Here is a 57,671-nt window from a genome sequence, read left to right on the forward strand (position 1 = left end):
AAGGTTCCTTTCATTGGCTTTTCTTTGTTTCCAAAGAAATCATGGCGCCAGAACCATTGCCTGTCATACCATGTTTTGCCAAAAACCTTATGTGTCTCGCCGTTGAAGTTTAAAGTGCCACTGCCCAATCCTTTGGTTACGGAGTATTGCCCTGTGGGAATATTGCCCACAAAATCGAAGACCCCGGTCCCTCCGTTGTAGATGACCTCCCCGGGAAACTGCATATCGAGTTCCACCGAGCCCCAGTCGAAATTGGCAGAGGCCTTGATGGCGTGCAAATTCCCACTTATCTTGCTATTGGGCATTTCAATGTACATGCTGTCGGTTTCGTAGGTCACCTCATCCTCCGAATGTATGATCTCATCACTTTTAAAGGTGCCGTTGTCTATATCGAACACATTGAAAATACTTAGAAATTTTCGTGGAACCCCAGCTGGTGCCGGTACTTCGAGTTGGTGGATAAGAATATTGAACTTGCGGCCCTGGTCAGTTTGGACATCGGCAATGGCAAAGAAGGAATTGGTGCCCATCTCGGGTTTAAAGGCCAGATCACGTTCGGCGTCTATCAAATGGGGGATACTTAATTTTCTTGAACCTGTTTTCATTTTTACTGCTTTTAAAGATTATACTTTAAAAGTAAAAAGCATTAGGGCCACATTTTTTGACATAAGTCAAAAACGGATGCTGCCCCTGATCCTGCTCAATGTTTCTTGGCTGATGTTCAAAAGATTGGCAATATGCTAAAAAATTACTCTTGCCGCCTTCTTTACTCCTGGCTTTTTGCTTTTAAAAGTTTTAGCCCCGCATACCGAAAGAAAAAGCGCAGGATTTAAATCCTGCGCCTTTCAAATGTTTATCGGACAACTATAAGACAAAATTAAAATTTGTTATCCTTTGCTCCAATTTCCAACCATTTCAACCAGGTTATGACCCGTTACGGGTTTTCCCCTGAAAGTTCCGGTAATGTTAGCAAGACCTTCATACCTAGGGAGCATATTAGAAGCAACTTCCTGTTCTTTCTTAATAGCTTTAACAGTTAGTTTGGCATCTAATTCAGGTATATCCACAATCCAGTTTGTGGGATAGTGTTGCTTTTTAGGGCTAATCCAATACTCACTGGCCAATTCGGCAAGAGGTTTGATGTTTGCAACAACATGAGAACCGTCCGGCTCAACGAGGGTTACAAAACTGGAGTGATTTCCATAAAGGTGGATATCCCATAAACCCATTACGTGGCCATTATCCAAAGTAAGGTTCATCCAGGTCCAGTGCATATCCTGTCCTTGAAATTCCTCTTTTTTCACCATTGTTTCTTTATTTCCATCAAGGTCTTTAATCCAAGACCATTGCCTGTCAAACCACGTTGTCCCAAAAAACTTTATCTCTTCGCCTTCTAAAGTTAACGTACCGCTGCATAACCCATTGACAATGGAATACTGACCTGTAGGAACATTTCCGAAAAAATCAAACACCCCGGTTCCTGCGTTGTACATTACCTGCCCCGGAAACTGCATATTTAAATCTAGAGATCCCCAATCACTATTAGCTGAAACGTGCATGGTATGTACATCCCCACTTATTATACTGTTAGGTGTTTCTACATACATTCTGTCAGTTTCATATCGTATTTCATCTTCCGTATATACACCTTCGGAGCTTTTATATGTGCCATTTGTGATGTCAAATACGTTAAAAATACTTCCTAATTGCACTGGGTCATCTGCAGGGGCTGGAGACTGAAGTTGATGAACAAGCATATTGAACTTCCGGCCATCTTGCGTTTCTACATCAGCAATGGCAAAAAAGGAATTAGCCATTAAACCAGGTTTCCAAGCTAGGTCTCGTTCTGCATCTATCAGATGAGGAATACGTAATTTAGATTTTGTTTTCATTTTTTTCTATTTAAAATTTTCATAAAATGTAAATAAAATGAGAACTCCATTTTTTGATATATGTCAAAATCGAATGTCGCTTCTTATCCTGCTTAAGGTTTCCTGGCTAATATTCATAAGACTTGCAATATCCTTAAGGCTTACTCTTTGAATAATTTGCGGAAATCTATCCACGATTATTTTGTATTTGTCCGTCCCTGTGTTTTCCGTAAGCCTTATTTTTTCTTCAAGAAAGATGCAGTATTCCTCGGCTATTTTTCTTCTGTAAGTTTCCATTTCAGGGTATTTATCATATAAGGCTACCAAATCTGGATGGTAAACATATTCCACTGTCGAATCTTCCAAAAACTGTGCATTGTCAATCGAAGGTAGCTCCAAAAATACACTTGAGGTCGAGCCAAAAATTAAATTTTCAAAAATGAACATGGTGTTTTTCTCTTTCCCATTTTTATGGTAAAATGTCCTCAAGCATCCTTTTGTTATCAGATAAACACTGTTCGGAAATTGATTTTCCCGGTATAAAAAATCCCCCTTTCTTTTGTGGAGGACCTTAATCTTGGACAAAAGTTCTTTCTCGATTTCAGGAGACATAGTTTTATATTCCTTAAACTTGTTGATAAAACCTATCATTCGCTGCTACACTTATTTTTTTGACAAACAGATTAAACTTTATTCATATAAGTGGAAGTTAGGGATTTTCTGGGCATTTAATGGCTTTTTTAAATCACTGGGCAGACTTGTGAAAGAAAAACACAAAAATGGGAGTAAAAGATAGCTTTTAAGGAACTATGAAAGCTTGGATGAGTTCGTGACATTACATTTGGAAGCAGCCTCCTCCCGCCAAATTAATTTTTTGAAAAATGTGGGGTGTAAATTCTTTGATCACGTAGGTCTTAATATAGGCGATGTTGTGCAAGGCTACCATTGCCATATAATTAGGGTGTGTTATTAAACCACTATTTGGCAAGGATGTTTTTTCTATGCTGAATGCCCCAATCCAACATGGAATTAATGACGCTGTCCAGGGTTTTACAATAAGGGGTCAGCGAATATTCTACATTTATTGGGCGGGTGTCAATCACTTTTCGTTCGACCAGGTCGTTCATCTCAAGCTCTTTCAATTCCTTGGATAGGATTCTAGGTGAGATCTCTGCCAGTTTCGACAATTCGTTGAACCTTACAGGCCCCTCACGCATAATGGAAATCAATATAAGTTTCCACTTGCCCCCGACCACATCCAAAGTATCCCTTATGGCCATCCTCGCTTTTTTACAATCTTCCATTATTTCTTCTTTCTTATCCATATCAAACCTACTATTCTTTTTGTAACTACTATTCTATTGTAATATACTAACAAAATTAGTTGAATGTTCTTTATTTTTGTTAGAAGTCGAAAGGAGATGATTTATAAAATAAAAAAAGAACAGTTTTTGGGAGATGGTCCCATTAAGATATTATATCCTGGTTTGGCTTTGCCAAACTCCGTGGATACCGGAATTGGAAGTATTGGCAGGATCGACCATCCGGAATTTCATGGAAACACGGTTATCAAAATGCATCCACATGTCAACGATGAAATCGTTTCGTATTTTAGAAGTGGGATTTCTGAGCATAAAGATTCCGAAGGATATACCGAAAACATATCAAAGAATAGACTGATGTTCATGAAAGCTGGGAAATCCTTCTATCATGAGGAAAAAATCCTTGGGAAAGAAGAACCTTTGGAAGGGTTGCAGATTTTTATCCGCCCCGGCAAAAAGGATTTGAAGCCTGAGGTGCTTTTTAGGGATTTGGAGCACGTTCATTCAGAAAACCAATGGAGATTGCTGGGCGCTCCGAATGGTGGTACGGAGTTTAGATTTAGCAGCCGAACATGGTTGTACGATACCAAGCTATTGGAAGGAAGCAGCATCGATTTTCCGCAATTGGAAAATGAGGGTCTTACTTCAGTGCTCTACGTTTTTCAGGGAAAAATCACATTGAACGACTCTGTTCCTCTGATAAAAAAAGAGGCAGCAATCATAACAGACGAGCTTTCTGTAATTTATGCGGAAACAGATGCCGAGCTGGTCCTCTTTGTCACCGATGAAAACAGTGAAATTTTTAAAGAAGGCATGTACAGTGGCAATAAATATTAAAACATAAAAACAAAAATTATGGGAAATAAGGGAACGGCTGTTATTACAGGGGCAGCAAATGGAATCGGTCAAGCCTATGCCGTGAGGTTGGCCCAAGATGGTTTTGATATCGCAGTGGCGGATGTCGCAGAGGCCTAAGAGACCAAAAAGCTTGTGGAAGCTGAGGGCAGAAAGTTTTATTCGGCCATCGTGGACGTGACCTCCCCGGAAAGTACCGAAAAATTCGCCACTGACGTTGTTGAAAATTTGGGTGATGTTAAGGTTTTGGTCAATAATGCAGGTATATATCCTTGGAAACCATTTTCCGAAACTGATTTTGACACATGGAGAAAAGTGATAGGAGTGAATTTGGATGGGACCTTTTTAATGAGCAAAGCCTTTGTACCCATCATGGTCCAAAACCAGTATGGACGTATAGTAAATGTGGCCAGCACCACTTTTTTTATGAATGCACAACAAATGACGGCCTATATAGCCAGTAAAGGAGGGATCATAGGCTTCACACGTGCATTGGCAGGCGAGGTGGGCAAGGATGGTGTCACGGTAAATGTGATAGCTCCTGGCCTTACGAATACAAGTACCATGAAAGGTGTCAATGAGGAAATATTCGAGACACTCCCAAACATGCAGGCCATACCTAGGGTTATTGAGCCGAAAGACTTGGTGGGGGTCGTCTCATTTCTCTGTTCCGATGATTCGGCATTTGTAACCGGACAAACGATTGTTGCTGACGGTGGTCAAGTCAGGAATTGACCACTCTCTTCCAGTTTAATCCCAAATCATATTCAAGAACATGAAATTATTGGAACAGACACAATTGGGTAGGCTATCCTTAAAGAATAGAATGGTAATGTCCGCAATGACAAGAAACAGGGCCGATGAAAACGGAGTTGTTCATGATATGACCGTTACCTATTACAAGCAAAGGGCAACAGCCGGCCTTATCATAACCGAGGCCATCAATATTTCTGAAGGTGCTATTGGAAGCCCCCTCACACCTGGAATCTATACACAAGCACAAATAGATGCCTGGAAAAAAGTGACCAAAGCCGTTCATCAGGCAGATGGTAAAATAGTGGCCCAACTATGGCATACGGGTCGTATAGGTCATTCCGTTGATAGGAAGGGAGTTGTGCCCGTTGCCCCTTCCGCCATTGCAATCAGGGGTGCGCAGCACTTCACCTCCCAAGGTTTAAAAGATTATGAGGTGCCAAGGGCCCTGGACTTGTCCGAGATAAAAGAAATTATCAATGATTATGGCAAAGCGGCATCAAATGCGATGGAAGCCGGTTTTGACGGTGTAGAGGTACATGCTGCAAACGGTTACCTGCCCCACCAGTTCTTGTCCGATAGTGCCAACCATAGAAAGGATGAATATGGGGGCAGTATTGAAAACAGGTGTCAGTTCGTTTTGGATGTAATGAAAGAGGTGGTCCATACTATTGGAAGAGATAGGGTAGGGATCAAGATTTCTCCCTTGCATCCCTATGGGAATATGGTTTTTGATGATCCGAAAGCAACATTTATGTACTTATTGAATGAACTCAATACGTTGGATTTTGCTTTTGTGGAAATAATGAAGAAAAATCCCATGTTTCCGTTATTGGATCATTACCCACAAGAGGATGAAATTGAACTGTGGGGAAGTTTGATAAAGACAAAATTGATTGCAAATACCTCTTATACCAAAGAAAATGCCGAAATGGAATTAAAAAAAGGAATCGCAGATTTGATTTCATTCGGAAGCATGTTTTTGGCAAATCCTGATTTGCCCAAGAGGTTTAGGTTGGATGCTGAGTTAAATCATCCTGACCAAAATACTTTCTTTGGAGGAAATGAAAAGGGTTATATAGATTACCCGACCCTATAGACCCGCTGCAACCCATATCCGGAAGATGAATCGATTAGTATCGTCAATACATATTTGATTAAAAGACTTAGCTTTTCCGGCATGCCCTTATCTTGAAATGATCGATCAATACCATCGACCAGAAGACGGGCCCAGGAAGGTTACCTACGTTATGGCCATCATTGACAAAAGGACCAAATCCCAGTAATCCAATCGTTTTTTTAACTTAAAACCATGTCTGTTATTCCCTGATTTTTTGATATATGTGGTCGTCCTCAGTCATTGGTATTCTCCTAATGTGTTTGCTTGTTGTTATGTACTAAGGCCAGACTAGGTCCAAGACCATATATAAATTATTGGGTGGACATTCAAAATATGGACAAAGCTTTGCCAATTCCAGCTTAAGAACGATTGGTTTGGTCTTCCATGCCATCAATGAACTCTTCAGCGTCTTTTTTGAACCTACGGATTGAAAAGCCCAAAATGATGTTGATGATTCCTAAGATGATCAATCCATAACCAATCCAAAAAACAAATCCGATTCCTATCAAGAGAGGGTTCCAGAGCAATATGAATGAAAAAATGATGCCGATAATGCCAAAAGCAAACATCCACCCCCAATTTTTGATGCCTACACTTTTTAATTCAAAGGCAGAGGATGTATAGACTATGGAACGAAACAATAACCAGAACCCAATGTAAAGGGAGAGTACCAATGCTGAAAAATCGGGCTTGAGGCTTAACAAGATACCCAAGATCAGTGTGATGATACCGCCAACAAGGTGCCACCCCCAATTTTTGAGGATTCCCCGATTGGACAGGGAAAACATCACTTCCACAATTCCAGAAACCACAAAACCGATACTGAACAAAACGGCAATGGTCAAAAAGGTGGCTTCGGGGGTCGCGAACACTAAAATGCCAAGACCGATAAATAAAATCCCTAGGATCAATGGTACATACCAATATTTTAATTCTGTTTCGATAAAATCGTTCATTTCTATTTTGTTTTTAGGTTAGATTATAAGGTATTCAACTCTTTTATACTGTTTCGTTTTGGACATCATTTAATAGTACAATGCAATTTCTTGATTGGGTATACCCTTTTGGAAAGGACTGTCCAAACTTATCGTTTCTTGTTTTTCCTGCCCAGTTTGCATTATGGTAGGTTCTTTGATATTTGACAAATGTATTTTCCCATCGGATCGGGAATACAATCCATATGTTGAAGTTACGGAAAATGGTTAAGATAATTGCAGAAAATAAATTGGGGGATGTTCAATCCAAGGAGCCAATTTTTATAGGCTTTGGTGTTTATTGAAATTGTGTCAATTTTCCAAATACTATTTCTGGGCCAAAAAACAGGGCGGGAGAATGTTTACATATAGGGTAACTTGCTCAATTTCTATGTTCGTGCTTTCTTTTGATGCCCTAATTTATGTTATGCAATGATGAAAAAAATGCAGATATTGGTAACATCAAAAGAGGAACGTTGGTGTAAAGTAAATATGATGGGTTTTGTGGCTGTGCCTTCCTTTAAATTGATGACATTGTTGGTTTAGGCAACGAATAAGTCACGATCATATTGGATATTTGGAAAAGCCGCTCCTTTACGGATGAATTGCATCGACTAGAAATAGGATAGTACCCAATATAGGTGTCGGAAATACCCCAAGAATGATTGATTTTATCACCAAACACAAACAAATGTTCGAATGGTTGGTCATAGTGATGGCCGCCATAACCATACTTATTCTCTTGACAAATCTGTTTGGTCGGTGGATGATTAAAAAAATCAAGGAAAAATACCCCGATGAGGGAATATCGGCAATCCATTCGATCGTCAAGATACTTAGAATGACTTGGATCATTATGGGAATCATTGCCATAAGCCTTTTCTTTATCAATGAGGAATACCATCGGGATGCCATTGAAAAGTTCTATCTGGCGTTTTATATCGGTATAATTGCAGTTTTGACAATTATTTCCGCCACTGGGACCAATCTATGGTTTCGCCATTCCATAAAACAAAAAAAAATCCTGGAACAGGATTATACCAGCCAAAAATTCTTTAGGTACTTGGCCGTTTTGGGGATTTACTTCATAGGTGCCCTACTCATCCTTATGGTCTTCCCTGTGTTTGGAGGGATCGTTCAAACGGCATTGGGCGGCGCAGGGATCGTGACCGTCATAACGGGGTTGGCGTCCCAAGAGGCCTTGGCAAATCTGGTGGGGGGCATTTTCATCATCCTGTTCAAGCCCTTCAAAATTGGGGACCTTGTGAAGATAGATAACTCCATGGTGGGAAAAGTTACGGATATTACACTTCGGCACACAATCATCCAAAATTATGAGAACAAAATGATAGTCATACCGAATTCCATTATCAACAAGGAGAAAATAGTCAATTATGATTTGGTCGACAGTACATGCTGTGAGTGGATTGAAATCGGCATATCCTACAACAGTGACATTGATCTTGCCAAACGTATCATGTGCGAGGAGTGCGAGTCACATCCGCACATAGTGGACCATAGATCCCAAACCGATATTGATAGTGGAAAGCCTAAGGTGATGGTCAAGGTCATTAATTTGGGAGATTCGGCCATAAAGCTTCGGGCATGGGTATGGGCGCAAAACTATGAAGAGGCATTTTCCATGAGGTGCGATCTTTTTGAAAGCATCAAGAAGCGTTTTGACAAAGAGGGTGTTGAGATTCCATTCCCACATCGTACAGTGGTGATGAAAAAAGAGGGTTATGGCCAACCCCTGGATTAAAGGACAAATGATATTTTTGACCTGCCATTCGACCCCGAACATTGATTGCCGGACGATAGTTATGGCTTGCCATAGATCAAATAGCCCGAACAAAAAACTTGATTGGATGGCTGCTTCAGGCAGGCTGGATTTTACCTTCGTAGGTGTATTGTATGCTGCGAGCTGCTTGGACTTTGTATTGGCCCAAAGAATAGGAAACGTAAAAAAAGAAACTTTCACCTACCATTTAAAAATTGCTTGGTTTGCGGACCGGTTATCCAATGCCCAAGTAGGAAGTATACGGAGAAGGAAAGCGGAATACGTTCAATAACAATTTTGTGACAGTGCAACAAGCAACCACTCTTGCCAAGGGCGTTTTATGGAAAACCCTTAGTATCATGAAAAAGTCATTTTTTTTGATTTCCTACCTAGGGATTATGGGTTGTCTATGGATGGTGTCGTGTTCCAATGATGAAAATGAAGGTGTTGTTGAAAGAAACAGGACGGGAACCGTGTTGGGAACTGTTTCTTGTAATACGGGGGATGGCTTGGCCTATGGGATTTCGGTCAAAGACCTGGAACTTGAACATTCGGATTTCATTATTACGGCTTCATTACCTGAGGAATTCAAGATAAAAGGAACGGAAATCAAATTTGATATGGAGCCATCGAATGGGGGTATTACGTTTTGTACGGCGGATTTTTTACCTGAGCAATTCTATAAAGTTACCGGAGTGACCCTTTTGAAAGAAAATCCATGATTTGGAAAGCTTTCCTTTGTGGGACTGATCAGGAAAAGAAAGAATATCTGCGAAAGGGACTCTGTTTCATTCCCAAAAAGGGAAGCGGTGAATGGCAAGGGCTCAAATGAACGGTGTCATATTCTTTTATAGATATCATAACAACCTTCATCACAGGTATTTGGGATGGCGGTCAATCGCAAATGCCCATTTTCAAGACCAAACCGGTATTGTTTGTTTTCCGGATCACATGGGCTTTGAATGGTTATAATGTCATCACGTAAGGAATAAGTATACCGACAGCTTTCCAAAAAACTGTCCGTAAAGGTTCCATCCTCACTGAAGACTATTGTTTTTCCATTTTTTACACGTTGAAAAGGTTCTGGGGACCCACCTTCATGTCGCTCAATCATCTGCCATACACCGATCAAATTGTCAACCTGGTTTTTTCCATCGTCACTGGAGCACGAGAACAATAGGACCAATACTAAAGTTGCAAAAAGGGATAAGGTATTTTTTTTGTTTTTCATCGTATTTTTATTTCGGTCAGTTTAAAGCTTTGGGCGTAGACATTGGCAAGCTCATCCGTCTCAAAAAGATACCCGCTGAAAATAACGGAAAGGCTGTCTATTTTTAGTTCTTCCGGGAGATTGCAAGCATAAAGATATTCCAGTTCCCTTTTTTCATGTTCTGGACCACCGGAGAGTGTATATAGGTTTGGGCAAGCAAAAGTATCTGGGCTGATGACTTTTCCCTCAACATCTGTGAAGGTTGCCACAATGTCGTTTGTTTCTTCCAATACTTCACATGCTTCGATGTCCATTAAAAGTTTGACAGGAACTTCATCGGATTGCCCACTACATGAAAAAATCAAGAATGTCAGTGGCCATGGAGGGTGTTTTTTAAAGAGAAGTCTTTGTACTGTATCCATTGATTTCTTTACTACGTTGTTGTCTTTATGTTAAAGGGAGCTATATATTGCTGCTCAATCTTTGATGAAATCCAATTAGTCGGCCAACCCGTACTTGAAACCCAACCTCTCCATTTTTTCAACATAGGTTTCGTCAACTTCCACTCTGATGACCGTTCCCGAAGGGCATCCACATGAATCACATGTGACCATGCCGTCGGTCAACATATATGCGAATTCCCAAATTCTAAATTCATCGATGCCATTATCGAAAAGATATCCCGTTAAGGCCTCACGAACTGTATTTTCGTCATCACTTTCCTTGGTACCCCAAGGATCATTACATTTGGTCTCTTGCCAATACAGGAGTATCCCGTTATCCAGTGCGTCGGAACCAGAGCAAGAAAAAAGTATGACGGCCAACAAACAAAGTAAGATGGGATACATCAGTATTCTTTTCTCCTTTATGTGTAGTGCTCTTGAACCCATAGGTATTATATTTAATCCTTTTTGCGAAAATGCATGGTGCTTTGTGTCCCGTAATGAAAGATAAGTTCGTCCTCGGATAGTGAAATGGGGATGTGAAATGCCCTTTCTGTGTAAAGATCGACCAAGGACTCCCGGAACCTGACCTCCCATAGGGAACCGCCCACTTTAGTGATGCCATAACTGAGGATCAGTATTTTGTTCTCAAGGGCATATGAGCCACCGGCTATGGTATTGAACCCGATCTTTCCTGCCAAGGTTCCGTTTGCGAACGTAAGTACAGTCGTTTCTTCCTTTGGCACGGAAAGAGTACCTTCGTCTAAATCATCATAGTATTCCAATTGCCAAGTTCCGGATAGGCTGTCCCAGGTTGACAAATTATCGTCGTTGGAACAGGATGTAACAAAGAGAACCATAAATAGGGGCAAAATTTTTGCGACCATTCTATTTTTTTAGAAATATGATGGGTATTTGAGCGTTGGGTTGCCTTGGGTCGGTTTACCATATTGTTAATTTTTTTATATTACCGAAACCTTGAATGTAAATGTCCGTGAATCCAACAATGGGGTTATTATTTTTGGAAAAGATAAGGCAAATGGGGTGGTGAATGCCCTTTGCTGTTGAATGAACTCAAACAGTGTCAGGGACTGTCCATGGGAAAACCTGACTATCCTTCCCAAGAACTCTCTCGAACCCAACCTTTGTGGATGTGACCAAGTCAAGGCAACCTAGGTTAGAAACCCCAGTAGTTGAAACAGGGTTGAGTCACACAAAAAAATAGCTCTGTCAAAATGGGCTTAGATTATTGCACAGACATTGTACAGAAATTGATGAAGTGTGGATTCGGAAAAACGATTGCTCATCCCTTTGTAGTTTTTAAAATATGGGCTATGTAATGTATATTAAATAAATGCAGACTTTATATTTGGGGTCAATTCCCAGCATCAATCTTTTTAATGTACAGCAGTGAAAAAAAAACTTTTTTATGACGGGATTTATGGGGAAGATTCCATTGAGTTTATCCGTGAAATAATACATGTGACCACTTTGGAGAGTGTTCTTCAACGGTATCATGGCGTTATAAAAAACCATGTACACGGCAATCTTTTCCAAGTTTTTTTACTGGAGGAGGGCTCCCTATTGCTCTCCGTTAATGACGAGACCATCGAGATCAATGGAACCAGTTTTTTTGCCATTCCTAGAAACGTATTGCATGGCATGTTGGTAAAGGAGGAAATCAAAGGTTGGGTAATTACTCTTTCGGATATGGCCATAGAACGTATGTTGGCCTTGGATACCGATATCATTTTTGATATCGAGACCATTACCATTGCCAAGTTCGATTTTGAGGACCTGCTTTTTGAACATTTGTACACCACCATGCACAAGTGTATCAACGAGTTCAACAATGATCTTCCAGGAAAGGATTTTGCCCTCGAATATCTCGTTGGCATGCTCTTGATCCGACTGTACCGTATTCCCAAAAAAGGGAAACTAACGATTATTTCTTCAGACAATGCATACAATATCTATTATCGAAGGTTTTTACAGCTCATCAGCGAGATGAACAATTTTAAATATCCTATTGAAGGGTATGCGGAACAGTTGTCCATATCTGCAGGACACCTCAATAGAATCTGTAGGGAAGTGTCCGGTAAATCCCCCAAGGATATTGTTATAGAGCACTTCTTGGATGAAGCTAAGGTGAGACTGGCCATTTTTGAGACCTCAATTGCAGAAATCTCCTTTGGACTGGGATTTGAATCCCCCAACTATTTTTCGCGTCTTTTTAAAGCCAAATTGGGACTGACGCCACGCGATTACAGAAAAAAAATCGGGACGAAGAACGTTCAGGATTAGGCATTTCCAATTTTCAACAATTCACTTTTTGAACATTTTATACTTTTTTTAATATTAAATGATTGATTTGTGCTATTAATGTTTTGAAAAGATAATTTCTATTGCACCATTTTCTTCAATTTTGTTCAGTATTGACAAATAATCCACTCCATAATTACCAATCGCATAATTATTTATATGCGTATTTAACGTTATATCAAAAAATGACATATCCTAAAATTGAAAGAATCGAGACCTGTATTGTAGATCTCCCGACCATACGACTCCATCATTTATCCATGACGGTCATGAAGAAGAACAGTTTTGTGATTATCCGATTGTTCTGTAGTGATGGAGTGGAAGGTATAGGGGAGTCCACCACCATTGGGGGGCTAAGCTATGGGGAAGAGTCTCCGGAAGCTATGATGGTCAATCTCAACACCTATTTTATTCCACTTCTCCTGGGTATGGATGCCACCAACATCCACGCTATTATGAACAAGTTGGAGAAAAACATCAAAGGGAACCCGATTACCAAATCTGGCATAGAGACTGCTTTGTTGGATGCCCAGGGAAAACGCTTGGGCGTTTCTGTCTCGACCCTACTGGGAGGTTCACAACACACCGCACTGGATGTTCTTTGGACGTTGGCCAGTGGCGATACTGAAAAGGACATTGCCGAAGCGGAAAAATTGATAGCGGAGAATAGACACAACACCTTTAAGATAAAGACGGGATGGCAAACTGATAACAGGGCCGTTGAACATGTGATCGCCATTAAAAAGGCATTGGGTGCTCGGGCCAAGGTTACAGTGGATGTCAATCAGGCTTGGGATGAAGGTACGGCCAAGATTTATATCAAAAAGTTGCAGGAAAATGGCATCGACCTTATAGAGCAGCCGATAAACAAGGAGAATTTTGAAGGTCTGGCACGACTCACCCAAACATTTGAAGTACCTATTATGGCAGATGAGTCGCAGCGCACGTTAACCGATGCATTTCAATTGGCAAAAATAAGGGGAGGCAGTGTTTTTGCCCTTAAGATTGGAAAGTCAGGTGGTCTGTACAATGTCTTGAAAGTAGCGGCCATTGCCGAAGCTTCGGATATTGGATTGTACGGGGGCACGTTGTTGGAAGGTTCCATTGGAACCATTGCTTCGGCACATGCGTTCAGTACACTCAAAAATTTGAGTTGGGGCACTGAACTGTTCGGACCACTATTGCTTACGGATGATATCATCAAGACCAAGTTGGACTATTCCAATGGCACATTAAGTATACCTACCGGGCCTGGTCTTGGTCTTGAACTGGATGAAGACAAACTGAATCAGTATAAACGAAAATAATAGAAGACTATGCTTTACTGTGTTGAAATGGATGTGCACATCCCAGAAACTTGGAGTGAGGAAAAATTAAAGGACTATATCACCAGGGAACAGCAAACATCCCAGAAATATCAGAAATCTGGTAAATGGGTATACCTGTGGAGGGTTGCAGGACAATATTCGAACATAAGCATCCTGGATGTTGAAAGTCCGGACGAGCTACACCAAATACTTACCGAATTGCCGCTTTTCCCCTATATGACCATGAAGGTGAAAAGCCTATGCAAGCATCCCAATGCCATTCGGGAAACTATGTTATAAACAAACAAAGACGAATACAAATGCATATTAACACTAAAAATTACTAAGATGAACAAAGAAGCAATTGATGCGGTACTGGCAGAAATCCTATCCAAGGAAAAGGTTGGGGAAGGGAATGAAAGAATAAAGGAAATCACGAACAGGTTGTTGAAAGATTTGTTTTATGCCATTGCAGAATTGGATATCACTGCAGAGGAAGTGTGGAAAGCCTGTGATTGGATTGCCGAAGTTGGCAAGAAAAATGAAATAGGATTGGTGGCCGCTGGAATCGGGTTGGAACATTTTCTGGATGAAAAAATGGATTGGGAAGATGCCCAAGCAGGTATCGAGTTGAAAACCCCACGAACTATTGAAGGACCATTGTATGTGGCGGGAGCACCTGAATCTTTGAGCTATGCCGAATTGGAAAATGAGCCAAATCAAGGGGATGAGTCACTTTACATGCAAGGGGAGGTACTGGATGAGGAAGGCAACCCCATAGAAGGTGCTTTGGTAGAAGTGTGGCATTGCAACCAATTGGGGTTGTATTCCTACTTTGACAGTAGCCAGTCCGACTATAATCTTCGCAGGGCCATTAGAACAGCGGCAGATGGGAAATACCAGTTCAAATCATTCTTGCCCGTTGGGTATTCGTGCCCCCCGGAAGGACCTACGGATAGATTGATGACAGCATTGGGGCGCCATGGTTCCCGACCAGCACACATCCATTTCTTCATTACGGCTCCCGGATACAGAAAATTGACCACACAGATCAATATTGAAGGAGACCCATTGACCTATGATGATTTTGCCTTTGCCACCAAAAAAGACTTGGTGCCCCCGGTAAAGCATCTTTCATTGGAAGAGGCCAAAGCCATGGGCAAAGACGAACCATTCGCCTCCATCGATTTTAACTTTCACATGGTGAAGGACAGTGAGAAGATTGCGCCAGGTGAAAACCACAGAACCCGTGCTTCCATCGCTTCCTGAGGTTGGGATAAAGCACCGATAATTGTAAAAGTGAACTACCGAAGGTGGATGCCCATCTTCGGTAGTTCATTTGAAGAAACCATGATCAAAAGAATTACCAAAATCAAAAAGTATTCAAACAATGGAGATTGCAAAAATCAATAACACCAAGGTTCATTTCCATTACGAGGACAATGGGCATAAAGAAGTGCTTATTTTCTCCAATTCGTTGGGTTGTAACCTTTCCATGTGGTCTGAGCAAATCGCCTATTTGAAAAACCATGTGAACCTTCTGACCTATGACACACGAGGGCATGGAAAATCTGAGGTGACTCCTGGAGAATACACCACGGAACTGTTGGGAAAGGATGTTCTTGCCTTGGCAGACCGTTTGCACATTGAAAAATTCAGTTTTTGTGGGTTATCCATGGGTGGACTCATCGGCCAATGGTTGGGAATCCATGCAGGGAATCGACTCAACCGTTTGATCCTAGCCAATACGGCTGCCAAGATTGGAACGGAAACAGGCTGGAATGACCGTATCGCATTCGTGAAAAAAAATGGCATGGATTCCTTGGCGGAAGACAGTAAGGAGCGTTGGTTCACAAACGAATTCAGGAGCAGCCATCCAGATATTGTACAAGATTTGGCCAATCAAATAATTCATATCGATGTCAACGGATATATGGGCAATTGTGCCGCGGTCCGCGATGCTGACTTTAGGGAAGACCTTAACCAGATAGTTTCCAAAACCCTTATCATAAGTGGGAACAAGGATGAGGTCACTACGGTGGAGCACGGCAAATTTCTTGAAAAAGGAATACCCAATGCTACCCATGTTCAGGTAAGGGCGGCTCATTTGTCGAATGTGGAAAAGGCACAGGAATTTTCAGAGCAAGTGCTCCAATTCATTCAAAAATAATGATCAAAATTTAATGAAACATACACCACAAATCAGTTTGGAAGAAGCAGTGGCACTGGTAAAAAACGGTGACACCTTATTGCAGGGGGGGTTTGGAATGACAGGAAACCCAGTGCATCTGATGCATGCATTGGCCGAGACGGATACAAAGGATATCACATTCATAGGAAACAATGTTGGGGAGCCCGGACTGGGTGGAGGCAGGTTGCTTCGCAATGGCCAGATTAAAAAAATGGTAGGCTCCTTTTTTACCAGTAACCCAGAAGCGGTGGAAGCCGCCCAATCCGGCAAAGTGGCCTATGAGTTGATTCCTCAAGGGACTTTGGCCGAAGCGATTCGAGCCGGTGGGGCTGGAATAGGTGGGTTTTACACCCCCACTTCGGCAGGGACACTATTGGCAGAGAACAGGGAAACCAAAACCATAAAAGGGGTGGAACAAGTTTTTGTGGAAGGTATTCGGGGAAACGTGGCCTTTATCCGGGCATGGAAAGCCGATAAAATGGGAAACCTCCAATATCGGCTAACAGAACAAAATTTCAACAAGGCCATGGCTACCGCGGCCGACTTGGTCATTGTGGAAGTGGAGGAAATCGTGGAGATCGGTGAATTGGATCCCAATCAAATCCACACCCCTGGCTGTTATGTGGATTATCTGGTACAGGCTACACTGACAATGGACGACCTGGGTTCATCCGCAGATGTGGGTATTGCCAAAAAAGTAAGTGAAGCCCGTATGGATATGGCCAAAAGAGTCCTTAAGGAACTCCAAAAAGGGGATGTGGTCAACTTGGGAATCGGCATACCAACTTTGGTGGCGGATTTGATCTGGCCAGAAGACGATATCAACCTTCATACCGAAAATGGAATGCTCGGGGTTGGCCCGGCGCCCATGGATGGTGGGGCATTGGACTATCCTGTGAATGCAGGGAAGATTCCCGTGACCGCCCTACCGGGAAGTAGCTACTTTGATAGCTCCGAATCTTTTGGCATGATCAGAGGAAAACATGTCGATGTTGCCGTGATGGGAGGGCTGCAAGTGGACGAGCATGCCGATTTGGCCAACTGGGCCGTACCGGGAAAACCTTTGTTGGGGGTAGGGGGCGCCATGGATTTGGCGTCTGGGGCCAAAAGGCTCATCATTACTATGACCCATACCAATAAGGATGGTTCGCCCAAGGTGGTACCCCAATGCACTTTACCCTTGACTTCAAAAGGTTCTGTGGATATGATTATCACGGATAAGGCAGTTTTTGAATTTATAAAGGGAATGTTGGTATTGATCGAAATCATGCCGGGGGCCACTTTGGAAGAGGTTCGTGCACTTACATCCGCTACATTTGTGGAAAAACTTGCATGATGAAACCTTTGAGTAGCGTATCCAAGAATTTCGATAGATCGTTCTTTATTTATCTGACCCGATGTATCATAGGTTTTTTGATAGGCTATTATTTAATGATCGCCTTTTCTTCCGAAGATTTCTTTTGGGCGTTGCTTTCCATCATCTTGGTGATACCACCAGAGGGAAGAAAGTTGGCCCCAAAGCTGACAAAGGAGAGGGTGATCTCCAATTTTATAGGGTCCCTTTCGGGGTTGACCGTATTTTTTATAAATATTGATTATGTAGCAAAGGTGGTATTGGGGATTGTGGTCACCACCATCATTTGCAAGTTGTTCAAATTGATGCAAGTCGTGCGTCCGGCCATTGTGGCGCTGCTTATCATTTTGATCGAACATCCTGGTAGTATCATATCCCCGTTCGAACGATTTGTCACTGTGCTGATAGGCTGTCTTATAGGGCTATCCGTAACATTGATTACCTCGTTCATTATTCGAAAAACAAGAATTTGACAAAGTACTTATAATGGAAGAAGCATATATTATAGACGGTATCAGGACACCGATCGGCAGTTTTCGTGGCACCTTATCGCCCATTCGAACAGATAATCTGGCAGCCATGGTCATCAAGGAATTGATGGAGAGAAACCCCGGGATACCAAAGGATAAAATAGATGATGTCATTTTGGGATGTCATAACCAAGCTGGGGAGGATAACCGTAACGTGGCGCGTATGGCCCTTTTGCTGGCAGGACTTCCGCACACGGTTCCCGGGGAGACCGTCAATCGCCTCTGCTCCTCCGGTATGTCCAGCATTGTACATGCTGTACGTGCCATAAAAGCGGGCGATGGGGATATCTTTATCTCGGGAGGGGTGGAACACATGACCCGTGGACCTTTGGTGGTATCCAAATCTTCCAGGGCCTACGGCAATGATTCCCAGATGTACGATTCTAGTTTTGGTTGGCGGTTTGAGAACCCAAAGATGGAGGAAATGTACGGGACCGATCCTATGGGCATCACCGCGGAGAACTTGGTGGACCAATATGGGATTTCAAGGGAAGACCAAGACCTGTTCGCCTACAATTCCCAGATGAAGGCCGTTGCCGCCCAAAAGAACGGGCGATTGGGAGAGGAAATCATGCCAGTGGAGATCCCACAAAGAAAAAAGGATCCCATTATTTTTGACCGGGACGAGTTCATTAGGCCCGATACGACACCCGAAGGGCTTTCCAAATTACGTCCAGCCTTTAAGGCAGACGGGACCGTCACGGCGGGCAATGCCTCGGGACTGAACGATGGGGCAGGAGCCATATTCGTGGCATCCGGAAAAGCTGTAGGGTTGTATGGGTTGAAACCCTTGGCCAGGGTAGTGGCATCCGCAGTGGTAGGGGTGGAGCCAAGGATAATGGGCATCGGACCTGTGTTGGCCACCAAAAAGGTTTTGGACAAAGCAGGTCTGACACTGGATCAAATGGATGTCATCGAACTCAACGAGGCATTCTCGGCGCAGAGTCTGGCCTGTATCAGGGAATGGGGGTTGCATGATGATGATCCCAGGATCAATAGCAACGGAGGGGCCATTGCCATAGGGCATCCTTTGGGCATGACCGGAACAAGAATCACCTATACGGCAGCATTGGAACTTCAAAACCAACGGAAAAGATACGCATTGGCCACCATGTGCGTGGGCGTGGGCATGGGGTATGCCATTGTCGTTGAAAGGGTTTGATTGGCCATCTAAGTAAGCTAGTAAATAAAATACAAGTCATCTGGATGATTTTTTAGGACACCATTGGGCCAAGTCAAATAAATAGATAGAGTTACTGTTGATGAATAAGTAACGGGTCTCATAAAGGAACATGCTATAGAACAGTTTGGGCCTGGCCGCAAAGAATCCGCATCTAAAGTGGTTCGATCCGGTCAAGTATATTTTTATAGTCTTAGAGTTCACCAAGGATAAGGTAAGGGTCGATGTATATCAGGTCTGTACGGTGTACAGTACGGATTATACGTTGGATAAAGTATAGTTCAGACCAATGTCTTAGACCATAAAGGAGCTATGTAGGCGTATGATGGGTGTCATATGTTAATGATGGAATTTTACGTTTTGGTAACTGTCGGGAGACTTGTTTTTTTAGTAATTTAATCCAGTGCTTTATCAAACAACAATGTTGTGTCAACCTTACTGAAACCAATCCGATATGAAAACCTTTTTTGTCCATTTTGTTTTTCTTATGTCCGGTCTCTTGTCCTTCTCACAGGTCGCCGTGGAAATCCTTGAAGAGGAAACCCCGACACATGTGGTGTTCAAGGCGAAGAATACTTTGGATGAACCTGTTGAGATTACCTTTGAACTCAGTGAGGTCACCGGATTGGAACATGATGGGCAACCCATTGTAAAGCTCGTGGAGCCGCAAAAGACCTTATTGGTGGCCGAACTCAAAAAAATCGGGGGGCCTATAGGCTATGTCTACGGGTATAACCAGGTCCTAATGCCGGCCAAGATTTACGACCCCGAGGATTTCAAAAAGTTTGAACAGGGGATTGTGGTCTTCAGTAGGGATGGTTGTACACGATGTGCCTATACAACGGATTATCTAGTACAGAACAAGGTGGACTTTACCTTGTTCAATTTCACCCAACATCCCGAATATGGCGCCTATATGTGGGACAAGCTCAGGGAACAAGGGGTCATTGGCAACCAAGTGGGTACCCCCGTAATCATGGTGAACGGTCGGTTGAGTCATTCCCATGAGAACCTGAAACAGTTTGTCAGGACCTTGAAACAATCCCAACAGGGCCGCGAATAGGTATGTTGGGATTCCATATTTTTCCCTTTGGACCTAAAACTCGATTTGGTGGATGTTCAGGGAACTTTCATCGCTTCCAATGGGATTGTGGTACAGGGTATTGAGAACGTTCCAGAAATTGCCGTCCACTGCAGGGCCGTAGCCGAATCCCTCAAAATGTGCTCCCAGTCCAAGGGCATGACCAGTCTCGTGCACGACCAAGTCCAGATCGATTTCACTTTCACAGGCCGAAGAACCGATATGTACATACAGAACTGTATTGATACGGCCCGTTGCATCATAGAAGGGATCTTCGACCACACGGTATTTGATCAGGTAGGCATCCCGATCTTCATGGCTCCCACTGATCCATGCATTTGCCCCTATGGCCATTCCATTTGAATCAAACAGGGTCTTATTGTACAGTATGGTACAAATGGCATTCCCGTTGATGTCCTTGATCAGCTCATCTTCTTCGGCCTTGATACCGATCACCGCTCCATTGTCGTCGAAAATAAAGGGTGTGTCCTCCAAGATGTTGCCCACCGCATTACCGGCCTCGTCATAGGCCAAACCCACCATCGGATTGTCATGGCCTACGATGTTTCCCTCATTGTCATACTCAAAATATATGTTTTCAGAAGAGGATTCCGTGTCCCCTCCCTGGTAAGGATAACTGAACGTCCCAACACCAGCAGAAACATGTCCGCAATCAGTGGTCGGATTGGGCCCGGAAGCGGTCCCATCACTAAAAATCAGCCCCTTTGAAACATTTTCATTGGGTGTGTTGCCTATGCTTGTCCTATCGAACAAGGTCATTCCCAATTTATCCTCGATCGCGTCCAAGGCTTCCGTTGCAAAAGGTACAGTACCGATTTTTACCGGTATCAGGCCCTCATTTTCGATATCCCATCTTTTCAGTTTTCCATTGGTCAACTCGGAAAGGCCACACCCCGTTTGGTTGACATCGTCCTGATAATACCAAGGAAAACCGGATGTGTCAAGGTTTGTGGTGTTCAAGTTTTCCAAAATGCCGGATTCTCCCACGATCTCCGTGTCAAATCCGGTGTCATCATTATTGTCGTTGTCATCTTCCCCACTTCCGTCACAGGAGTTTAGGGAGAACGTCAATAATGATAGGGTCAAAATAGAAAGGTTGTTTTTCATTTGCTTTTTTTGGTTTAAAAAATATATTGAATTGTTTTTTGTTTCATTCCTCGGCCAAGTAGGCATCCCCTCCGATAAAGATCATCTTTGGGTTGGGTATGGCCGGATTTCCCTTTGGGCTGACAGCGAAGGAACGCTTTTCCTGTTTGCCATCCGAAAAATTTAATGTGATGATATGGTCTTCAATATGATAAGTTCCTGTATGGGCACTTTTTTCCCAAGTAGCTGCATTTGGCGTCAGGCCCCCCATGTTTTCCCCTTCTATAAAGTGTTCACCGTCAATGAATGTAACCTTTGAGATGGTCAGGGTACTCCCATAGCCTATATCAGTGGAACAGGTGTTCTGATAGATCCTAGCCAATTTCGGATTGGGCCGATAGGGAAAGGCAGGAAACCAATTTCCAGATCCCAATCCATAATCGTTCGTCCGTCCCTTATGGTCGGTCAAATAATAACGACCTCCTTTGAGCTCCCATTTTCCCCAAGCTTTCGGGCGATTACTCTTGGATGGGACCCTATCGAGGGAACCGACGGGCTCCGTTCCCACTTCCACATAGTCCCCATTGTCAAAAAGGACAATGGGTTCGAACGTAATGGAGACCGGATATCTAGAAATGGCCTTAAAGAACCATTCTTCCTTGGATTTTTGGTATCCCTGTGTATTTTCACTGTACTTTGCGGTATAGGCCCCGCAGATGACCATTATGAATGTCAGGAAGGTGAAAAAAAACAATCGTGGAGCTTTCATTATGTGCATTATTGATTGGATTTATTGAGGATTTTTCTGCAGTTCCAAAAAAGCGATAGACCAAAAACAGCAATGAAGTTATGGTATGGTGTAAGATAAAATGTAAACTAAATATTAAATTTTTCTGAAGGATTATCTCTTTTTACAATAATAAATTAGTTTGCGAAAACCCCATTAAAAAAATTGACTTGTTGTATCGGACAGGACCCAAAGTTGAAGAACTGTTCGGTTGGATTTTAATTTGGCCAAAATGAAAAGAAAACTTAAAAAAGGAAAGAGTTTATATTTCGGTAGAGTTGTATGTCCCCGGAACTGTTGTTGGAAAAATGGGGAAAGGAAATATGGAATATGACCAGAACAGTTTTTTGGGCCGCGGTAGGTACTGCTATTGCCAAAGGAACTGGTACTGTTTTAGCAATCAAAAGGGGGTACATGTTCGACCCGTATCTACTGGATACTTCATCTTTGCAACCGAAGGCATCGCCAGCGTTTATCGTATTGGGCACATCGATTCCCTTCTGTACAAACAACTGGGGTCAACTAGTTGCGGCAGTAATCCCCAAAAGTATTCCAGTCTTGGTCTATTGGGCGAATAAGAGGTAAGGATGCCTTGCAACAATGGACAGGAGGTTGTTCGGACATTAGGTCGAAAAAAGTTGTGAAGCAAAATAGTTTTAAATTTCCAATAGAAGACAATATTTTTACACTATGATAGGTAAGAAAGAGGTTCTCAAGTGTTCAGTGGATAACTTCACGAAATTTGGAAGTAAGCATTTTACCATGGATGAACTTGCCCAAACTTTGGGTATCTCTAAGAAGACGATATACAAGTACTATCCCAGCAAGGAGGACCTGGTGACAGCCAGTGTTAAATTTCTAATTGATGAATTTAGCTTCAAAGTGGAAAACATAGTTTACAGTCATAAGGATCCCATTACAAGCATTACACTTATCTATAAAAGTGGTTTTGAAAGGCTGAACCAATTTAGGCCATCGTTTATTTTTGGAATAAAAAAATATTATCCAAAAGCATATGATCTTTTTGAAAATTTCAGGTCCCATATGGTAAACAAGGTAATTTACGGTTTATTGGAAAAGGCCAAGAAGGAAGGGATTATTGTACCGGAGATCAACTTGCAGCTATTTTGTGATTTGTACTACAATAAATTTGAGGAGATACTGTTCAAGGATGATTATTTTATAGACCAATATTTGAACAATGATATCTTCAATCACATGATCATATATAATTTACGGGGCATAATCGTTTCCGGTTACCGTAACGACACTTTCAAAGAGTTTGATTGGTAGCCCCAACAGCTTAAACACAGGTGCCGGAAAAGGGTTTCAGTTGGCCTAGCTGATCTAAATCCATTCCAGATGGTTCGAGTAGACTGTTAGCGATAAGAGTGGTATTTAATTGAAGACGGGGCATTGACCATCACAGGAGGTCTTTTTCAATCCCATCGGTTTGCTAAGAGCTTCCCTTGACTTTTAAAAAAAAACAACCAAGGTTTTCCGTTACAATCTTCATAAAATAACATTAACAAACATTTAACTTCGTTTGGTTCGAATTATTCCGAACCCAACTGTATTTTTGTCGCGTAAATCAAAATAAACATGGATTCGTCTGAAAAAAGAAAACGTGAACTGGTCGAAAGGCTGGGAATTTTGTTTGAGAAAAAAGAGCATATGGCACCTGTCGCCGCTCGAATTTTCTCCTATATTATTTTATCGGGTAAACAAGGCACCACCTTTGAGGATCTGGTGCATAACCTTTGTGCAAGCAAAAGCACGATATCGACACACCTCAATCATTTACAAGATCTAAAGAAGCTGGGATATTTTACCAAAACCGGTGACAGGAAAAAATATTTCATTGTCAATACCAACACCAACACCATGATTCAAAGAATTACGGATATGGTCGAGGATTGGCAAGAAGAAAAGGAAATCCATTTGGAAATCATGACCTATAAGAAGGACATCAATAAAACATTGAAAGATAAAGACAAGTTTGAGCTTGACTTCCATTCGGATTATATCGAATTCCTGGATGGAGCTACAAGGTCAATAAACACGTTAAAGGAAACACTGGAAATCAATAAAACCAATATTAATAAAAGATGAGACGATCATTCATAAATCATTTGTTCCTTACAGGAATCGCAGTAACACTGTTTGCCAGTTGTAAACAAAATCAACAGGCTCCCCAGCAACAATCGGCATTGCCCTTTGAGGTGACCGCTGTTCCCACTAAAAACCTTACAACTTATACTTCGTACCCAACGACCATAGAGGGAGCGATCAACAGTGAGGTCCGCGCCAAAGTATCTGGATACATCCAAGAAGTATTGGTGGACGAGGGCCAAAAAGTAAGTAAAGGCCAACCTTTGTTTAAACTGGAAACGCAATCCTTGAGTCAGGATGCAGAAGCGGCCAAAGCACGCATTAGGGTGGCACAGGTAGAAGTGAATAAATTAAAGCCTTTGGTGGAAAAGAAAATCATCAGCGAGGTGCAATTGGAAACGGCCCAGGCTAATTTGGCGCAAGCCAAAAGCACGTATAACAGTATTGTTGCCAACATAGGCTATGCCACAGTGGCAAGTCCTATAAATGGATATGTAGGTGCCATTCGCTTGAGAGAGGGGTCACTGGTCAGTGCCGCCAATGCCGTACCTCTGACCACCGTAACGAGCATCGAAAAGGTGTTTGCGTACTTTTCAATGAACGAATCGGACTATCTCAACTTTTTACAGGTGACTGCTGGTAAGACCTTGCCAGAAAAAATCAAAAACTTCCCCAAAGTGGAACTACTGATGGCAAATGGTCAACCCTATGAGCAACAGGGCACCATTGAAACTGTGACTGGACAGATCAATGCCAATACGGGTACCGTTAGCTTTAGAGCTGTTTTCGACAATCCAAATATGTTGTTGACCAATGGAAACAGTGGTACCATCAATATTCCAAAACAACATGAAAATATGGTTGTGGTGCCCCAAGCAGCGACTTTCGAGCAACAAGGGCAAATTTTTGTCTATACCGTTGGCGAGGACAATACCGCTAAATCGACCTTAATTGGAATTGAAGATAAGAACAGGGTTTTGTATGTGGTCAATTCAGGTCTGAAAGAAGGTGATGTGATTGTCGTGAATGGAATCGATAAGTTGAGAAATGGCACTCCAATAATACCTCAAAAGATGGCTTTCGATAGTATTGTCAAGGCAATAAAGCCGCTATTTTAATAACATTTAGAAAGATAAATCATGTTAAAAACATTTATAGAAAGACCGATACTTTCTACGGTAATCTCCATCATAATAGTCATTCTGGGTATTTTGGGGTATACAACATTACCTGTTGAACAATACCCCGATATTGCGCCCCCGACCATTCAGGTAAACGCCACCTATCCGGGAGCCAGTGCCGAAACAGTAATGGAAAGTGTCATCATTCCCATTGAGGAGCAGATCAACGGGGTAGAGGGGATGACATATATTACTTCCACGGCTTCCAATGACGGTTCTGCCAACATCACGGTTTTTTTCGATCAGGATATGGATCCGGATATAGCATCCGTCAACGTGCAAAACCGGGTGGCACGGGCGAATGCCCTATTGCCCCAAGCGGTGATTCAAACTGGGGTCATTACGCAAAAGCAACAGACCTCCGCACTGATGTTCATGGCGGTATATACCGAAAATGAAGAACAGTACGATGCCACATACGTTCAAAACTACCTAAGGATCAATGTGATTCCGGCAATTCAGCGTATCAACGGGGTCGGAAATGTACGGGTTTTTGGAACGGGTGATTACGCTATGAGAATATGGTTAAAGCCTGAAAAGCTGGCAGCATATGGCTTGGAGCCAGCCGATGTTACTGCAGCTTTGAGGGAACAGAGCTTGGAAGCTTCGGCAGGATCACTAGGCCAAAACGATGGACAATCATTTACCTATAACATCACCTATGATGGACGTTTCAAGACAGAGGAACAATATTCCAATATCGTCATAAAAGCACTTGATAATGGTGAGTATTTGCGTTTAAATGATGTGGCGTCCATTGAATTGGATGCACAGGGCTATGATATTTTTGGTTATACGGATGGCCGCCCCAGTGTGAACATGGGGATTTTCCAAACCGCAGGCTCCAATGCACAGGAAATTATTGATAATATCAAGTCTGAATTAGATCGACTGTCCAAGGATTTTCCGGAAGGTGTGGACTATTTGATAAACTATGATACCAATGAGTTCTTGACGGCTTCGATGAACAAAGTGCGAAGTACATTGATAGAGGCCTTTTTATTGGTGTTCCTTGTGGTATTTATCTTCCTACAGGATTTTCGATCTACGCTAATTCCAGCCATAGCGGTACCCGTAGCGATTGTCGGTACATTCTTCTTTCTGAATTTGTTTGGTTATTCCATTAACCTTTTGACCTTGTTCGCATTGGTGTTGGCCATTGGTATTGTAGTGGATGACGCCATTGTGGTAGTGGAAGCCGTGCACGCTAAGATCGATGAGGGGGCCAACGATGCCAAAAAGGCGACCTTGGGAGCCATGCACGAAATCTCGGGGGCCATTATCTCCATAACATTGGTTATGGCCGCCGTATTCGTACCTGTAACTTTTATACAGGGACCCTCGGGCGTGTTTTATGAGCAGTTCGGTATAACCTTGATCGTTGCAATTTTGATTTCAGCTGTAAATGCACTGACTTTAAGTCCGGCGCTATGTGCACTATTTTTAAAAGGACATGATGAGGAGGACCACGAAGATGAAAAGAAATCCTTTTTACAACGTTTTTATGATCGATTCAACAAAGGTTTCAATGCAACGGTATCACGTTATGGCAATTCCTTGCGATTTATATATCGCAACAGATGGGTTACTGCTCTGATGCTGGTATTGTCGGCTGTGGGCATTTGGTGGGCGGCCAATACCACTCCAACCGGATTTGTTCCGGAAGAGGATAGGGGAATCATATTCTTAAATGTGGAACTGCCGGCAGGAGCCTCATTGGACCGTACCCAGATGGTCAACCAGGAAATTTATCAAAAAGCCAAGCAAATTCCGGGAGTGGAAGCCGTAACCACGATTAATGGTAGTAGTCTTATAAGTGGTTCAGGTAGTAATTACGGACTTGGATTTATCAAACTCAAGGATTGGAAGGAACGCGAGGATGAAACCCAATCCTCACAAGCGATTATTGGGCAATTGTTCGGTATCGCCGCGACGATTCCAGAGGCCAATATTATTTTCTTTTCACCACCCAGTATACCGGGATTTGGACTTTCTGGTGGTTTTGAGGTCAACTTGTTGGATAAATCAGGCGGTAATTTCAAAGAGTTGGATAAAACCACTAGGGAGTTTATAGGCAATTTGATAAAACACCCCGAAATACAATACGGACAGACGTCATTTAATACCAATTATCCTCAGTATGACCTGAAAATCGATGTTCCACTGGCCAAACGATATGGCGTATCCGTTAGTAGTATTTTCTCCAGTCTGCAGGGCTATATAGGTAGTATCTATGCTGCCGATTTTGCCAGATTTGGAAAACAATATCGGGTATATGTCCAAGCCAAACCGGAGAATAGGACCGATGTGGAATCGCTCAATGAAATATACATTAGGACCGGTAGTGGAGAAATGGCGCCCATTACCCAGTTCATCGAATTGGAAAGGATCTATGGACCACAATCGGTAACCCGGTTTAACCTATATACCTCGGCCAAAGTCACCGGCGCTTCCAACCCTGGTTATAGTACCGGTGATGCCATTGCCGTGGTCAACGAAGAAATGAAAACATTGCCCAGTAATTACGAATTGGCTTATTCTGGGCTTTCGCGGGAGGAGGTCAACGCAGGTAACCAAACGACGGTCATATTCATTTTGGTGATCATCTTCGTGTATTTCCTATTGGCAGCACAATATGAAAGCTACTTGTTGCCTTTGGCGGTCATATTTTCATTGCCATTGGGAGTTTTTGGGGCTTTCTTTTCAACTAAAATGTTCGGGTTGGAAAACAATATTTACTTCCAAATCGCTTTGATCATGTTAGTAGGGCTTTTGGCCAAGAACGCAATCCTTATTGTGGAGTTTGCCCTGCAAAGGCGACGTCGGGGCGAAAATCTGGTCGATGCGGCCATTCATGGTGCCCAGACGCGTCTTCGTCCCATATTGATGACCTCATTTGCCTTTATTTTAGGGTTGATGCCCTTGGTATTGGCCAAAGGTGTGGGGGCCGAAGGAAACAACTCAATCGGTACCGGTGCTGCTGGGGGAATGCTCATAGGAACGGTATTGGGAATATTTGTAATCCCAAGTTTGTTCATTCTTTTCCAATGGCTACACGAAAAAGCATCCAGAAAACCTATTGTTGAAACAAGAGAAGCATAATTATGAAATTGACCATAAAAAAAATAGTTGGCAAATCCGCAGTTGTGGCCGTAATGGCCACAACCTTACAGGGTTGTTTCGTTGCAAAAAACTATACACGTCCGGAATTGGAGGAAGTAGAGCCTTTGTACCGAACGGACAACTTGCCACAGGACAGTATATCCATGGCCGACGTATCCTGGAGGGACCTGTTCAGCGATACACAATTGAAATCATACATAGAGCAAGGACTTGAGAACAACATCGATATTAGGATCGCGCTACAAAATGTTGTGGCTGCCGAGGCTTATGTAAAACAAGGAAAAGCAGGGTATTATCCCACACTTTCCGGAACCGCGGGTTTTACCAGGACTAAAAATTCAAAAAATAGCCAGTTCGGTAGTTTTTTTACCAGTGCCCTTGAACAGTATGAGCTCTCCGGGGCTCTTTCTTGGGAAGCCGATATTTGGGGCAAGATCCGAAGTAACAAACGTGCTGCCAGTGCCTCATATTTACAGAGCGTTTCGGCACACCAAGCAATAAAAACAGACCTCATCGCAGGTATTGCCAGTACTTATTATCAATTATTGGCGTTGGACAAACAGTTGGAAGTTTCCAGACAAACCCTAGAATCCAGAAGGAACAGTTTGGAGACCACCATTGCCCTTAAGGATGCGGGACAATTGACGGAAGTTGCTGTAAAACAGACCGAAGCACAGGTGCATACCACCGAAATCATTGTGATTGATCTAGAGAACAACATCAAATTGTTGGAGAACGCCTTTAGTATCCTGTTGGGTGAAGCTCCACAAAAAATTCAGCGAGGAAGTTTGAACCATCAAACCATCGACACCAAACTGAGTACAGGAGTGCCTTATATGTTGCTTGCGAACCGTCCAGATGTGATACAGGCGGAGTATGGCTTGATCAATGCTTTTGAATTGACCAATGTGGCCAAAAGTAGCCTATACCCATCATTGAGCCTGTCGGCTGCAGGAGGTTTTCAAAGTTTGGAACTTGACAATTGGTTGGATGCTAGCTCCCTCTTTTCCAATTTGGCGGCATCCTTGACCCAACCAATTTTTAACGGGAGACGATTGCGGACCCAAATGGAGGTGGCCAAAGTGCGCCAAGAACAAGCGTTACTGGGTTATAGGCAAGTTTTGCTCATTGCCGGACGGGAAGTCAGTGATGCCCTGTATACCTATGATGCGGAAACCCAAAAATTGCAATCACGCTCAAAAGAGCTTGAGGCCTATGCCACAGCTGAAGATTATTCCGAGGAGTTGTTGGACAATGGTCTGGCCAATTATCTGGAAGTATTGACCGCCCGTCAAAACGCCTTGAACTCCGAACTTAATTATGTGAATTCACAATACGCACAATTAAGCGCGATCGTCGAATTGTACAGAGCTCTCGGTGGAGGCTGGAAATAAATCATGTCTTATATTATGGAAACCATATTAGTAGCAACAAATTTTTCTAAGACATCTGACAATGCTGTAACCTATTCGGCACATTTGGCAAAGTTGTTCAAAGCAAAGGTTGTACTCTTTAATGTTTTTAAGTTACCTGTACATGCGTCGAATACCTGGGTGAGCGTTGAATCCATGGATGCATTGATTGATGCCCAAAAGGATAAGTTAAGGGTGCAGGCATCTAGATTGTCCGAAGAGTTCGATATCGAGGTTGATTATGAGTGCAGGTTGTTGGATTTTGAGCGTGAAATAGATTCCTTGATGAAAGTTCATGAGGCTAGGTTTTTGGTTATCGGCATGTCAGCCAAATCGATGGAGCAGAATTTAATGGGGAACCCGACCACTACCTTGATAAGCATGAAAAAATTTCCTGTGCTGGCCGTTCCAGTGGACGCTAAGTTTACGGGTATTGACAAGATTCTTTTTGCTTGTGATCTCATGCAGGGAATTCCACTAAGAACCTTGGTTCGGTTGAAGCAAATTGCAATTGGTCTAAAATCCGAGGTCACCGTGTTTTATGTTGAAAAGAAACTGGACGAGCTAAAAGCAAATAACGATATTTATGCGCATATTGACAAGGGGTTGGGAAATGTTGTCCACCTATATAAAAAGGTAAATTCAGATGATGTCATAAGGGAAATCGAAAGGGAAATCATTAAATCAAACTCAAACCTACTTGTGATGATCCCAAAAACATATGGTTTCTGGGAATCTTTGATTCATAGAAGCAAGACAAGGGAAATGGCTTCCGGGCTCAACATTCCAATGCTATCCATTCCAGTAGATTAAATATAATGAACAGGATAATACCTTTTCATGGTTGATGGATTTTGGATGGATATGAAGGAGCCAAAATGTAACATCAAATTAGACTCCTATTTATGAATACTCCCCGTGGGCTGGTCCCATGGGGATTTGTCTTTAATTTTAGGAGTTTAACCCTTTCCAAATTTAATTTTAAGCTTTTGGGCGGTAAGGTTAGGGCTGAGAACTGGCAACATTTTCTCAATGCTCTATGTCGCAGATCATACCAATTCGGAGAAGGCCGTATACGGTAAACCTCGGTTTGGCCGTAGCAATCTTATGCGTCTAGCTGGTCTCGATTTAAACTTAAATTATATCCTGTGTGGATAAAAAGACAGTTAACCCTTGCTTTCATTTTTGATTTCATCAATTATTTTTTTTCGGTGTTTCTTGCCCCATTCTTGAATGGACAGTAAAACAGGTTTTAATTCTTTGCCATATTTCGTCAAAGAATATTCAACTGTGACCGGAACAGTTGCAAATGCATCTCTTTTGATCAACCCATTCATTTCAAGTTCTTTCAATGCATTGGCCAAAGAACGTGGTGAAATACCGTTCAAATCAGTCTGTAATTCGTTATAACGCTTTTTACTTTGGCAAAGGCTGTAGATGATTGGGAATTTCCATTTTCCACCAATAATCTCAAAAGCATCCAAAACAGCCTGGATTTCTATAAACTCTTCCTTATTTTTCATAACTATACTTTTATGTAGTAGGTATATTATTTTGCTTTGTTTAAAAAAGTGTTGTAAATATATAAATTTGCTTAAAGATTAAATATTTTAAAAATGGTAAACATTCAAGAACACATCAACAAAAATGTAGCGGATAACTTGACGGCAGAAAATGCCGCATTACTCATCATTGACCATCAAACGGGGCTCGCACAGGCAGTTAGGGATATGAGTCCTGAAACGTACAAAAACAATGCATTGGCAATTTCAAAGTTGGGCAAGCTGTTCAATTTGCCGACTATACTTACCACAAGTGCGGAAGATGGGGCAAATGGGCCATTGCTCCCGGAAATTAAAGCGATGTATCCAGATGCTCCCTATATAGCGCGTCCTGGAGAAATCAATGCGTGGGACAATGAGGATTTTAGAAAGGCGGTATTAGCAACGGGAAGAAAGAAATTGATTATTACAGGTATCTCAACTGATGTCTGTGTTCTGTTCCCATCTTTGTCGGCAATTGCTGCAGGTTACGATGTTTATGCAGTAATCGATGCATCTGGAACTTGGAGCGAAATTGCCCAGCGTACAACCATGGACCGTCTGACACAAGCCGGGGTGAAGGTCACCAGCTGGATGTCCGTTTCAGCCGAGTTACAAAATGATTGGAGAAACAGTACCGGTCAAGAATTAGGTCAACTTTATGCCGAACATTTGCCGTCCTACGGCCATTTGTTTTCAAGTTTATTTGCCGCCCAAGGTAATAAATAGGATGCATCCATTGCCTGCTATACTTTGGAGTGGGGCACACAATGGATTTCGTGCATTTTATGAATAAGACGGGCTGTGACACCTTTTCAAAATGAGATGTAAGACACTTCTTAAGTCGAGGTGAATCAGCCCTTCAATGAGGATTTAGTAGAGGATAACACATATCTGTAAGGACCAAGGGGGTTTTATCAATTGGGTCGTTTGGATTAGTACTTTTATGGGCTGGAACTTAAATAAAATGGCACTTGACCCCAATGATAAAATTTTTGCGCCTTGGGTACCAAGTAACCAGGATCCATCAAGATGGCCAAGGAAACAAAAACACCAAAGAACAATAAATAATTACCCAGGTTTTTCAAGGGCAACTTCCCGAGACTTAAGATGGTTTGGGAAGCTCCTATCATAATCTATTTTTGGATAAAGCTACAATGGCCTGGAGATTATTTGTCCAGTATTGGCCTCACGATCAAACGGTTCATTTTCACTAACCCGTTTCTTTGCTGATATAAAGTCATTGGCCGTATGTTATCCGGTCGGCCTTAAATATACCGGTATTACAGTGTATAATATCTTTCACCTAAATTTTGATTGCCATTTTTTGGAAATACTAAGATAGGCTTTTCTATCCCATAGCCCGATCCTGGGAAAAGATAGATGAATCCATTGGTTAGGTTGCCGGCCGGTTGTATAGGGACAAGCCGCACTCTTTTCAAATAAGTTCATTCACACAACATCCCGATTATGGGTTAAATGCCATTGACGATCTATTATTTGGCGGTAAAGTTATTTGGATATGGAAGGCTATGTCCCACAAAACCACCATTTTCATAAGTGTTTAGTCCATTTAGTCTTCATGGACGGGTTTCAATGGATATTCATGGGATGATTGATGCCCAATGGGGCAAACCCGTGTAGGATGCTCCTTCATATTCATAGAAAAAAATGGAGAGGGGATCATCTGGGAGAGATGATTGTTGTCATAGGAACAACTATGGGAAAGGCTTATTTTGGTCCATCAAACAAAGACGGAAATGAAAGTACACCAACTATTCTTTGTGCTTACTGCATTCGTTTGGGGCCAAGGAATCCTTGCACAGGACAGTATTCCCCTGAGTCTCGGTGATGCCCTTGAACTGGCCCTGGAAAAAAACACCGATGTCCATATTGCCCTGGAGCAGGCCAACGTGTCGGAGTTCGCCCTAAGGGAGGCCAAGGGCAATTTTTTGCCAAAACTGTCATTGAACGCAAGTTACAACCGCAATATCGATAGACAGGTTATTTTTCTGCCGGAACCTTTTGGTACCGGCGGTCCGACAAAGCTTGGCTTTGACAATGATTACAGCAGTTCGCTCAACCTGTCGCTCCCCGTATACTCAAACTTCAACTTTGCCAATAAACGTCTGTCCCGGACAAGATACGACCTTCAAAAAGAGATTGCGCGCGGTATCCGGCATTCCGTGGAGAACAACACCAAAAAGGCTTATTTCAACTATGCCATCGCACAAGAAATCGTCAGGGTACAACAAGAACGTTTGAGCAATGCCGAGGAAACGGTGGCCGACATCCAGAAAAGGGTCGAACAGGGCACCCTCACGGACTACGACCTCACCTCGGCCAAAGTACAGGTGGCCACGGCCAAGAACAACCTTTTGGAAGCCCAGAGCAATATCATCCCCTTGGCCAACACGCTGAAACTGTTATTGGGACTTGACGAGGGGGACATCCTGAAGCTGACCGAGCCGATCACACTCACCGAGCCGGGAATCCCGGTTGGAGAAAACCTCGGCCAAATCTTGGAAAACAATAGTCAATTGAAACAATTGGAGCTCGATATCGAGCTGAACAAGGACCAGATCGATGTGACGAAATCGGCCTATTTTCCTACTCTTACCGCCATAGGAAACTATAACTATGTGGCACAGGCCGACGATTTCAAGGTGGCCGATTACGATTGGGTGCAGACCAGTCTGGTAGGGCTGCAACTACGGTTCGACATCTTCAACGGAACAATCACAAAAAACAAGGTGGCGCAGGCCAAGATCAACAAGGAAATCGCCGAGGAACAAAGGGATTTCACCACGAAGGAATATCGGATGCGCCATGGCGAACTGTTGTCACAATTACGGCTTTCACGGGAAAAAGTGGCCGTACAGCAGGAAAACATGGCCTTGACGGAAGAAGCCCTTGCCCTGAGCAAAAAGCGCTATGAACTGGGCGTGGGCACTCTATTGGAAGTCAACGATGCCGAACTCTCCCACACCGGTGCCCGCCTGAACTGGCTACAGGCGATATCGAACTATAAGTCCGCGTACTACGATTATCAATTGCTGATCGGTGGGGAATAAGAAGTACAAAAATTTAAGAATTGGGAACAAAAGCTTAAAAACAATACGATGAAAAAATTAAAATGGATAATCCCTGTAATCGTTGTGCTTGCCATCGCCGCTTACTACATCATAAAGCCCAGGCTCGATGCGAAGAACCTGGAATTTACCTATACGACCATTGAAATGGGTGATCTGGAAGCCATTGTTTCCAGTACGGGCACCTTAGAGGCCATCAATACGGTCGAAGTGGGCACACAGATCTCGGGTACCATCCAAAAGATCTATGTCGATTACAACGATAAGGTGACCAAGGGCCAGCTTATGGCCGAAATGGACCTACGGTTGTTGAACACCAACCTGGAAAGTGCCCGGGCAAGTTTGGCCGTGAGCGAGGTACAGTTGAACCAGGCGAAGGTCGAATATGAAAGGGATCGGTCACTATACGAACAAAAGGTCATTCCCGAGCAGAAATTCACGACTTCCAAATTCACCTATGAACAGGCTTTGAGTACCAAGAAGGCCGCACAGGCCCAGGTCAACAGTATCAGGGTCAATATGGGCTATGGCCGTATTACCTCGCCCATCAATGGCACCATTACGGAGCGCAGCGTTGAAGAGGGCCAGACGGTGGCTGCATCCTTTGCCACCCCACGGATGTTCATCATTGCGGAGGATCTTTCTAAAATGCAGATCTTGGCCGATGTCGATGAAAGTGACATCGGGCTTGTCACCGACAGCATGCAGGTGCGTTTTACGGTACAGACCTATCCCGAAAGGAATTTCTTCGGAAGGGTCAGCCAGATACGGTTGCAGCCCATCGAGATCAACAATGTGGTCAATTATCAGGTCGTGGTCGATGTGGACAATCGGGAAGGATCGTTGTTGCCCGGCATGACGGCCAATCTGGAGTTCATTGCCGATACGGTAAAAGATGCCCTGTTGATCAACAATTCGGCCCTGCGGTTCCGCCCCACGGAAGGGATGCTGGAAGAAATCAAACCGGGGCTGATCGAAAAGGCCAGGGCCATGTTGCCCGACTCGTTGCAAGAGGATTTCAACAGGGCCATCAACAACCCCGAGACCTTTACACCTGCCAATTTCAAAAAACGGCTGCCCGCGAACATTGATGGATTTTTCTATGAAGATCACACGGGAAAGCTGGATTTCAAATTTGTGGAACTGGGCATACGGACGGGACTACAATCCGAGATAAAACGTTTTTTGGACGGCGATTCCATGGAAGCGGGAAGCATGGCCATCAACAGTATCAAGACCAAAGAATAAGCATATGTCGGACAAGAAGAAAGTCATAGAGACCAAGAAGATCGGCCGTATCTTCAAAAATGGTGAGATCGAGGTACACGCACTGACAGGCGTGGACCTTGTCATCGAGGAAGGCGAGTTCGTGGCCATCATGGGCTCCTCCGGTTCGGGAAAGTCCACCTTGCTCAATATCCTGGGCTGTTTGGACAAACCCACATCCGGTGAATATTATCTGGACGGTGTCCATGTCAACTCTTTGGATAAAAACCAATTGGCGGATATCCGAAACCAAAAGATTGGGTTTATCTTTCAGAGCTATAACCTGTTGTCCCGCACCTCTGCCCTTGAAAATGTGGAGCTGCCCTTGGTCTATGATCGCACGGGGCGGTTTTCAAACCCCAAGGAAATGGCTAAAAAAGCGCTGGAACAGGTGGGGTTGGGCCATCGTATAGATCACAAGACCAATGAACTTTCCGGGGGGCAGCAACAGCGGGTCGCCATTGCCAGGGCATTGGTCAACGACCCCGCCCTGATCTTGGCGGACGAGGCTACGGGAAACCTGGACAGTAAGACCAGTATCGACATTGCCGACCTGTTCGTAAGATTGAATAATGCCGGCAAGACCATCCTGATGATTACCCATGAGCCGGAAATCGCCCAGTTCGCCAAACGGATCGTGACCTTTAGGGACGGACGGGTATTGACCGACGAGATCATAGAAAACCGGAGCACCAAGGAAAGCGCCCTACGCGATCTGGAGGCAACGGCCCAATAAAACGAAGATGAGACAATTGTTGAAAACATTCAAGGTGGCCTTTCAGGCCATCAACAAGAACCGCACCCGCAGTCTGCTTACCATGTTGGGCATCATCATCGGTGTCGGGGCAGTGATCATGACCATCTCCGCCGGGGAGGGGGCCACCCAACAGGTACAGGACCAGATTTCCGGGCTGGGCACCAATCTTTTGATCATACAGGTCAAGGAAGAACGCAGGGGGGGGATTTCCGTGCGGAAGGGAAAGGAACTGACCAAAAAAGATTATGAAATCCTCAGGGACAACTCCGTTTGGCTGGAAAAAGTATCGCCCATGATTGTTTCCGGTGGCAATGCCATCACTTCCCAGGGCAACAAAACAACTATTATATATGGTGTGTCCGAGGATTATTTCAGTATCATGTCGCGAGATGTGGACCTGGGGGAGGCCTTTTCGGAACTCGATGTGCAACTCGCCAAACAGGTCTGCCTTGTGGGCAAGACCATCAAGGATGAACTGTTCGGGGGTGAAAGCCCAGTGGGCAGAACACTGCGGATCGATAAAGTGCCCTTCACCGTGGTCGGCCTGTTGGAGGAACAGGGTCAGGTCGGCATGGGCGGTGACCAGGACGATCTGGTGGTCGCCCCCTACACCACGGTACAGAACCGCTTGGCAGGAAGTACCAATTTCAATGTCTTTATGGCCTCCGCCGTCACCGAGGACAAAATCGACGATGCAGAGGTGGAGGTGACCGATCTGTTGCGTGAATCGCATAAGATGCTCTCCAATCAGGAAGACGATTTTGAGATTACCACGCAAGTGGAACTGAACGAGATCACAGGTGAGATCACGGGCATCCTGACCATTCTCTTAGGTGCGGTGGCCAGTATATCGCTGCTTGTGGGCGGTATCGGTATAATGAACATCATGCTGGTCTCCGTGACCGAGCGTACCCGTGAGATCGGCACCCGTCTGGCCCTCGGTGCCCGGGAGAGCGATATCCTGACCCAATTTCTTATCGAGGCCATCACACTGAGCGCCGCGGGCGGTATCCTGGGCATTGCGTTCGGTATCATTGGTAACCAGATCATCTACAAGGCCACGGATTTTTACATACCCACAGCAGGGTACGCCATCGCCATTGGTTTTGGCTTTGCCGCATTGATCGGTGTGGCCTTTGGGTATTTTCCGGCCAGAAAAGCGGCACGGCTCAATCCCATAGATGCCCTACGGTATGAATAGCGCAAATGAAAATCATGTTTTCCACATGATAGAGGTGATGGATTTTGGGATCTTTTCATTATAAGTTGGTTGACAAAAAAAATCACTTTTAAAGAAAAACAGCATGGAACATCCGATGGACAAAACAATAAAGGCATTTACGGACAAGTGGTGGATTTTGTTGGTTTTGGGAATCCTCTTGACCATAACAGGTATCTGGATTTTTAGAACATCGCTGCAAAGCTATGTCTCGTTGAGTATTCTTTTCAGTACGATCATTTTCATAACGGGCTTGTGGAAGTCTCGTTTTCTATTATAAACCGAAACAATATAGACGGATGGGGCTGGCATCTTGTGGGAGGCATGGTGGATATTATCATTGGAATCCTCCCCTTGATACACCCGCTGCTCACAATGATGGTAATGCCTTAATACATGGCCTTTTGGCTGCTGTTCAGGGGTGCAACTTCCATTGGTATATGGATACAATTGAAAAACCACCGAATAAATTCATGGTGATTGTTGTTGATTTCTGGTATTGCAACGATCTCGTTTTCCTTTTTGATACTTGCCGACCCCCAATTCGGTGGACTGACAATAGTTATCTTTACAAGCTTTGCATTCATTTCGTTCGGGGTATACCGCACTGCCATTGCGATTTCCCTAAGGCGCTTTGGAAAAAGAGTTAAAAAAGAGAATGCTGATTAGGCATACTTTGTTTTTTGCCTTGTAATCAAGATAGCCCTTCATGTGAAGATTAAATGAAGATTATTTGACTTAGAGGAACTTTTTTATACTTCGCCGATATTCCTCTGAATCATAAAGGATTTTTTCAATGTCTTACGGTCAATTTTACCAGTGTCCCCTTTGGGGACAGTATCAATGAAATGAATTTCCGATGGTACCTTGAACTTGGCCAATTTTTCCAAGCAGTATGCCTTGATTTCATCTGAAGAGACTTCCTGAGCCTTCACGATCAGTGCTGCGCCACATTCGCCCCATTTTTCATGGGGAATGCCAAACACGACGGCTTCCTTGATGGCTTCGTGCTGCAACAATACACGCTCCACTTCAACAGGGTAGACATTCTCACCACCACTGATGTACATATGTTTCTTACGGTCCACGATGTACAAAAAGCCTTCTTCGTCCATTTTGGCCACGTCGCCCGTCTTGAACCAACCATCTTCCTGACTGTTTTTGGTGGCCTCTGGATTTTGCCAGTACCCAGGGGTTACCATAGGCCCGGATATCCACAATTCACCTGGTTCATTGGTAGAGGCCTCTTTTCCTGAATCGTCAACCACCCGGACTTTTACATAAAAATTGGGTTTTCCGATGGAGCCTTTTTTTCGTTCGGCTTACCCGTCTTTGGGCCGATGTTGGGTTGGATGGCTACAACCGATACCAAACCCTTATTCTCTTAAGCTATGTGGCACTTCTCAAGGATGATAATTTGGAAGAGGTACTTGGGTATTATGGGGAATTGGAAACAAAATTGGAAGATGGGTCATGCTATTCCAAAAAACTGCTGCTCAATTATTATGGGAACAAGCAGCTCATCTTAATGAAGATGAACCAATATGATCTTGCCTTGTACTACGGAAAGTTGTCCATAAGTGAACAGGGGAACGATTATATCATGTATTTAAACAATTACTCCTTTAACCTGTCCAAATTGGGGAGGTCAAAAGAGGCGTTGGACCTTTTGATAGAAGCACGGCCGTTTGCGAGACAGATGTCCAATAAGTACAACCGTACCTTGTTCATTTCGTCTTTGATGAAAAGTTATAACGATAACGGTCAGTACCTTAACTCCAGACAGTATGCCGAGAATCGTTTGTCCATTTATGAAAAGGATATTCTGGAACACAATTGGAACAAGTTCTTCAGGACCTATATAGAAACATTGGTGCACTTGGAAGAATTCAAGCAAATAAAGAAAACTATCAGACGGTACAACCTTATTGAGCGGGAGTCTCAGTTCGTAAAAAACTATATGTCCTTTTCTTATTTTAAATGGTATTTGGCATTGGCCGACCATAAAGAGGGGATTATTACAGAGGCAAAATTTTTGGGCGGTATCCGGAAAGAGACAGATCGAATGATGGCTACATATCAAATTGAACCTTCCGAACGCGTAATGAGGTTACTGGGGGCATCCATGAAAAGGACAATCCAGTGAAATCATAATTTTAAGCTTTGTTAAACTCTGAAATTTGCATGATATTGTGATATTTGTCGGATGTTCTGTGCTAGGTTTAAGAAAAAGCACCGTTTTTTTCCCATCGGTCATAAATTAATCTTTTTCAAGCTTATTTTAAATTATTGATCCATGGTTCTGATATGCAGATTTTCCTACTGATAGGGTTATTGGACAATTCAAATATTTTTCCAATAACCCATTATAAAAACTAACATTTTTTGCTGAATTGGTTTTTAATGGTGTCTTATGGGTTGATTAATTTATGCGCGATCGGCCTACAATTTTTAAAGCGTTATAATGTCTTATAACTAGTATTGACAATACCAAAATTTGTATGCTCGGGCAATATCAAAGGACTTAAAACAACTTCGCCTCATTAAACATAATAAAACAAGTAAAAATTTTGTTTAATTAAAATTACCTTTATCTTTGCGAAGTCAACTATGACATAAAATTTCAACCATATATGCTCTAGCTGAGTTGACGTATTCCTATGATGCTTCGAAGCACATTGTTGATGTTGAACCCTCAAGGCTTCGCTACCATCAAAGACTTGTGGAAGGTTTCAAAAAAGCATTGATGAATGGACGTCAACATTATAAATCAGGTGTATTCAATTTTCGGGCTTGATATCTGGGAACATGCCTTTTACCTGAAATTACAAAGAACAAGGCAGATTATATAAGTGCCTTTTGGCAGGTTCTTGATTGGAAGGTGAAAGTGTATAAATATAGGGAAGTACATTATAACTAAAATAATATTGAACAATTAAATTAACAATAATGAAAACATTATATACTGCAACTGTAACCACCATAGGTGGTAGAAATGGACATGTGCAAAGTGATAACAATGTCCTCGATTTTGAAGTTAGGATGCCCACTGGCCTTGGTGGATCCAATAATGAATATACCAATCCGGAACAGCTTTTTGCTGCAGGTTATTCGGCTTGTTTTGGGAGTGCCCTTGATTTGGCCATATCCCAATCGAAGATAAAGACCGGTACTACAAGCGTGACATCAAAGGTCAGTTTGGGGCAAACCAAAGAAGGAGGGTATAAATTGGCCGTCGAGATGGTGGTTAACATTCCTGATGTCGATTTGGAAAAAGCACAGGAATTGGCAGATTTTGCACATCAAATTTGTCCTTATTCCAATGCGACGAGAGGTAATATAGATGTGGCCATTATAGCTACTAACGAGTAAAGGAAAATCCTTGGGTAAGGGTTGTGTTTCCCAAGGTTTTTTTAGTTGAGGGTTCAGGAGTGTACTTTTGTGCACTCCTGATTTAAAATTGAAATCTATACTTGAGATGGCCCAGAATGGAATATTAACCTTAGACCTTCTAGAATATCAACCAAAAGAGAAAAGTCTGCCATTTGATATCAAAGATGGTTTGACCCATGGAATGATTTTGGTGGAAAAGGAATTTAGGTTATTTCTGTCACAAATGGATTGGGAGTTCTTTAGGGGCAAACCTGTAGCTGTGGTATGCACTGAAGATGCCATTGTGCCCCAATGGGCCTTTATGGCCATTAGCGCAAAATTGCAGGGCATAGCCTCAGAAATAGCTTTGGCAACCCCTGATCAATTGAATTTCCGATTATGGCGGGAATCCATTGAATTATCTGATTTTTCGCATCTCAAAGGGCAACGGGTTGTGGTCCAGCAGAACAGTCACATAGCTCCCGAACTGTATATGTCCATCACGAAGAAACTCAAACCATGGGTTGCTGCCCTGTTTTATGGGGAAGCCGGGCTGCCCAAGGTCATCTATAAAAGAAAGGAAAAATGAAGGCATTAATATTCAATGGTGCGGTCGAACGCAGCGAAAATACAACTGCTAAACGTCTTACGGGGTATTTGGAAGAACTTCTGGGTAACCTAGGAATTGAAACCAATGTATTTACCATTACCGACTCCGAGATTCCGGTATTTGAGGTTCCTATGGTCAAGGTACCTGAATCAGTGGTCCGTATGAACCAGATGTTCAGGGAACCCGACATACATATATGGTTAAGTCCACTCTATCACGGAGGTATGACCGGGGCAATGAAAAACTGTCTGGACTGGATGGAATATAGTTCAAGGGAAACACATCCCTATCTAAGTGGTAAGGTGGTAGGATTGGTCTGTTGGGCTGATGGTGTTCAGGCCATACAAGGCATAACTGCAATGGATGCCGTGGCAAAGGCATTGCGTGCTTGGACCGCTCCCTTGAGCATACCTATTCAACGCAGTGAACTGTATAATGGGCACGGTGAAATAAGTCAAACATATCAAGAGCGTTTTGAGCTTTTGCTTCAATTATTGTTGAAGGGTCCAACTTTTTTTTAGTAATGATTATGAATTATTGGAATGGGTTTATTTCTATATTCAGGAATCATTGAATAATTCTGAATTGAACAAAAAAGACGATAATTGACCGGCCTACAAAATATTAATTATTGAAATCCATGATGAATATAAGATACGATGTGTTTTGAACAAGGATATGCTATGGCCTTATGGTAATATAACTAATAGCAAATATTCAATACAATGCTATGGATTCATTTCATTACCGAACAGATAATCTTTACTGAATCTACTCTATCCATTATGAGCGACAATTGCCTTGAATTCGTCAATAATCTGCTGTTTTTTATCCATAGAAATTCGAAATTGATTTAAGACTTTAGGGTTGTCGACAACGTCTTTGCAAAGTACAATATTTCGATTGATAAGCTCTTGCTTTTCTTTTTTTGAAAGGATGGTACTACAAGTAACAGGATACATTTTAAAAAGATCGATCATGGCTCGTAGCCCTCTTTTTTTAGGGTAATCCCAACTTAATAACATCAAGTTCTCACAATTTGCGTAAGCAATCGCATCTTCAGTAAAACAGGTATTGGTAATTAGCCATCCACCGATGATTTCTACATCTTTATTGTTCCATGTATCACGGACATCATCAAAACGGGCCTTAATATACAATGGAGCTTTTACATTACTTTTCCTTTCGTCACTAGAGTGAAACTTACATTCTACTATAAAGGCCTTACCCTCTTTAGTGGCCATTACGTCTACTTCATGATTCACACATTTACCTGGAAGAATAACGCCTACATCTGTATTGAAACCCATTTGCGTCAATATTGCCCCTATATAATTTTCGAAAGGGTACCCGGTTGGACCCAATTCAAAAAGAGCTCTTTTGAGTTTATATTTTGCAGCACTGGAACTTCCTTCTTCCTTGAGAAGCTTAAAAACGTATTCAAAAATTTCTTCTACAGGAATACCATCATAAAGTATTGACTTGACTTGGTTTAGCACAAACTGTTGTTTAGGCTCTGGCAAGCCGATCACCTTTATGGAATCCGCCAATTTCTCCATTGAAAAGGGCACCAACTCATGATAGTCGTCAAATACTTTAATTCTTTTTTCCATTATTGAATAATCTTTGTCTAGCTATTTTTATTCTTTTTTCATAGAGCAACCACAGGGGTCTTTTAGGTTTTGGTATGATATCCATGTATGTTGCTATATGGGTCATTGTGTCATGGACACTATCGGTAAATTTCAGAAGCTTTAAGTCTTCTTGTGAGATGGATTCTCGTTGACACATTATTTCAAGAAATTCAAAAAGCTTGTCATAATAATCTGTCCCTATTACTACAACAGGAAATTTTTCAATCATTGCCGTTTGTATTAATGTTAGTGTTTCAAAGAGTTCATCCATCGTTCCAAAACCCCCTGGCATAACTATAAAGGCATATGAATATTTTAGCATCATATACTTACGAACAAAGAAATAGTTAAAATTCATAAATCGATGCATATACGGATTTGGTTCTTGCTCGAAAGGCAGCTTAATGTTACAGCCTACGGAAAGCCCATTATTTTCATAAGCCCCTTTATTGGCAGCTTCCATAATACCAGGCCCACCACCTGTCATTGTGGTAAAGCCCTGATCAGCAATTCCTTTTCCTATGTTGTATGCTTTTTTATAGAAATAATCGGTTTTAACAGTTTTGGCAGAACCGAATACCGTAACGCAAGGCCCTATAAAATGAAATAATCTAAAACCTTTCAAAAATTGTCCTGCGACCTTAAATACAAATAAGAGTTCCAATAATCTACTCTTTGGGCCTCTTATGTGTTCTGCTGTTGAATATTTAGGTTTTGATGAAGTAGAGGAATTTTTCGGTGGCATTATGGGTATTATATATAAAGCAATAAAAATAAACAATCAAAAATTGATTTTAGCCGAATATGGTTTAGTTGATAATTTTCCAGTTCGAATTGCGCAATTTCAATTACCACAAATGGAAAATCGGAAGTATAGTACAGGGTTAAAAATACCTGAACATTCAATTACTGCTGACCGTTTTGGTTCCCCCATATTATGCTCATGCGGTATCGTAACAAGTCTTTTACCCCATTGAGTAAATCAATAAAGTTTTATTTTATGGGATATGCTCTTTAGAGAAACCTCGGCATAGGATTCTTCAAAGTATATGGACGAGGAGGAACCCACCAGATGCTCTGGCACATATTTGTACGTGGCCTTTCCATAGGAGTTGTCCTCATAATAGGTACATGGATTTTTGGGATGGACTTGAGTAGGGGTTTCAAAACCTGTGACATAGCAGTTCATATATTCAAACTGAAGTGAAGCCCTTCCATGGATACCCTCAAGGGTGATTTTCCTTGGATATTCAGGTACACCATAATAGAGTTCCTCCAAAATAACGATGAACGCCTTTCTTCAGAATTGCTTGGTCAATGGTTTAAAGGCCGTACTGGAATCATGGCAAAGTGTACGGTGAACAGAAGTGATGGCCATATCGAAATAATCTTTGGAATAGGGCTTACACAAAAAATCGATACATCCCAGTTCTCTCGCGATTAAAGCATATCCGTCCTTTGTGGAACTTGATATAAAAGGGATTCTTCCCCCGAACATTTCAAGAAAAGAAAGCCCATCCATGCCTGGCATCTCAATATCGGTCATGACAACTTGGGGCTTACAGGTCTGAATATGGATCCAGGCATCAATAGAGTCCTGGAAAGTTGTTACCCTTCCCACCAGAGGATGGAGCTTTGCAAGTTTTTCTGCAAGGGAAAGCCATAAGCGGGAATCGTCAACAATCACGAGGTCAAGTTTCATTGTATCTATGATTTAGGGACTGGAAAATTAAATCTTTGTCACGTTGCGGGCAACAAACATGGATGAAGTGACCATAAATGGGTATAAATTGCATAGGCTTAAGTTCAGCATACCAACCTTAATTGGCTCTAATAGTGGATATGGCTTAATTGTTTCTTAGATATTTGAATTTATACCGGGGAATTTCGTTCTGATCTTGGCATATGTCATTCATAATATTGACCCTGAAAAAGTTCAAATTAAAAAAGTTTAAATGAGTTCCATAGCTTTAGGTTCATAACCTTAAAGCCATTAATGGATTTCTAGAAGAAAATATTTTGAAACAACCTATTGCTCTTCTTTTAAGCACAAGACTCCTTGATGGAAATGAGAAGCATTGGCTCACAGCTTTCCATTTTCAAAGGTAATGTGACATTTGATAGGGTGGATTCACAAAAAGGGGTATGGTGCGAAATCTGGGACAGGCAATGGAGGAAGTCAACATCTTATTTGTTTTGTTTTTTATCCGTCTTGATAAGATAGTATTGGGAATAGTGAATTTTTTCAATGAACACATATTATACTGAATGGCTTATACCTTGCCGATTTATAATCATTACTCCATTATTTCCAACCGGGAGTAGTGTGTCTATTTAGGAAATGAAACAGGAACGGACGTCTTCCTTTATTATATCCTTAGCCGATTGCTTTCCAATATTTGCATGGAAAAGCATCTCTATTTGATGGGTGGGATGGGGCTTGTTAACCCCCTTCGTATTGACGTCCAAATCTACAAGGACAAAAAAGATTTTGCGAGGGATATTCTTGGAGCATCATGATGTTTTGTCCGATGGACCATTTGTAGTGCAATCGTCTAAGGAGGCGCTATCCGTTAGAAGCTTTTTGATATTCTCTTGTTTTATGGGCTCCCAATTATCCTTGGCATAGGGCGTATAAAAGGTATGGCGGTTTTGGAGAAGATCGATGTTCTGTTCTGCCCATTCTTTTGGAGAATAGGAAACAATGCCCCGCTTGATGAATTCTTGTCGAAGGTGTTCCGCTATTATATGGTAACTCGCTTGACCAAAATGGGAGCAATCTGCATCACAAATGATTTTTTCTGAAAAGTCTTTTGGTTTATATCCCATTTTTGTGGCGGCAATCAGGGATTCCACCTTCTTTATCCGGTTCTCTGGGCAGCCGTGTTTTTCCAAAAAATCACGCGCCATTACCATTCCCTTGTCCTCATGGTGCTGAGGATCTTTAATATACCCTATATCATGCAACCATGCTGCCAATAACAAGGTTTCGGTTTCCTGCTCGGGAAGACGATGATATTCGGCCATTTCCCGGACAGATTGTACAACCCGTAGGGAGTGATCGATGTTATGATATAAAAAATTAGGGTCGAGAACATTGATCAGAAGCTGTTTTGCATAACTCTCAGCCTGTTCGAGCAAGGTGTAATTTGGAATCATTTTTTATAGTTTTTATATCTCTTCTCTCTTATGGTAATTCCAAGAAAATTAAATTCTTATCCCTTCAACATTTCATATTAACACCCCTCTTTCCTATTCCGAATCGTTGAAAGGTCCTTAAAGTATGCCCCAATGGGGTCCAAATTCTTACATCCGTTAAGTTAATCATTAATTGAAACACAGAATGGGGTTAAATATTGTCCATTTTTTTGCCAAGCGGGAGAAAAATGCGAAATAATGGTGTGATTAAAAAATAGAATGCCATTAAGTAATTTATAATCAATTGGTTGAATGATTGATGGCGAGCTTTTGGAAACAATGTTCACAGTGGTAAATTTATGTTAATAATTAGATTTTGTTTGTTTGCTTTTTATGACAATAAGTGCTGATTCTTGGATATTGGTTAAAAAAACACCGATCCGTAGGAAGCATCACGGTGGTATTTCTGACCGATATGGTAATCGGTATGCCATGTATATATTTGAGTTGACCATTGTAAATAGTGGAAGGCTGTGTCCATTGGTACCTCGGACATTCATAAAGCATTTGGTTTCCGGCGGTGTCTTGAGGGTTGGGATACTTCAAAAAAATGGGGGTGTAGTTCAATTGGTGGTGTAGTGCGAAAAGTGTTCAAGTAAAACCGATCCGGTCGTATTGATGTATCTTTACGCTTTGATTCCCAGTGTTCCCTTGAAAAACCTCCAAAAAATTGTTCAACCATGAATTTTAGTAAAATAGTGTGCTCTTTTGTGTTTATTCTTCCGTTTTGCATTCGATACTGTAATGCACAAAGAATAAGTAAGTCTGAATTGAATGATTCCATCCAAAACTTTTCTTATTTCACAATACATAAGGATAACTATTTTATCACAGGGGTACCTTTGACCAACGACATCAATAGCAATACGGCAGATGCCAAGTACCAAATAAGTTTTAAACAGATGATTACAAGGGACAAGCTTCCATGGGACACCTATTTGTTCATCACCTATACACAAAAAGCCTTTTGGAACATCTATAAAGACTCCTACCCATTCCGGGATATCAATTTTAACCCGAGCTTGGTACTGGGAAAAACCATTTTTAACAAGAGCCAGAAACTAGAGGGTATCGCAACTATTGCTTTTGAACATGAATCCAATGGCCGGGACAGTATCTATTCAAGGAGTTGGAACCGAATTTCTGGCAGCTTTATCACCAGCCTGACCAAAAGAACAGTGGCTGAATTTAAGGCCTGGATACCTTTTGGTTACAAAAGTGGTAATCCGGAATTGTTGGAGTACGCAGGATTGGGAGAGATCAATTTGGAACATGAATTGAAAAAGAATAGGATATACCTTAATGTGATGTTTAGAAAAGGATTGAATTTTAAAGCAAAGGGTGTATTTCGTCCACGCCTTTATTTTGCTCCTTTTGGAAAAAATATATCGAATCAATATATAATGGTAGAATGGTATTGGGGGCAAGGGGAAAGTTTACTTGAATACGAAGAATCAAGAAGCATGATCCGTGTTGGGTATGTCATTAAAAGCAACGAATTTAACTTTTTTAGAATGAAGAATTAGGTTGTTTTGGATGCCGCCATCGACTATTTTGCTGTTGAAGAACAACCGGGGTATACTAAAATCACCATGGTTCATTGCGAGTCGGCCAACGGTTTAAGGTTGCTTTTTTTGGATTTTTGAATCTTTCTGCCGAACTTTTGGTATTGGGAAGAGGATGTGTGGTTTTGATAGGGGAATACGAATCGTCAAGTTCTTTTTTTCTTTGATAAATGTCTTTCAAACCTATCCCAAAAGGGAATGGAGGCCCGTATGGACGACCCTGCCCTGACTGGTGGATTTGGAACAAAGGCCATTTTGAATATGTATGGACATTAAAATGTTTCTTAATTTATGTTTAACCTATGGTGTACCGTTAAATGGGTGCTTGTACTGTCATTGGCATTGAGCGCTGGAAGGTATTTGCAAAAGGATATTGAGGATTCCCATCTTGATTGGTTATGAAGGTGAAAAAGGGTGAATTCCTGTAATGAAAACATTTGAGCAGCTATAGATAAAACATATGATACATAAACACGGTATAGAGAAAAAGGTCAGAAGTCAAAAAATTTCTAGTTTGTTCCCCGGATGTGGGGTATCAAGCGAAGACACTGGGCTGGGTGCTATCGGAAAGATAGACCATGCCCGGATTCCTTCAGGGATAACCATTAAGATGCATCCACATATCAACGATGATATCCTGTCGTATTTTAGGGTAGGTGTATCAAAGCACATTGATTCGGAAAACATAACTGCTGAAATATCAAGAAAAAAGTTAATGTTGATGCAGGCAGGAAAGATATTCCATCACGAGGAACAAATTCTGGAACCTTTGGAAGGCCTTCAGATTTTTATTAGGCCTCAATATAAAGATGATAGGCCGAAGGTCTCTTTTTTTGATTTGGATGAAACCGATAGCCTAAATCAATGGCGTTTATTGGCCTCACCGGGAAACCAAACCCCATTGCGATTCACAAGCGAAACTTGGATATATGATATTGCCATAGATGAGAGGACACGATTCACTTTGCCAAAGCTCCCAGAGAAAGGCCTGATCGCCTTATTGTATGTTTTTGAAGGGGAGCTGTTATTGAATGAAACCATGGAACTGCTCAAGGAAGAAAGTGTTGTCATCAAGGACGAATCCATAAAACTGGAAGCTGAACCTGGTACCGAGCTCGTACTATTTTTTACGAATGAGGAATCCAATTGTTACAAAAATGGAATGTACAGTGGCAATCAGTTTAGATTATAGGATGTTTTGGAGGGGTAGCCACATTTTTTAAGCCTTTCATAGGTTTATAGCCAATGGGGCCATAATTGCCCATAACCAATCCCTTGTTGGGTCAATCATGTATATTTCCGAAAAATTAGTTGGATAAATCGATTTTAAGTATTTGATTTTTCCTTTATCAAATAGGTGCAGCGCCTGTCACCGGCCAGAATATGTTTTACCCTTTCAACTTGGATATTGGGGCCAAAAACTGCTTGGAATACACTGAGCTCCGATGAGCAAAACTTTTGGCAAATGCTGGCAGCATCACAAATGGGACAATGGTTTTCGATAAGTTCAAAGTGGCCATCCCCCGTTTTTTCAAACGTGGCCATGTACCCCTCTTTCTCCCTTAATTGTGCCAATTTTTGGACTTTTTCTTCCAGGGTGTCCGTTTCAGCTATGGTCTTCCGATAGTTGTCGAGATTATCTTTTCCTGTGGAAGTGATGATTTTGGACAATGTCTCCTCTCCAAAATCTTCCTTGATTTTATTGATAAGTCGTAATGTCAGTTCAGAATGTTTATTGGGGAATTTTGCATGTCCTTCTTTGGTCAATGACCAAAATTGTTGTGGCCGCCCCCTTCCTTTGGCACGGCTTTCTGATTTTACATATCCTTCATTCGCCAATTTTAAAAGCTGGAACCTGGCACCTTCCGTTGTTATACAGAGCATCTTGGCCAAATCCTTTAAGGTTTTTTCCCCTTCATTTTTAAGGATGCACAAGGCGCGTTCATTTTCCTGTATTATCTTATCCATAATAAACAAAGTAAATATTTGTTTTATTGTGTAAATATACTATCTTTGTGTTGTTATCAAAAGATATTTAAATCAAATCTACATATTATGAGTCACAAATTACCGGAATTACCGTATAGTTACGATGCACTTTCACCGTACATTGATGCCACAACAATGGAAATACACCATACCAAGCATCACCAAGGATATGTAAACAAATTGAATGCGGCACTGGAAGAGGCTGGATTGGAAGGGTCGGATTTGGAGGACCTTTTCGGAAAAGTGTCAAAGCTATCCAGTGGTATCCGTAACAATGGGGGAGGTCATTACAACCACAGTTTATTTTGGACCATTTTAACGCCCAACGGATCGGAAATGCCTTCTAAACTATTGGAGGCCATTGAAAATACCTTTGGCTCTTTTGAAGAGTTTAAAACCATCTTTTCCAATACTGCCGCTACCCGTTTTGGATCTGGATGGGCCTGGTTGATTGTTGCTGCGAATGGTGAATTGAAAGTAACCTCGACACCAAACCAGGATAACCCCATGATGGATACCGCACCAGACCAAGGCACCCCTATTTTTGGGTTGGATGTTTGGGAGCACGCCTATTATCTTAATTATCAAAATAAAAGGCCAGAGTATATCAATGCTTTTTGGAATGTAGTTAATTGGCATGAAGTCGAAAAGCGGTATTTAGCAGCTGTGTAACTCGCTCTCTGAGTCCTTAAACCATGCCCGGTTTTATGATTGTCCGGGTGTGGTTTTAAACCTTTTATATCCTTGCATATCAAATACTTTGATCTTGGTTAATTCCTTTCTTAATGCCCAAAAGGGGCATATATGCCAATTTCAAAACTACTATGGATGAGAACCTACCCAATGTTTCATTTTTGACCACTGTCCTATTGGACTTGGTTGGTTCATGTGGGAAGAAAGAGACCGTCCAAGCTGATTTGGCCCATCGAGGGGCATTTCAAAATGCCAATGGGGCCCATGCCAGTTTCCACCCATCATTTACCATTACTAGGGCCGTTGGTTTTTCGAGTTTCGAGCTTGATGACCTTTTTAAGAAGAATGTAGGGTTATTTGCCAATATTACAGGTGGGCTATTGCAACCCATTTTCAATTGTGGAACCTTGAAGGCAAGTCTGGAAGTCACAAAATCAGGACAACAAATTGCCTACTACAATTTCGACCAGACGATGCTGAAAGCTGGCCAAGAGGTCACGGATGCACTGTTTGCCTATCAACAGGCAGATGATATCAAGTACAAGAAAAGATCGGGCCAATGGGATGCCTTGAATACGTCGGTATTATATGCCAAACGATTATTGGAAAACAATTCACAGACCAATTATACCGATGTACTGACATCGGAGCAAAATTTGTTGTCCGTGGAAATGCAGGGGATTCTGGATGTGCTTGAACGCAAGGTGAGTATCATCAACCTGTACAGGGCGCTGCTACGTGGATGGAAAATTACAGGGGACAATGAATGATAAGGTTAGAAGATATCATCACATCACCATTGTCAACGACGCTTCATTTTTGATCAGTTCGGATGATTCCATCTTAAAGGCGGCCTTGAAAAAGAAAATCCCTTTCTGTTGTGAATGTGGTGGGAGGGCAAGATGTTCCACCTGTCGGATTTTGGTGATTCACGGCGAGGAACATCTTTCGGAAATAAATGTTGCGGAACGAAATGTACAGAAGTACTTTGATTTGCCGGATAACGTCCGTCTTGCCTGCCAGACTTATGTAAAAGGTGGATCTGTTAAGGTCAAGCGTATCATGAACGATGAGAGCGACTATCCGTTGTACCTAAGAAACAAGATCATGAAGGGAGAAAACATAGGGAAAGAAATGCGGCTGTGCCTTGTATTTTTGGATATTAGAAACTTCACTCCCTTTGTGGAACACCATTTGGCCTTTGATGTGATCCATGTGGTAAGAAAGCTCTTTTATCACTTTGAAGAAATTATCAAAGCGAACAATGGGAGGATCATTGAAACGGCAGGAGATGGGCTTTATGCGGCCTTCGGCTTTGACCAAACAACGAGGGAAAGTACCAACAAGGCGGTTGCCTCTGTTTGGGAAATGTTCAAGGCTTTGGAAAAATTGAACGGGGAGTATTTTAAAAGATATTTTAACCAAGAAATTGAAATAGGTGTTGGTGTCCATTTGGGAAAGGTAGTTACAGGAGATCTCTTAATTCAAGATAATCCACATCCATTGGTAATGGGATACCCTGTAAATGTAGCGGCTAGGATACAAGATCTAACCAAAAAGTTCAACAATAATTTTATAGTATCCGAGGAAGTTTATAGAGAATTGCGGCACAAACCGATTTCGGTTCACACTTTGGAACGATTGAAAGGAGTCGAGCAGCCTTTCACACTATATTTATTGGGCGAGGAATTTTCGTATCAGAAGGAATAAAGGAAAACGGGTAAGGGCAAAAGATGAGGCTTTGAAAACACTGAAAAAGCAATCTTATGGGAATTTTGTTTTCAGCTGGGATGCCGAAGGGGTAACGGTTGATGCCGTTAAATATTATGAATAAAATGTAAAATGTTGAATTTTGATGATTTTAGCACGAATTTAGGTAAGGTACTTCTAGAGTGCAGTCTGTTTATGAGTTTTGGGACGACTCCCTATACCTTTGATAAGGTCAATGGAGTGGAAGTAGAGGAAAAATATGATTTTCAAAAAGGGGTCATTACCTATCTAGCCATTTACCTGTGGGAGGAATATGGCGTTGCCGAATTGGAGGATTTTTTACGGAATAGCCAGGAGGTGATAAGTATGGAGGAACACACTACGGAACTGTTTATCCAATATAGTGTGGATAGATATCTGGATCATGATCTAATGTATGCTTGGAAGATTAAACAGGGAACCATTGCCTTTGGATATTTGGTGGCTAAGTTAAGGTCTACCCAAGATTTGACAATCTATACGGCTAATCCTCAGGAGTTGGAGTTTTTGGAGGATGTTCTTCCCAAGCATAGCAACATGAAACTTTTTGCTGTTGCAATGCTCAAATAGGGCCCTCCTAAAGGTTGGCCATTATTGATGTACCTTGGAAGGTATTGATGCCATATCATCTGCCATTCCCTATGATATCGTTGGGAAACCGTACCTAGGGCAGATGAGGTGGCCCCATGATAATTTAGCCTATTGTCCATGTGCCCTTCAATTTGTAAATTACTAGTGACTTAAACGTTTGACACATGGAAACGATACGTAGAATTATAGCAACTCCCGAAGGACATCAAATGGTGAATCTCGGTTCGATCCCTACAATTGAACAACTACCCTTTTCGATAAGGATACTATTGGAAAACGTAATTCGAAACTATGATGGTTTTTCCATTACCAAAGAACATTACAATATTTTGGCCCATTGGGCAGACCAGCCATCGGATGCGGATGTACCCTATAAACCGGGCAGGGTTTTGATGCAGGACTTTACGGGAGTTCCAGCTATTGTTGATATTGCATCCCTTCGCTCGGAAATGATTCGGAGGGGGAAAGATGGGACAAGGGTCAATCCTTCCATACCAGTGGACCTTATCGTGGACCACTCGGTCCAAGTGGACTTTTACGGAAGTAAAGATGCCTATCCCAAGAATGTATCCAAAGAGTATGAGCGCAATGGGGAGCGTTACAAAGTTCTCAAATGGGCGCAAAGTGCTTTTGATAATTTTAGGGTGGTCCCCCCTGGTATGGGCATTTGCCATCAGGTCAACTTGGAAAATCTGGCGCAAGGAATCAGTCTTAGGGACAATTGGCTGTTTCCCGATACGCTTGTAGGGACTGATTCACATACTCCCATGGTAAACGGTATTGGGGTATTGGGCTGGGGGGTCGGCGGTATTGAGGCAGAAGCTGCCATGCTCGGTCAACCCATTTATTTTTCCTCTCCGGAGGTCATTGGCCTGGAGCTTCAAGGAAGGCTTCCCGTCGGTACCACCGCCACGGATATGGTGCTTACCATCACAAATCTACTGCGTGAATACGGGGTTGTCGGCAAGTTTGTCGAAGTCTTCGGTGAAGGACTTGATCACTTGACCGTACCAGATCGGGCAACGATTGCCAATATGTCCCCTGAATTTGGTTGTACCGTGACCTATTTTCCTATCGATGAACAGACAATCGATTATATGCGGTTTACGGGGAGGCCGAAAAATTTGCTCGATAGGGTAAAGTCGTATGCCCAGAAGAATATGCTCTGGCGTACCGGAAAGGAGGAAATACAATATACCGATACCATAAGTTTGGATTTGGGGACCATCGTGCCGACCATTTCCGGTCCAACACGACCCCAGGATAAGATTCCCATCGATCGAATCAAAAAGGATTTTCCCGGCCTATTGGAAAAAGTAGGGGCTTCGAAAGGAAAGCTCGCTTGGGTGGAGAGAGATAAAATGGGCTTCTACCTTGAAAACGGGGCAGTTGCCATTGCGGCCATCACTAGTTGCACAAATACTTCCAATCCCAGTGTAATGGTAGGTGCCGGACTATTGGCACGAAACGCTAGGAACAGGGGGCTGAACGTTAAGCCTTGGGTGAAGACAAGCTTGGCCCCAGGAAGTAAGGTGGTCACAGATTATCTGGTGCGTTCCGGTCTACAAAACGATTTGGAAGCGCTTAATTTCTATACGGTAGGGTATGGATGCACCAGTTGCATAGGGAATAGTGGCCCTTTGGATCCTGATATTTCGGAGGCCATTAACAAGAACAATCTCGGTGTTGCCGCTGTTCTGTCCTCCAACCGTAATTTCGAGGCTAGGATTCATCCACAGGTCAAACTCAACTTTCTCGCTTCCCCGCTTTTGGTCATTGCTTATGCAATTACCGGTACCATTGATGTGGATCTTACCATGGAACCTCTAGGAATGGATAATAAGGGAACGCCGGTTTATCTTAAGGATATTTGGCCTTCCAACCGGGAAATCCAAGCGGTGATTTCAGAATCTATTAAAAAATCGGATTTTGAAAAGACCTACGATGTGATTTTCGATGGTGAGGAACAATGGAAGGACTTGGCGTTTGTACTATCTGAAAATTATCAGTGGAGCGAGGAAAGTACCTATATTAAGGAGGCTCCTTTTTTTAAGGGATTGTCAATGGAAGTAAAGCAACCCCGGGATATTGAAAACGCAAGGGTATTGCTTAAATTGGGGGATTCCATAACCACGGACCACATTTCTCCCGCAGGGGCGTTTTCCGAAACTTCCGAGGCCGGACGCTACCTCAAGGCCAATGGAATGGACCGAAGGTCCTTTAATTCCTATGGCTCTCGCCGAGGAAATCATGAGGTTATGATGCGGGGTACCTTTGCCAATGTGCGAATCAAGAATGAGTTAGTGGAAAAGGAAGGTGGGTATGCCCGTTATTTTCCTTCCCAAGAAGATGTAACCGTATTTGATGCGGCTATGCGCTATCAGTCCACTGGCACGGATTTGATCGTTTTGGCGGGGAAGGAGTATGGTAGTGGCTCATCAAGGGATTGGGCTGCAAAAGGAACATTGTTATTGGGGATAAAGGCAGTTCTGGCCGAGAGCTATGAGAGGATTCACCGCAGTAACCTAGTGGGTATGGGAGTCCTCCCCTTGGAGTTTTTAAAAGATGAGAGCGCGAAGGGTCACGGCCTGAATGGAAATGAATCCTTTACAATTTCAGGGATTTCCCAACGACTTTCCCCAAAAAAGATATTGGATGTCACAGCAAAAAGACCTGATGGGAGCTTAATTACCTTTAAGGTAATGGCCCGATTGGACTCCCTTATTGAGGTGGACTATTATAAGAATGGAGGCATTTTGCATTATTATCTGCGGGGCAAGCTTGAGGAATAAGGGAGATATAAGCAAATCTTACTGCTTTTGACGATGGTCAACCTGACAGGGACATAAGGGTTTAATGTTAACCTATTGCCCGTTCATGGCCCAAGGGTGTGGGGAGGCCTATAAAAGCAATACGGTGCAAAAAGCCATATTGTCGAGACCTTTGAGCAAAGGTTTTGCTTGATATGATTGGCTTGATACAGTGTTCAGTGTTTACAAAACAAGTTTTATTTGGCAAATGGAAGTCATGCTATTTGATAAAGAAAAAGGCCCAAACAAGGAAACTGAAACTTTTAAAAATTTGGTACTGGTCTTTATTGTTGTTTTTTGGTCCATTGGAGCTCAAGCGCAGATGAAAGATCAATCGGATTCCCTGCAGACTGGGAGATGGGAGTTGTTCAAATATGATATGGGGAATGTCTTCGGAGGGATTGTGCACTCGTACTCTAGGCCCCTACATTGGAAAGGTGAGGAATGGATGACCTTAGGGGCAGTAGTGGCGGGGACGGGCCTAATATATCTTTTTGATGAGCAGGTGTCCCAATTTGCTATTAGGCAGCAAGGTGGAGTCCCTGATTTTGTAAACTATTATGGAGCAAGAGTAGGTAGCCCAACCTACAATTATATGTTTACCGGGGGCGTTTATGTGACAGGGTTGTTGATCAAGGATGAAAGGACTAGGCGCTTGGGGGTCCTATTGTTGGCATCAGCTTCATCTGCCGGATTGTTGCAGCAAGTAGTCAAATCCATGGTGGGAAGGGCACGTCCAGAATACGGTAATGGTAAGGATACCTTTGACCCCTTCAACACCAATAGAAGTTTCCATTCATTTCCATCGGGACATACCATTCTTGCTTTTACAAATGCACATGCTATTGCCAAACAATTTAAAGATCCATGGCTGAAAACGGGTATATATGTTATAGGATCAGTCCCTGGAGCCACTAGATTATGGGAGGGACAACATTGGCTTACCGATATTGCATTGGGTGTTGCCATAAGCATCTTTATGGTCGAATCGATTGATGGGTACTTGGATTCAAAATATGATGACAAATTTAATGGAAAAGAAAAAGGGGTGAGTTGGAACATTGGATTTGGATTTGGGCAAATTAGGATATCCGGGCGTTTTTGACACGTAGGCCCAGCCTTTGTGAAGAGGGGCCAAAATTGCCAAGGGTGACCAAGGAGGGTTTTTATCTTGAAGACCAAGGTTCAAGATGTATATTCACTACGGGGATATGGGGCTTAGGTAGGATAGGACATGGATATAGAGAAGAACAGTTTTATTTGTATGCAGAACAGGGTCTTACGCATGCGTAGTTGAAGTTGACGATATTATATTTCAAGAAAATGATGTCTCAATATAGGTTGCGTACTCTTTGAAAAAAGATCTATACAGTTATGTGCTCTATCGCGGTGACTTCACCGTTGTTTTTCCATTGGGTTTAGGTGTACTATATTTAGGAATTGAACTCCGTATGAATAGTTTGTTTCTGTCGGTTTTCCAAAGTGGCCACCACGCTATAAAACAATGGCCACCAATAATGAAGTTACAATCAAGAGGACAATTGAAACCTATGAATGTTGTCTTTTGTTT

At 42.4% G+C, this 57,671-nt stretch carries 60 protein-coding genes and 2 pseudogenes; 42 read left to right on the top strand and 20 right to left on the bottom strand.

The window, feature by feature from the left end; genetic code table 11:
* The 4 genes from PY092_RS16110 to PY092_RS16125 form a co-directional block, all read right to left on the bottom strand.
* A partial coding sequence (locus PY092_RS16110; protein WP_275616840.1) for a lipocalin-like domain-containing protein occupies positions 1 to 605 on the bottom strand: 605 nt, incomplete at its 3' end.
* 282 nt (positions 606 to 887) lie between these two features.
* Positions 888 to 1,892, bottom strand: a complete 1,005-nt coding sequence (locus PY092_RS16115; protein WP_275616841.1) for a lipocalin family protein — start codon at positions 1,890 to 1,892, stop codon at positions 888 to 890.
* Between the two features lie 63 nt (positions 1,893 to 1,955).
* A complete protein-coding gene (locus PY092_RS16120) occupies positions 1,956 to 2,483 on the bottom strand; it encodes a Crp/Fnr family transcriptional regulator (protein ID WP_275616842.1) in 528 nt (175 codons plus the stop codon).
* A 365-nt stretch (positions 2,484 to 2,848) separates the two neighbouring features.
* Entirely contained in the window at positions 2,849 to 3,196 is a 348-nt protein-coding gene (locus PY092_RS16125; protein ID WP_275616843.1) for a winged helix-turn-helix transcriptional regulator, read from the bottom strand.
* A 96-nt stretch (positions 3,197 to 3,292) separates the two neighbouring features.
* On the opposite strand from PY092_RS16125, the gene PY092_RS16130 reads away from it, so the two are divergent.
* From PY092_RS16130 to PY092_RS16140, 3 genes and pseudogenes are all read left to right on the top strand, one after another.
* Entirely contained in the window at positions 3,293 to 4,030 is a 738-nt protein-coding gene (locus tag PY092_RS16130; RefSeq protein WP_275616844.1) for a pirin family protein, read from the top strand.
* A gap of 18 nt (positions 4,031 to 4,048) precedes the next feature.
* Positions 4,049 to 4,783 (top strand): annotated as a pseudogene (locus PY092_RS16135) (SDR family NAD(P)-dependent oxidoreductase).
* Positions 4,784 to 4,823: 40 nt separating this feature from the next.
* A complete protein-coding gene (locus tag PY092_RS16140; RefSeq protein ID WP_275616845.1) occupies positions 4,824 to 5,900 on the top strand; it encodes an alkene reductase in 1,077 nt (358 codons plus the stop codon).
* Between the two features lie 380 nt (positions 5,901 to 6,280).
* Here PY092_RS16140 and PY092_RS16145 read toward each other — a convergent pair whose 3' ends face one another.
* Positions 6,281 to 6,877 (bottom strand): HdeD family acid-resistance protein, encoded by a 597-nt coding sequence (locus PY092_RS16145; protein ID WP_275616846.1) that lies wholly within the window; start codon positions 6,875 to 6,877, stop codon positions 6,281 to 6,283.
* A 679-nt stretch (positions 6,878 to 7,556) separates the two neighbouring features.
* Between PY092_RS16145 and PY092_RS16150 the strand changes: the two genes are divergently transcribed.
* The 3 genes from PY092_RS16150 to PY092_RS16160 all read left to right on the top strand — a co-directional run bounded on the left by PY092_RS16150 (position 7,557) and on the right by PY092_RS16160 (position 9,397).
* On the top strand, positions 7,557 to 8,657 hold the full coding sequence (locus PY092_RS16150; RefSeq protein WP_275616847.1) for a mechanosensitive ion channel family protein: 1,101 nt from the start codon (positions 7,557 to 7,559) through the stop codon (positions 8,655 to 8,657).
* A 106-nt stretch (positions 8,658 to 8,763) separates the two neighbouring features.
* On the top strand, positions 8,764 to 8,967 hold the full coding sequence (locus PY092_RS16155) for a hypothetical protein (RefSeq protein WP_275616848.1): 204 nt from the start codon (positions 8,764 to 8,766) through the stop codon (positions 8,965 to 8,967).
* A gap of 67 nt (positions 8,968 to 9,034) precedes the next feature.
* Entirely contained in the window at positions 9,035 to 9,397 is a 363-nt protein-coding gene (locus PY092_RS16160) for a hypothetical protein (protein WP_275616849.1), read from the top strand.
* Positions 9,398 to 9,513: 116 nt separating this feature from the next.
* Here PY092_RS16160 and PY092_RS16165 read toward each other — a convergent pair whose 3' ends face one another.
* From PY092_RS16165 to PY092_RS16180, 4 genes are all read right to left on the bottom strand, one after another.
* Entirely contained in the window at positions 9,514 to 9,906 is a 393-nt protein-coding gene (locus tag PY092_RS16165) for a lipocalin-like domain-containing protein (RefSeq protein ID WP_275616850.1), read from the bottom strand.
* Complete coding sequence (locus tag PY092_RS16170) at positions 9,903 to 10,307, bottom strand: hypothetical protein (protein ID WP_275616851.1); 405 nt, start codon at positions 10,305 to 10,307, stop codon at positions 9,903 to 9,905. Before PY092_RS16170 ends, PY092_RS16165 begins: the two co-directional genes overlap by 4 nt.
* A 75-nt stretch (positions 10,308 to 10,382) precedes the next feature.
* A complete protein-coding gene (locus PY092_RS16175) occupies positions 10,383 to 10,775 on the bottom strand; it encodes a hypothetical protein (protein ID WP_275616852.1) in 393 nt (130 codons plus the stop codon).
* A gap of 11 nt (positions 10,776 to 10,786) precedes the next feature.
* Complete coding sequence (locus PY092_RS16180) at positions 10,787 to 11,215, bottom strand: hypothetical protein (RefSeq protein WP_275616853.1); 429 nt, start codon at positions 11,213 to 11,215, stop codon at positions 10,787 to 10,789.
* A 523-nt stretch (positions 11,216 to 11,738) separates the two neighbouring features.
* Here PY092_RS16180 and PY092_RS19700 point away from each other — a divergent pair.
* The 9 genes from PY092_RS19700 (at position 11,739) to PY092_RS16225 (ending at position 20,275) form a co-directional block, all read left to right on the top strand.
* Positions 11,739 to 12,632 carry an AraC family transcriptional regulator gene (locus tag PY092_RS19700; RefSeq protein ID WP_275616854.1) on the top strand — a complete coding sequence of 298 codons (894 nt, stop codon included), beginning with the start codon at positions 11,739 to 11,741 and terminating at the stop codon, positions 12,630 to 12,632.
* 203 nt (positions 12,633 to 12,835) lie between these two features.
* Entirely contained in the window at positions 12,836 to 13,957 is a 1,122-nt protein-coding gene (locus PY092_RS16190; RefSeq protein ID WP_275616855.1) for a muconate/chloromuconate family cycloisomerase, read from the top strand.
* Between the two features lie 9 nt (positions 13,958 to 13,966).
* The gene (locus tag PY092_RS16195) at positions 13,967 to 14,257 is read left to right on the top strand and encodes a muconolactone Delta-isomerase family protein (RefSeq protein ID WP_275616856.1); all 291 of its coding nucleotides are present in this window, start codon (positions 13,967 to 13,969) and stop codon (positions 14,255 to 14,257) included.
* 48 nt (positions 14,258 to 14,305) lie between these two features.
* Positions 14,306 to 15,226: a catechol 1,2-dioxygenase gene (catA, locus tag PY092_RS16200; protein ID WP_275616857.1), complete on the top strand. Its 921-nt coding sequence runs from the start codon at positions 14,306 to 14,308 to the stop codon at positions 15,224 to 15,226.
* A gap of 121 nt (positions 15,227 to 15,347) precedes the next feature.
* A complete protein-coding gene (pcaD, locus tag PY092_RS16205; protein ID WP_275616858.1) occupies positions 15,348 to 16,127 on the top strand; it encodes a 3-oxoadipate enol-lactonase in 780 nt (259 codons plus the stop codon).
* A 13-nt stretch (positions 16,128 to 16,140) separates the two neighbouring features.
* Positions 16,141 to 17,484, top strand: a complete 1,344-nt coding sequence (locus PY092_RS16210) for a 3-oxoacid CoA-transferase (protein ID WP_275616859.1) — start codon at positions 16,141 to 16,143, stop codon at positions 17,482 to 17,484.
* Positions 17,481 to 17,975 carry an FUSC family protein gene (locus tag PY092_RS16215; protein ID WP_275616860.1) on the top strand — a complete coding sequence of 165 codons (495 nt, stop codon included), beginning with the start codon at positions 17,481 to 17,483 and terminating at the stop codon, positions 17,973 to 17,975. The genes PY092_RS16210 and PY092_RS16215 overlap by 4 nt, the downstream gene beginning before the upstream one ends.
* Before the next feature lie 13 nt (positions 17,976 to 17,988).
* A complete protein-coding gene (locus PY092_RS16220) occupies positions 17,989 to 19,194 on the top strand; it encodes an acetyl-CoA C-acyltransferase (protein ID WP_275616861.1) in 1,206 nt (401 codons plus the stop codon).
* A gap of 472 nt (positions 19,195 to 19,666) precedes the next feature.
* Positions 19,667 to 20,275: a glutaredoxin domain-containing protein gene (locus PY092_RS16225; protein ID WP_275616862.1), complete on the top strand. Its 609-nt coding sequence runs from the start codon at positions 19,667 to 19,669 to the stop codon at positions 20,273 to 20,275.
* 33 nt (positions 20,276 to 20,308) lie between these two features.
* On the opposite strand, the gene PY092_RS16230 is transcribed toward PY092_RS16225, so the two are convergent.
* A complete protein-coding gene (locus PY092_RS16230; RefSeq protein ID WP_275616863.1) occupies positions 20,309 to 21,421 on the bottom strand; it encodes a hypothetical protein in 1,113 nt (370 codons plus the stop codon).
* 43 nt (positions 21,422 to 21,464) lie between these two features.
* A complete protein-coding gene (locus tag PY092_RS16235) occupies positions 21,465 to 22,169 on the bottom strand; it encodes a hypothetical protein (RefSeq protein ID WP_275616864.1) in 705 nt (234 codons plus the stop codon).
* A 348-nt stretch (positions 22,170 to 22,517) separates the two neighbouring features.
* On the opposite strand from PY092_RS16235, the gene PY092_RS16240 reads away from it, so the two are divergent.
* The 7 genes from PY092_RS16240 to PY092_RS16270 all read left to right on the top strand — a co-directional run bounded on the left by PY092_RS16240 (position 22,518) and on the right by PY092_RS16270 (position 30,828).
* The gene (locus tag PY092_RS16240) at positions 22,518 to 22,772 is read left to right on the top strand and encodes a hypothetical protein (protein ID WP_275616865.1); all 255 of its coding nucleotides are present in this window, start codon (positions 22,518 to 22,520) and stop codon (positions 22,770 to 22,772) included.
* A gap of 105 nt (positions 22,773 to 22,877) precedes the next feature.
* A complete protein-coding gene (locus tag PY092_RS16245) occupies positions 22,878 to 23,480 on the top strand; it encodes a TetR/AcrR family transcriptional regulator (RefSeq protein ID WP_275616866.1) in 603 nt (200 codons plus the stop codon).
* 309 nt (positions 23,481 to 23,789) lie between these two features.
* Complete coding sequence (locus PY092_RS16250) at positions 23,790 to 24,299, top strand: GbsR/MarR family transcriptional regulator (protein WP_275616867.1); 510 nt, start codon at positions 23,790 to 23,792, stop codon at positions 24,297 to 24,299.
* Complete coding sequence (locus tag PY092_RS16255; RefSeq protein WP_275616868.1) at positions 24,296 to 25,417, top strand: efflux RND transporter periplasmic adaptor subunit; 1,122 nt, start codon at positions 24,296 to 24,298, stop codon at positions 25,415 to 25,417. Before PY092_RS16250 ends, PY092_RS16255 begins: the two co-directional genes overlap by 4 nt.
* 21 nt (positions 25,418 to 25,438) lie before the next feature.
* Positions 25,439 to 28,582: an efflux RND transporter permease subunit gene (locus PY092_RS16260; RefSeq protein WP_275616869.1), complete on the top strand. Its 3,144-nt coding sequence runs from the start codon at positions 25,439 to 25,441 to the stop codon at positions 28,580 to 28,582.
* Between the two features lie 2 nt (positions 28,583 to 28,584).
* Positions 28,585 to 29,997 (top strand): efflux transporter outer membrane subunit, encoded by a 1,413-nt coding sequence (locus tag PY092_RS16265; RefSeq protein ID WP_275616870.1) that lies wholly within the window; start codon positions 28,585 to 28,587, stop codon positions 29,995 to 29,997.
* Between the two features lie 15 nt (positions 29,998 to 30,012).
* Positions 30,013 to 30,828, top strand: coding sequence for a universal stress protein (locus tag PY092_RS16270; RefSeq protein ID WP_275616871.1), 816 nt, complete (start codon positions 30,013 to 30,015; stop codon positions 30,826 to 30,828).
* A gap of 353 nt (positions 30,829 to 31,181) precedes the next feature.
* Here the strand turns inward: PY092_RS16270 and PY092_RS16275 are convergent, their stop codons facing one another.
* Positions 31,182 to 31,538 (bottom strand): winged helix-turn-helix transcriptional regulator, encoded by a 357-nt coding sequence (locus tag PY092_RS16275; RefSeq protein ID WP_275616872.1) that lies wholly within the window; start codon positions 31,536 to 31,538, stop codon positions 31,182 to 31,184.
* Positions 31,539 to 31,631: 93 nt separating this feature from the next.
* Between PY092_RS16275 and PY092_RS16280 the strand changes: the two genes are divergently transcribed.
* The 6 genes from PY092_RS16280 (at position 31,632) to PY092_RS16305 (ending at position 38,170) form a co-directional block, all read left to right on the top strand.
* Entirely contained in the window at positions 31,632 to 32,285 is a 654-nt protein-coding gene (locus PY092_RS16280) for a hydrolase (protein WP_275616873.1), read from the top strand.
* 1,031 nt (positions 32,286 to 33,316) lie between these two features.
* On the top strand, positions 33,317 to 34,630 hold the full coding sequence (locus PY092_RS16285) for a TolC family protein (protein WP_275616874.1): 1,314 nt from the start codon (positions 33,317 to 33,319) through the stop codon (positions 34,628 to 34,630).
* 48 nt (positions 34,631 to 34,678) lie between these two features.
* Positions 34,679 to 35,896, top strand: coding sequence for an efflux RND transporter periplasmic adaptor subunit (locus PY092_RS16290; RefSeq protein ID WP_275616875.1), 1,218 nt, complete (start codon positions 34,679 to 34,681; stop codon positions 35,894 to 35,896).
* Positions 35,897 to 35,900: 4 nt separating this feature from the next.
* Complete coding sequence (locus PY092_RS16295) at positions 35,901 to 36,650, top strand: ABC transporter ATP-binding protein (protein WP_275616876.1); 750 nt, start codon at positions 35,901 to 35,903, stop codon at positions 36,648 to 36,650.
* A 7-nt stretch (positions 36,651 to 36,657) separates the two neighbouring features.
* Positions 36,658 to 37,872: an ABC transporter permease gene (locus tag PY092_RS16300; RefSeq protein WP_275616877.1), complete on the top strand. Its 1,215-nt coding sequence runs from the start codon at positions 36,658 to 36,660 to the stop codon at positions 37,870 to 37,872.
* Positions 37,873 to 37,975: 103 nt separating this feature from the next.
* Positions 37,976 to 38,170: a hypothetical protein gene (locus tag PY092_RS16305; RefSeq protein ID WP_275616878.1), complete on the top strand. Its 195-nt coding sequence runs from the start codon at positions 37,976 to 37,978 to the stop codon at positions 38,168 to 38,170.
* Between the two features lie 472 nt (positions 38,171 to 38,642).
* Here the strand turns inward: PY092_RS16305 and PY092_RS16310 are convergent, their stop codons facing one another.
* Together PY092_RS16310 and PY092_RS19710 are read right to left on the bottom strand one after the other, a co-directional pair.
* Complete coding sequence (locus tag PY092_RS16310; protein WP_335341889.1) at positions 38,643 to 39,092, bottom strand: class I adenylate-forming enzyme family protein; 450 nt, start codon at positions 39,090 to 39,092, stop codon at positions 38,643 to 38,645.
* Positions 39,084 to 39,194: pseudogene (locus tag PY092_RS19710) on the bottom strand (AMP-binding protein); the annotation flags it as partial. The pseudogene PY092_RS19710 and the gene PY092_RS16310, both read right to left, overlap by 9 nt.
* Before the next feature lie 89 nt (positions 39,195 to 39,283).
* Here PY092_RS19710 and PY092_RS16320 point away from each other — a divergent pair.
* The 5 genes from PY092_RS16320 (at position 39,284) to PY092_RS16335 (ending at position 42,393) form a co-directional block, all read left to right on the top strand.
* Complete coding sequence (locus tag PY092_RS16320; RefSeq protein ID WP_275616879.1) at positions 39,284 to 40,036, top strand: hypothetical protein; 753 nt, start codon at positions 39,284 to 39,286, stop codon at positions 40,034 to 40,036.
* A 604-nt stretch (positions 40,037 to 40,640) separates the two neighbouring features.
* The gene (locus PY092_RS19725; RefSeq protein ID WP_417958285.1) at positions 40,641 to 40,742 is read left to right on the top strand and encodes a Fe-Mn family superoxide dismutase; all 102 of its coding nucleotides are present in this window, start codon (positions 40,641 to 40,643) and stop codon (positions 40,740 to 40,742) included.
* A gap of 97 nt (positions 40,743 to 40,839) precedes the next feature.
* Positions 40,840 to 41,262 (top strand): organic hydroperoxide resistance protein, encoded by a 423-nt coding sequence (locus PY092_RS16325; protein ID WP_275616880.1) that lies wholly within the window; start codon positions 40,840 to 40,842, stop codon positions 41,260 to 41,262.
* A gap of 88 nt (positions 41,263 to 41,350) precedes the next feature.
* On the top strand, positions 41,351 to 41,851 hold the full coding sequence (locus PY092_RS16330) for a DUF2480 family protein (RefSeq protein ID WP_275616881.1): 501 nt from the start codon (positions 41,351 to 41,353) through the stop codon (positions 41,849 to 41,851).
* Complete coding sequence (locus tag PY092_RS16335) at positions 41,848 to 42,393, top strand: NADPH-dependent FMN reductase (RefSeq protein WP_275616882.1); 546 nt, start codon at positions 41,848 to 41,850, stop codon at positions 42,391 to 42,393. Before PY092_RS16330 ends, PY092_RS16335 begins: the two co-directional genes overlap by 4 nt.
* A gap of 255 nt (positions 42,394 to 42,648) precedes the next feature.
* On the opposite strand, the gene PY092_RS16340 is transcribed toward PY092_RS16335, so the two are convergent.
* Together PY092_RS16340 and PY092_RS16345 are read right to left on the bottom strand one after the other, a co-directional pair.
* Positions 42,649 to 43,485, bottom strand: coding sequence for a restriction endonuclease (locus tag PY092_RS16340; RefSeq protein WP_275616883.1), 837 nt, complete (start codon positions 43,483 to 43,485; stop codon positions 42,649 to 42,651).
* Complete coding sequence (locus PY092_RS16345) at positions 43,469 to 44,170, bottom strand: LOG family protein (RefSeq protein WP_275616884.1); 702 nt, start codon at positions 44,168 to 44,170, stop codon at positions 43,469 to 43,471. Before PY092_RS16345 ends, PY092_RS16340 begins: the two co-directional genes overlap by 17 nt.
* Before the next feature lie 22 nt (positions 44,171 to 44,192).
* Between PY092_RS16345 and PY092_RS16350 the strand changes: the two genes are divergently transcribed.
* Positions 44,193 to 44,483: a hypothetical protein gene (locus PY092_RS16350; RefSeq protein WP_275616885.1), complete on the top strand. Its 291-nt coding sequence runs from the start codon at positions 44,193 to 44,195 to the stop codon at positions 44,481 to 44,483.
* Between the two features lie 5 nt (positions 44,484 to 44,488).
* On the opposite strand, the gene PY092_RS16355 is transcribed toward PY092_RS16350, so the two are convergent.
* From PY092_RS16355 to PY092_RS16365, 3 genes are all read right to left on the bottom strand, one after another.
* Entirely contained in the window at positions 44,489 to 44,785 is a 297-nt protein-coding gene (locus PY092_RS16355; protein ID WP_275616886.1) for a hypothetical protein, read from the bottom strand.
* A 21-nt stretch (positions 44,786 to 44,806) separates the two neighbouring features.
* Positions 44,807 to 45,208, bottom strand: coding sequence for a response regulator (locus PY092_RS16360; RefSeq protein WP_275616887.1), 402 nt, complete (start codon positions 45,206 to 45,208; stop codon positions 44,807 to 44,809).
* A gap of 812 nt (positions 45,209 to 46,020) precedes the next feature.
* Entirely contained in the window at positions 46,021 to 46,665 is a 645-nt protein-coding gene (locus tag PY092_RS16365; RefSeq protein WP_275616888.1) for an HD domain-containing protein, read from the bottom strand.
* A gap of 719 nt (positions 46,666 to 47,384) precedes the next feature.
* Between PY092_RS16365 and PY092_RS16370 the strand changes: the two genes are divergently transcribed.
* Positions 47,385 to 48,230, top strand: a complete 846-nt coding sequence (locus PY092_RS16370; protein WP_275616889.1) for a phospholipase A — start codon at positions 47,385 to 47,387, stop codon at positions 48,228 to 48,230.
* Between the two features lie 499 nt (positions 48,231 to 48,729).
* The gene (locus PY092_RS16375; protein ID WP_275616890.1) at positions 48,730 to 49,461 is read left to right on the top strand and encodes a pirin family protein; all 732 of its coding nucleotides are present in this window, start codon (positions 48,730 to 48,732) and stop codon (positions 49,459 to 49,461) included.
* A 134-nt stretch (positions 49,462 to 49,595) separates the two neighbouring features.
* Here the strand turns inward: PY092_RS16375 and PY092_RS16380 are convergent, their stop codons facing one another.
* Positions 49,596 to 50,237, bottom strand: a complete 642-nt coding sequence (locus PY092_RS16380; protein WP_275616891.1) for a helix-turn-helix transcriptional regulator — start codon at positions 50,235 to 50,237, stop codon at positions 49,596 to 49,598.
* 87 nt (positions 50,238 to 50,324) lie between these two features.
* Between PY092_RS16380 and PY092_RS16385 the strand changes: the two genes are divergently transcribed.
* The 6 genes from PY092_RS16385 (at position 50,325) to PY092_RS16410 (ending at position 57,206) form a co-directional block, all read left to right on the top strand.
* Positions 50,325 to 50,930, top strand: coding sequence for a superoxide dismutase (locus tag PY092_RS16385; RefSeq protein WP_275616892.1), 606 nt, complete (start codon positions 50,325 to 50,327; stop codon positions 50,928 to 50,930).
* A 152-nt stretch (positions 50,931 to 51,082) separates the two neighbouring features.
* Positions 51,083 to 51,721 carry a TolC family protein gene (locus PY092_RS16390; RefSeq protein ID WP_275616893.1) on the top strand — a complete coding sequence of 213 codons (639 nt, stop codon included), beginning with the start codon at positions 51,083 to 51,085 and terminating at the stop codon, positions 51,719 to 51,721.
* Positions 51,714 to 52,661, top strand: coding sequence for an adenylate/guanylate cyclase domain-containing protein (locus PY092_RS16395; RefSeq protein ID WP_275616894.1), 948 nt, complete (start codon positions 51,714 to 51,716; stop codon positions 52,659 to 52,661). The genes PY092_RS16390 and PY092_RS16395 overlap by 8 nt, the downstream gene beginning before the upstream one ends.
* Before the next feature lie 132 nt (positions 52,662 to 52,793).
* The gene (locus PY092_RS16400) at positions 52,794 to 53,270 is read left to right on the top strand and encodes a hypothetical protein (protein ID WP_275616895.1); all 477 of its coding nucleotides are present in this window, start codon (positions 52,794 to 52,796) and stop codon (positions 53,268 to 53,270) included.
* A 230-nt stretch (positions 53,271 to 53,500) separates the two neighbouring features.
* Positions 53,501 to 56,083 carry an aconitate hydratase AcnA gene (gene acnA, locus PY092_RS16405; protein WP_275616940.1) on the top strand — a complete coding sequence of 861 codons (2,583 nt, stop codon included), beginning with the start codon at positions 53,501 to 53,503 and terminating at the stop codon, positions 56,081 to 56,083.
* A 235-nt stretch (positions 56,084 to 56,318) separates the two neighbouring features.
* Positions 56,319 to 57,206, top strand: a complete 888-nt coding sequence (locus PY092_RS16410; RefSeq protein ID WP_275616896.1) for a phosphatase PAP2 family protein — start codon at positions 56,319 to 56,321, stop codon at positions 57,204 to 57,206.
* The last annotated feature ends 465 nt before the right edge of the window (positions 57,207 to 57,671 follow it).

The organism is Flagellimonas yonaguniensis, from assembly GCF_029193885.1.
GTDB classification, from domain to species: domain Bacteria; phylum Bacteroidota; class Bacteroidia; order Flavobacteriales; family Flavobacteriaceae; genus Flagellimonas; species Flagellimonas yonaguniensis.

Coding starts and splice junctions, on each gene's coding strand:
- PY092_RS16115 (WP_275616841.1), bottom strand. CDS start 1,892: ATGAAAACAAAATCTAAATTACGTATTCCTCATCTGATAGATGCAGAA.
- PY092_RS16120 (WP_275616842.1), bottom strand. CDS start 2,483: ATGTCTCCTGAAATCGAGAAAGAACTTTTGTCCAAGATTAAGGTCCTC.
- PY092_RS16125 (WP_275616843.1), bottom strand. CDS start 3,196: ATGGATAAGAAAGAAGAAATAATGGAAGATTGTAAAAAAGCGAGGATG.
- PY092_RS16130 (WP_275616844.1), top strand. CDS start 3,293: ATGATTTATAAAATAAAAAAAGAACAGTTTTTGGGAGATGGTCCCATT.
- PY092_RS16140 (WP_275616845.1), top strand. CDS start 4,824: ATGAAATTATTGGAACAGACACAATTGGGTAGGCTATCCTTAAAGAAT.
- PY092_RS16145 (WP_275616846.1), bottom strand. CDS start 6,877: ATGAACGATTTTATCGAAACAGAATTAAAATATTGGTATGTACCATTG.
- PY092_RS16150 (WP_275616847.1), top strand. CDS start 7,557: ATGATTGATTTTATCACCAAACACAAACAAATGTTCGAATGGTTGGTC.
- PY092_RS16155 (WP_275616848.1), top strand. CDS start 8,764: ATGGCTGCTTCAGGCAGGCTGGATTTTACCTTCGTAGGTGTATTGTAT.
- PY092_RS16160 (WP_275616849.1), top strand. CDS start 9,035: ATGAAAAAGTCATTTTTTTTGATTTCCTACCTAGGGATTATGGGTTGT.
- PY092_RS16165 (WP_275616850.1), bottom strand. CDS start 9,906: ATGAAAAACAAAAAAAATACCTTATCCCTTTTTGCAACTTTAGTATTG.
- PY092_RS16170 (WP_275616851.1), bottom strand. CDS start 10,307: ATGGATACAGTACAAAGACTTCTCTTTAAAAAACACCCTCCATGGCCA.
- PY092_RS16175 (WP_275616852.1), bottom strand. CDS start 10,775: ATGGGTTCAAGAGCACTACACATAAAGGAGAAAAGAATACTGATGTAT.
- PY092_RS16180 (WP_275616853.1), bottom strand. CDS start 11,215: ATGGTCGCAAAAATTTTGCCCCTATTTATGGTTCTCTTTGTTACATCC.
- PY092_RS16190 (WP_275616855.1), top strand. CDS start 12,836: ATGACATATCCTAAAATTGAAAGAATCGAGACCTGTATTGTAGATCTC.
- PY092_RS16195 (WP_275616856.1), top strand. CDS start 13,967: ATGCTTTACTGTGTTGAAATGGATGTGCACATCCCAGAAACTTGGAGT.
- catA (WP_275616857.1), top strand. CDS start 14,306: ATGAACAAAGAAGCAATTGATGCGGTACTGGCAGAAATCCTATCCAAG.
- pcaD (WP_275616858.1), top strand. CDS start 15,348: ATGGAGATTGCAAAAATCAATAACACCAAGGTTCATTTCCATTACGAG.
- PY092_RS16210 (WP_275616859.1), top strand. CDS start 16,141: ATGAAACATACACCACAAATCAGTTTGGAAGAAGCAGTGGCACTGGTA.
- PY092_RS16215 (WP_275616860.1), top strand. CDS start 17,481: ATGATGAAACCTTTGAGTAGCGTATCCAAGAATTTCGATAGATCGTTC.
- PY092_RS16220 (WP_275616861.1), top strand. CDS start 17,989: ATGGAAGAAGCATATATTATAGACGGTATCAGGACACCGATCGGCAGT.
- PY092_RS16225 (WP_275616862.1), top strand. CDS start 19,667: ATGAAAACCTTTTTTGTCCATTTTGTTTTTCTTATGTCCGGTCTCTTG.
- PY092_RS16230 (WP_275616863.1), bottom strand. CDS start 21,421: ATGAAAAACAACCTTTCTATTTTGACCCTATCATTATTGACGTTCTCC.
- PY092_RS16235 (WP_275616864.1), bottom strand. CDS start 22,169: ATGAAAGCTCCACGATTGTTTTTTTTCACCTTCCTGACATTCATAATG.
- PY092_RS16240 (WP_275616865.1), top strand. CDS start 22,518: ATGACCAGAACAGTTTTTTGGGCCGCGGTAGGTACTGCTATTGCCAAA.
- PY092_RS16245 (WP_275616866.1), top strand. CDS start 22,878: ATGATAGGTAAGAAAGAGGTTCTCAAGTGTTCAGTGGATAACTTCACG.
- PY092_RS16250 (WP_275616867.1), top strand. CDS start 23,790: ATGGATTCGTCTGAAAAAAGAAAACGTGAACTGGTCGAAAGGCTGGGA.
- PY092_RS16255 (WP_275616868.1), top strand. CDS start 24,296: ATGAGACGATCATTCATAAATCATTTGTTCCTTACAGGAATCGCAGTA.
- PY092_RS16260 (WP_275616869.1), top strand. CDS start 25,439: ATGTTAAAAACATTTATAGAAAGACCGATACTTTCTACGGTAATCTCC.
- PY092_RS16265 (WP_275616870.1), top strand. CDS start 28,585: ATGAAATTGACCATAAAAAAAATAGTTGGCAAATCCGCAGTTGTGGCC.
- PY092_RS16270 (WP_275616871.1), top strand. CDS start 30,013: ATGGAAACCATATTAGTAGCAACAAATTTTTCTAAGACATCTGACAAT.
- PY092_RS16275 (WP_275616872.1), bottom strand. CDS start 31,538: ATGAAAAATAAGGAAGAGTTTATAGAAATCCAGGCTGTTTTGGATGCT.
- PY092_RS16280 (WP_275616873.1), top strand. CDS start 31,632: ATGGTAAACATTCAAGAACACATCAACAAAAATGTAGCGGATAACTTG.
- PY092_RS16285 (WP_275616874.1), top strand. CDS start 33,317: ATGAAAGTACACCAACTATTCTTTGTGCTTACTGCATTCGTTTGGGGC.
- PY092_RS16290 (WP_275616875.1), top strand. CDS start 34,679: ATGAAAAAATTAAAATGGATAATCCCTGTAATCGTTGTGCTTGCCATC.
- PY092_RS16295 (WP_275616876.1), top strand. CDS start 35,901: ATGTCGGACAAGAAGAAAGTCATAGAGACCAAGAAGATCGGCCGTATC.
- PY092_RS16300 (WP_275616877.1), top strand. CDS start 36,658: ATGAGACAATTGTTGAAAACATTCAAGGTGGCCTTTCAGGCCATCAAC.
- PY092_RS16305 (WP_275616878.1), top strand. CDS start 37,976: ATGGAACATCCGATGGACAAAACAATAAAGGCATTTACGGACAAGTGG.
- PY092_RS16310 (WP_335341889.1), bottom strand. CDS start 39,092: ATGGTAACCCCTGGGTACTGGCAAAATCCAGAGGCCACCAAAAACAGT.
- PY092_RS19725 (WP_417958285.1), top strand. CDS start 40,641: ATGGACGTCAACATTATAAATCAGGTGTATTCAATTTTCGGGCTTGAT.
- PY092_RS16325 (WP_275616880.1), top strand. CDS start 40,840: ATGAAAACATTATATACTGCAACTGTAACCACCATAGGTGGTAGAAAT.
- PY092_RS16335 (WP_275616882.1), top strand. CDS start 41,848: ATGAAGGCATTAATATTCAATGGTGCGGTCGAACGCAGCGAAAATACA.
- PY092_RS16340 (WP_275616883.1), bottom strand. CDS start 43,485: ATGGAAAAAAGAATTAAAGTATTTGACGACTATCATGAGTTGGTGCCC.
- PY092_RS16350 (WP_275616885.1), top strand. CDS start 44,193: ATGTGTTCTGCTGTTGAATATTTAGGTTTTGATGAAGTAGAGGAATTT.
- PY092_RS16360 (WP_275616887.1), bottom strand. CDS start 45,208: ATGAAACTTGACCTCGTGATTGTTGACGATTCCCGCTTATGGCTTTCC.
- PY092_RS16365 (WP_275616888.1), bottom strand. CDS start 46,665: ATGATTCCAAATTACACCTTGCTCGAACAGGCTGAGAGTTATGCAAAA.
- PY092_RS16370 (WP_275616889.1), top strand. CDS start 47,385: ATGAATTTTAGTAAAATAGTGTGCTCTTTTGTGTTTATTCTTCCGTTT.
- PY092_RS16375 (WP_275616890.1), top strand. CDS start 48,730: ATGATACATAAACACGGTATAGAGAAAAAGGTCAGAAGTCAAAAAATT.
- PY092_RS16380 (WP_275616891.1), bottom strand. CDS start 50,237: ATGGATAAGATAATACAGGAAAATGAACGCGCCTTGTGCATCCTTAAA.
- PY092_RS16385 (WP_275616892.1), top strand. CDS start 50,325: ATGAGTCACAAATTACCGGAATTACCGTATAGTTACGATGCACTTTCA.
- PY092_RS16390 (WP_275616893.1), top strand. CDS start 51,083: ATGGATGAGAACCTACCCAATGTTTCATTTTTGACCACTGTCCTATTG.
- PY092_RS16395 (WP_275616894.1), top strand. CDS start 51,714: ATGAATGATAAGGTTAGAAGATATCATCACATCACCATTGTCAACGAC.
- PY092_RS16400 (WP_275616895.1), top strand. CDS start 52,794: ATGTTGAATTTTGATGATTTTAGCACGAATTTAGGTAAGGTACTTCTA.
- acnA (WP_275616940.1), top strand. CDS start 53,501: ATGGTGAATCTCGGTTCGATCCCTACAATTGAACAACTACCCTTTTCG.
- PY092_RS16410 (WP_275616896.1), top strand. CDS start 56,319: ATGCTATTTGATAAAGAAAAAGGCCCAAACAAGGAAACTGAAACTTTT.